Origin of the sequence: Nostoc sp. DedSLP04 (assembly GCF_034530775.1) — a bacterium.
Taxonomy (GTDB): Bacteria; Cyanobacteriota; Cyanobacteriia; order Cyanobacteriales; family Nostocaceae; genus Nostoc.
Genome location: NZ_JAVRCL010000050.1, coordinates 1 through 57,671 on the forward strand (window position 1 = coordinate 1; position 57,671 = coordinate 57,671).

Consider the following 57,671-nt stretch of genomic DNA (forward strand, 5'->3'; position numbering starts at 1 on the left):
TAATTTCAGTTATTTACTACTTGCTTATGTCGGAAAGTGACAGAAGAGGGTTATATTAAAAACCTACCCCATATTGGCAGTCCCCTCCCAAAAACCTGGGTTAAAGTCCGGGAAGCTTTGGAGAGTGACGCACGCAATTACATCAGCTTGGATGATTACCTGAAAATCTGCCAACAAAATGGGTTCACCCAAAGAAATGACAAGTTGCAACTAAGTGGCTATCTACACGATTTGGGAGTATGCTTGCACTTCCAGGAAGACGCACTTTTGAACAAGACTGTTATCCTCAAACCCAAGTGGGGAACTGATGCAGTCTACAAAGTGCTGGATAATGAAAAAGTGATTCGCAACCTGGGCAGTTTTACCCGATCTGACTTGGCAAACATCTGGTACGAAGACGAATACACCACGATGCATGATGAACTCTTGCGCCTGATGATCAACTTCAACCTGTGCTACGAAATTCCTAGAAGCCAAGGAAAGTATATTGCTCCACAACTGCTATCTGCAAATCAACTCTCATATAACTGGGATAAAACCAACAACCTGATTCTGCGTTACACCTACGAGTTCATGCCCAAGGGGATCATCAGCCAGTTCATCGTCGCCATCCATGAGTTGATAAATGAACAACAATGTGTTTGGAAAAGCGGTGTTGTTCTTAGCAAAGACCAGACAAAGGCAGAGGTGATTGAATATTACGGCAAGCGAGAGATTAAAATTCGAGTCTCAGGTCGTCACAAAAGAGATTTTATGACCATAGTTACACATGAACTCGATAAAATTCATGATTCGTATAAGCGACTGAAGTACAACAAGTTAATTCCCTGTAATTGTGTCACTTGTAAAGATAGCCAAGAGCCACACTTTTACTCTTTTGAGATATTGCGACAGTTTGTAGCCGATAAGCAACAAGGCATTCAATGTCAAAAAAGCTATCAAATGGTTGATGTCTTGGGCTTAATTGATGATGTGATGGATAGAAGGGAGTTACTGAAAGCAGAACAGCAGAAGAGTGATGATTTTCTGCCTAATCCCTCTGAAACAAGAAGGGAAAATGTCGTTGTAACAATTAATAATGTGATTCAGCCATCAAAGCAAGAGAATAATTTTATGACAGAACCATCTAAATCAGAAGCAAATTCTCAACCAGAAGTGCATAAACCATCCTCGCAAATTTCACCTGCTGAACGTGGAATAGCACTTGCTATGGCTCTGGCGGTCTTAATAGTCTTTATTGTTCTTGTACTCTACCCACGAGCAATGCAAGGTAGCACTCTAGCAATAATTAGATTTTTAGCAGCCACATTTGCTGGGATATCAGGTTATTTATTGACGGGTAGTCTTGGTTTAGAAGCACACATACCTTTGAGTAAAACGAATATTAAAGCTACAGGGGCATTTGCAGCGTTTGTCCTTGTATTACTTCTATTCTTTTATGGAGTCCCAGCATCCGAAAATTCAGATAAACCCAAGCCTATTTCAGATGCGAACACAACCATAACGGCGATCGCTAGTATAAATTAACATAGCGATCGCACTGAAAGATTTACTAATTAAAAGCGATCGCACCACCCCAACATCTTAATGTTCTTCGCCTTTTTCCTGAAAGAGCGAGCGCTAAAACCACATTTTATTGTTGTTGAAGTGCAAACTTTAGCTCTGTCAACTCTAATTCTCCTCCGGTTGTTGTTAATACTAAATTAATGCCTAAAACACTTTTTCCTGTCGTTGTATAGTTAGTTAAAGGTATTTGATTAGTCAAATCAAAATTCATAGCACTTCCATAGATCATTTGATATGGAGTTGGTTTATCGCCAAGTAAAAATGATGTGATAGCTACTCGTGCTGGTGCTTTCTTTACTACACCTTTTACAGCTAAAGGCACGAGCCTAAATTGCTTTTGAGTATTAGAGGTATCAATTCTAACGATACATCTAGCCCTTGGTGATTGTGCATTTACAGTTATAGGAGAGCCAAGTGTAAACTGATTTATTTGCGGATCGAAACTTATATTACATCTCTTATTAACCAAAAAGTTTGGCTGGTTATCTATTGCAACAGCAGTGCTAGATGAATTGGCATTATAACAATAGAAAAAAAACAAGCACATTAACATGAAAAAATTACGTGCATCACTTAATCTCAACATAACTTACTCTCCGTCAACAGAAATTTGTAATCTTAAAGAAGAATACATTCGGTAGATTCAATGAGTGGGGGATTTAGACCCATCACTCATTGAAGACCACCAAACTCCAAATTTGGTGCGGTGTATCACCATCCATGCGCAGAATCGCTAAAAGCCAGGACTAACAACGTTTTAGGTCAAAATAAAGCCTTACATCCCCAGCATTGAGATCGGCTGTATCAACGAAAATAGAACTTCCTGCTGAGGATTGTGCAATCATATTAATACCTAATAGTCCTTGCCCACCACCACTACATAAACCTGTAGCAGCTAGAACAGTAATCTCATCTTGCTCTGCAAATGCCTTACTAGATGTAAACTTGCTAGTTTTAGGGGAAGCTACGGCTTGACCAAGAGCACCACCACTAAAGCTATAAGTTCTGCTTAAGCTGGTACCTTTACTCTTAGTATTAATATCAGTAGTTCCTTGGTACAGTACTTGTACATTTTGGATGATGAAACCACTTGGAATAAAACTTTGAACGCGTAAAATACACTTTTGACGTTGACCATTGAATGCACTAAAGTTATCCAAGACGATCGATAAGCTTCTACCATCATCTCCAGGAAGCTGATCGGCAACACTACATCCACCAGACCCGATTGCATCTCCAAAAGTAATACTAGGCTCATCAGCCAAAGCCTTGGTTGCGATCGCGTTGATTCCAAGAATTGTAGTTAGAGACAGTAATAGACCAAATTGTTTAAAATTCATATTGATTCTACCTATGTTGTTAAAGTTGTTTTTTCATGGAAAATGCAGTCAAAATGCATCTCCCCCAACTATTTAACTAGTGCAGGATAAATCTCTAGAAGGTTTACTTTATTTAGAAACTAAATCGTTTTTAACTGTGGCAAGAATTAACTTAGTGTAGGTATAGCATCACCTACGTAGGACTCACCTGTAATAGCCTAAAGTCTTGAGATTAAAAAATGGCACTTTCTCTGTAAAATCCATGAGAGAACTCTCCTATAGATGCAAAGTAGAATTAAGCTTCAATACCTTCGCTAAGAAAAGAGGCAGTCTAGCTTTTGCCGAAATACCCCAACACAAGAAGGTGTAAACTCTCAAGCTAATTCATGCAATAGTTAAGTGTCTCTATCCTGAATTTACAAAAAGAATATGAGGAACTTGTGAGGGAATACGGTGCTTATTAAAACTTAAATCTTGCCAGTATTCAGATTGGAATTTACTGGAATATCAATAAAAATAATATTAAAAGTACAGAGATGTATATGTCGTTTGTCCTTATATTAGATATCTGATGAAAGAGAATGTGAGGAACTTGTGAGGAAATACTGACAAAACTCGTAAAATTGATCGTCGGTCATAGCGATCGCAGGTTGCAATTGCAAAACCATTGGTATAATTTCTGTGACTACAGGTAAGTTGGTGGTCATAATGGCTTTGTGGCTACTTCACCTGCTTTAACTATAATCTTTTCACAATCTACGGTGAAATGAGGGTTAACTCATGAAGATTGGAATTATTAACCAACAGCAAACTCGGTAAATTGTCGTTTAAAGGGGGAATGAAAAGCCAAAACTATGTCTTTTTTAGGTATACCTCGACTAATAAGGTCATTGGCGATACCTCCTTCAGTACCATCGTGTTGAATCCAAATTTTTTCGTTTTTAATATCTAGATGCAAAACACAGCCATATACACGGCGCTTATTTGACCACCCTGCATGAACAAGTTGATATCGATCGCGTTCTCTATCAAAAATAACTTCTGCTTCTACTTCTTCGTTGCTGGCTTTGATTTCACTGTAAGCTAGCAACAGTTCTTGAATAAGTTGACGGTACTCTTCTACTTTTGCCATTTCACGATCGCCTCCTCTTCTGGCTCGAAAACAATCAGCCGAACTTGGTAACGTTGGATTAATAAGCGTGGCAGTTCTAAGGTAAAAAAAGAACGATAGGTGTCTAAAGGAACTGCTAAATATAAAAGCCTCTCAGGTTGTTCTTCTTCAAGTGCTAATTGATATTTGAGATACTGTCCTAAAGCAGTACTAAATTCAGTTGTAGTAGATGGAGCAACAAAGCTTTTAACTTCAACCGCAATTTTTTCTTGATTTCGTTCAGCTGCTAAAACTTTCTCTGCACCAAGGTCGATGTACATATCCAAACCACCAAAACGGAGGAAAAGCGGGTCATTAGTGATGAGCCAACCCTCTTTCTCTAAAGCGCGTCTTACTGCATCATGGAATATGTCTTTCGCTGCCATAGATTCCTAACATTTGTATTTCTTCCTTACCAAATCTGACTTAAATCCAAAACAAACCCAGCTAGCAAAGGTTCACCATTAAGCGTTTTTGGATTATCTAATTGTTCAACCGCAATATTAGGACGATAAATAAAAACTCGGCGTTGTTTTCTATCAATTAACCAACCAAGTTGAGTGCCATTATCAATATACTCTTGCATCTTGTCTTGCAAAATTCGCAAATTATCAGTTTCAGAACGCAATTCAATTACAAACTCAGGACAAATCGGTGCAAATTTTTTTCGCAGTTCTGGTGGTATCGCTTCCCAGCGATCGCGTTTTATCCACGCTGCATCGGGCGATCGGACTGCACCATTAGGCAAAGTAAACCCACCACTGGAACCAAACCCTAGACCTGTACCATCTTGCTTTGTCCATACCCACAACTGCCCAACTAAGTTAAAATTGCGTTCATCAGTTTCCGAACCAGTTGGGGGCATAATGACTAATTCTCCAGCAGGATTACGTTCGATACGAAAGTCGGGGTTTAACTGACAAAATTCATAAAACTGGTCGTCAGTTAGTGCGATCGCAGGTTGCAATTGCAAGACCATTGGTATAATTTCTATGGCTATAGGTAAGTTAATGGTCATAATTAATATTTTGGGGCTTCACCTGTCTTTAGGATATATCTTGGCAAAATTTTAGGGGTGGTTACAAAACCACCCCTTCAAATTTAGAATTTACTTGCAGACCCCTTAATGGGAAATTAATTTACTCAGAAATATTAATTGAACTTTCAACTTCAGAAGTAGCCAATGTTGGTGCAGAGAAAATACGTGAGTACAGACTTGCTGGTTGTTGATGAGCAACAACTGGTAGAACTTGACGAGCATGGGCGACTAATTCTACTGCTTTCACATCATAAGTCTGCGTTGCTAACTTGGGATAAAACCCGATTCCGATGATTGGCAGTAGCAAACAAGCGGTAATAAATATTTCGCGGGGTTTGACATCAGAGATTACAGCATCCAAGTGCAACTCTTTATTTTGCTCACCGTAGAACACTTGACGCAGCATCGACAGTAAATAAATCGGTGTCAAAATCACGCCAACTGCTGACAGCAGCACGACTACAACTTTGAAGCTGGAACTGTAAACATCACTGCTGGCGATACCCAGAAACACCATCAACTCACCCACAAAACCACTCATTCCGGGTAAAGCAAGAGAAGCCATTGAACCAATGGTAAAGAGAGCAAAGGTTTTGGGCATTACCTTAGCCATACCGCCCATTTTATCCATCATCAAGGTGTGGGTGCGATCGTAAGTCACGCCAGACAGGAAGAACAAGCTAGCAGCAATCAAGCCGTGGGAAACCATCTGTAATACTGCACCGCTGATACCAAGCTCTGTATAAGAGGCAATCCCAATCAGCACAAACCCCATATGGGCAATTGAAGAGTAAGCCAAGCGGCGTTTGAGATTGGTTTGAGCAAAGGCACAGCAAGCACCGTAGACAATGTTAACCACACCTAAAACTGCTAACACTGGGGCAAAAGTCACATGGGCATTGGGCAACATTTCCACATTGAAGCGGATGAGAGCATAACCACCCATTTTTAACAACACACCAGCCAAAATCATTGAACCGGGTGCTGATGCTTCACCGTGGGCATCAGGTAGCCAAGTGTGTAAAGGGAAAATCGGCATTTTCACACCGAAGGCAATTAAGAAACCTGCATAAACCAACAATTCCAAGGTTTTGGGGTATTCTTTCATTCCTAGAGTCGCCATATCGAAAGTGACGGTATCTCCAGAGAATGCCATTGCAAAACCCGCAATCAAGATAAATATTGATGCAGCAGCGGTGTAAAGAATAAATTTGGTAGCGGCATAACGGCGGTTTTGTCCTCCCCAAATGGAAATTAGCAGGTAAACTGGCACTAACTCGATTTCCCACATCAGGAAGAACAACAGCAAATCTTGGGCAACAAATACGCCAAGCTGGGCGCTGTACATCGCTAACATCAAACCATAAAATAATCGCGGCTTGGTGTTAACTTTCCAAGCCGCGAATATTGCGAGGGTATTGATTAAGCCTGTCAGAAGCAGTAAGGGCATCGATAAACCATCAACCCCCACAGCCCAATGCAAACCTAACTGTGGTATCCAAGGATAGTTTTCTATAAGTTGGAGTCTTGAACTCTGGAAGTCGTACTCATACCAAAAGGCATAAATCATCAGTGCAAAGTCGGCGATCGCAACTCCCAGACCATACCACCGCACAGTTTTACCTTCCTTGTCTGGGATTAGGGGGATGGCTAAGGTAGCCACCAAGGGTAAGAGGATTATGGCTGTTAGCCAGGGAAATTCAATAGCATTCATTACTTCTGACAATCAATTTGCCTTATCACTTTTGATTTAATTATATTAAGCAATCAATATTTTTGTAAACATTCTTTAACTCTAGAAGATGAAATTTTTGACAGAGATAAGAACATATACTCATTGAATGTCAAATTTTCAGGAAAAATAAGAATAAATACTTATCGAATTTTGACGATTCCATTCTAAATGTAAACTTTTGCAACGTCAACAAAAAACGGTAGCTAAAGCTACCGTTACAATACAGTTACATTTTTTGGTTCAGCCCAATTGTCAGGACTATTTACTCTACGCTTCTAAGTTGAGTCATAAACCTAACCCTCTGTATTGGGTTAAGTGCAACGCCAATTTAAGGTTTAGCTATGTACTGAGATACTTTAATGTGCTAACTATGAGAGCAAAATACCCTTTTAAAACATCCTCTAACAGCTAAAAAGTCACCACACTACGAATTGATTCACCTTTGTGCATCAATTCAAAAGCATCATTAATTTGCTCAATGGGCATCACATGAGTAATTAAATCATCAATATTTATCTTACCTTCCATATACCAATCAACAATTTTCGGCACATCTGTACGTCCTCTAGCGCCACCAAATGCTGAACCTTTCCAAACGCGCCCAGTTACTAGTTGAAAAGGACGAGTACTGATTTCCTGTCCAGCACCAGCAACACCAATAATCACGCTGACGCCCCAACCTTTGTGGCAGCATTCTAATGCTTGACGCATAATTTTGACATTACCGATACATTCAAAACTATAATCAGCACCGCCTTTTGTTAAATCAACCAGATAGGGAACTAAATCACCTTCTACTTCTTGGGGATTAACAAAGTGTGTCATACCAAATTTTTCCGCTAAGGCACGTTTGTTGGGATTAATATCTACCCCGACAATCATATTTGCCCCTACCATCCGCGCCCCTTGGATGACATTTAAGCCAATACCACCCAAACCAAAAACCACAACATTTGCTCCAGGTTCCACCTTGGCAGTATTGATGACTGCACCAATACCAGTAGTCACACCGCAGCCAATGTAACAAACCTTATCAAAGGGAGCATCTTCCCGAATTTTTGCTAAGGCGATTTCTGGCAGCACCGTATAGTTAGCAAAAGTGGATGTACCCATATAATGATGAATCATCTGCCCATCAATACTAAAGCGACTGGTGCCATCGGGCATCACACCGCGTCCTTGAGTTAGGCGAATGGCTTGACAGAGATTAGTTTTGAAACTCAGACAATATTCGCATTGGCGACATTCGGGAGTGTAGAGGGGAATCACGCGATCGCCTGGTTTGAGACTGGTGACACCAGCGCCTACTTCCACTACCACACCAGCACCTTCATGTCCCAAAATAGCCGGAAACAAACCTTCGGGATCGTCACCAGATAAGGTAAAAGCGTCGGTATGACAAACCCCGCTTGCTTTCACTTCAACTAACACTTCGCCGGCTTTTGGCCCCGATAGTTGAACTGTTTCAATCGTCAACGGCTTACCTGCGCTGTAAGCTACTGCTGCTTTAACTTGCAATGTCAGCGCTCCTGTATAGTTTTGTCATTTGTCATTTGTCATTTGTCATTGGGATTAGGGGAGAGGTGACAGGTGATAGGGAATAATCTGTACCCTTTACCCTGTAACCTATTCTCTTCTTTACTCCCCAGTTTCCTCACACGCATTGAACGCATGATAAACTTTTGTATTACTTCATCGGATTTACTCAGCACGATCGCCGCTATAACGATAAATATTACTTTGTTAAAATATCATTCTCTAGCTAGATTGGTTAAAGGCGGCAACAGCTGTTTTGACAACGATGTAAACTTGATGTCAGCAGCAACCTCCAAATAATTTGTCCACTCCTTAATTAATACATTATTTTGTCACAGCTTATGAACCCTGCCCTAACTCAAATTGGCGCTCAAATGTCAAACCTGACTGGCGTAAGAGCAATCATGAAGGATATTATCGAGACATTACGAGCGGGTGCAGGGCAGCAGTTTATTAATTTGAGTGCTGGTAATCCGTTGATTTTGCCAGAAGTAGAACAATTATGGCGGGATTGTACTGCACAGCTTTTGGCTAGTCCAGAATATGGTGAGGTAGTTTGCCGTTATGGCTCAAGTCAGGGCTATGCACCATTTGTGGAAGCGATCGCCAACGATTTTAACAAACGCTACGGGTTAAAATTAACCGATCGCAATATCCTCATCACCCCCGGTAGTCAAACCCTCTACTTCTACGCTGCCAATACCTTCGGTGGCTACACCCCTAGCGGCGAGTTAAAACAAATCGTTTTACCCCTCAGCCCTGATTACACAGGTTACGGCGGTATCTGCTTAGTTCCAAAAGCCTTAACTGCCTACAAACCAACTCTCGATATTGATGCGGCTGCTCACCGATTTAAATATCGCCCCGACTTCAGCCAACTTACAATTACAGAAAACACAGGTTGTGTTCTCTTCTCTCGCCCCTGTAATCCTACTGGTAACGTCCTCACGGATGATGAGGTGAAAAAGATTGCCGCCCTAGCTGCGCCTTACAATCTACCTGTGTTAATTGACTCAGCTTATGCGCCTCCCTTCCCGGCATTAAACTTTACCGACATGACACCAGTGTTCGGTGATAACATCCTCCACTGCATGAGTTTATCGAAAGCCGGATTACCAGGAGAAAGAATTGGTATAGCTATTGGGGATGAAAAGTGGATTGAAGTGCTGGAGTGTTTCCAAGCAAACATGAGTCTCCATTCTTCACGTTACGGCCAAGCGATCGCAGCTTATGCAATCAATTCTGGTGCTCTAGTGGAAATTTCTCACACTGTCATTCGTCCCTTTTACCAAAATAAATTTACCGTTTTAGAAACCAGCTTAGAACAAGCGATGCCCAAGGATTTACCTTGGTATCTCCATCGCGGTGAAGGAGCAATTTTTGCTTGGTTGTGGTTACAGGATTTACCCATGAGTGATTGGGAATTTTACCAGCTAGTTAAGCAAGTAGGTGTGATTATTGTCCCTGGAAGTACCTTCTTCCCCGGTTTAGAGGAAGAATGGGCGCACAAGCACCAATGTTTCCGCATCAGCCTTACAGGTACAGATGAAGAGATAGCCACTGCTATGCAACGTTTAGCAAAAGTGGCCGAAGAAGCTTATCAGCGTGCGGCTGTGACTGCCTGATTAGAGAAAGTTAGGAGTTAGGAGTTAAGAGTTAGGAGTTAGGAGTTATAAGAATTTTTTCTCCAATGCCCAATGACAAATGACAAATGACAACTGACAAATGACAAATGACAAATTAGATAATTGGTTAGAAATTGGTAAGATTGTTGCCCCTCAAGGATTGTCTGGAGAATTACGGGTTTATCCTGTATCAGACTTTCCCGAAAGATTTGAAGTACCGGGAAAACGTTGGTTGTTGTGTTCAGATGACACAGAACCGCAGCCAATCGAATTATTGACAGGACGTTACATCAGTAACAAAAACTTGTATGTGGTCAAATTAGCTGGCGTGGAAAATTGCGATCAAGCAGAGGCTTTGCGCGGTTGTAAGTTAATGGTGCGAGCAAGCGATCGCCCCCAATTAGGCGAAGATGAATATCATGTCCTCGATTTGATTGGCTTAGAAGTCTTTATGCAAGCATCTGGCGAACTCGTAGGTACGGTGGTAGACATTATCCCTGCCGGCAATGATTTGCTAGAAGTAAAATTACACCCATCTTTTACCACTGACAAAGGACAAATGACAAATGACAAAGGACAAAAGACTGTTTTGATTCCATTTGTAGAAGCGATCGCACCAGTGGTAGACTTGCCATCTGGTCGTATTGAAATTACGCCCCCGCCTGGATTATTGGAGATTAATAATTAGGTTATTCCTCGATCTATGTCTAGCTAATTCTGCTGTACTGGATAGTCATAAAGGCTGAAAAAATTCATCATCGGTTAGATGGCCATCATCTTGAAAATAAGTAAGATTACATACTGGTGAATCCGTCAAAATCCTTTTGTAATGGAGTGTCGAAATGACATTAGCCAGTCCTCCACAAACAAAGCCTTTAACAGATGAAGAATTACATAAGATAAACGCCTACTGGCGTGCAGCGAACTATCTTTCGGTTGGGCAAATATATCTACTGGACAATCCGCTACTGAGAGAACCTTTAAAGCTGGAACACGTTAAACCCAGGCTCTTGGGTCACTGGGGAACAACGCCAGGGTTGAACTTTATCTATGCTCACCTGAATCGGGTCATCAAAAAATATGACCTCAACACAATATATATTGCTGGCCCCGGTCATGGAGGGCCTGGACTAGTAGCCAACACCTACCTAGAAGGCACTTACACCAAGTATTATCACAACATCTCCCAGGATGCTGAAGGAATCCAGAAACTCTTCAAACAATTCTCTTTCCCTGGTGGTATTCCCAGCCACGTTGCACCGGAAACTCCTGGTTCGATCCACGAAGGCGGGGAATTAGGTTATGCCCTCGTCCACGCTTATGGTGCTGCCTTTGATAACCCTGATTTAATTGTTGCTGCTGTTGTCGGTGATGGCGAAGCCGAAACAGGTGCTTTAGCAACTAGCTGGCATTCCAACAAGTTTCTCAACCCCGTGCATGATGGGGCTGTACTGCCGATCCTGCACTTGAATGGATATAAAATTGCTAACCCAACAGTACTGGCACGGATTAGCCGTGAGGAATTAGAAAGCTTGTTTGTCGGCTACGGTTACAAGCCCTACTTTGTCGAAGGTGACGATCCCGCAGATGTCCACCAGCAAATGGCGGCGACTCTAGATATAGCGATCGCCGAAATTCAAAGCATTCAAAGAGAAGCCCGCGTACATGGTTACACTGAACGTCCTCAGTGGCCGATGATTGTCATGAAAACCCCCAAAGGTTGGACAGGGCCAAAGGAAGTAGATGGTAAAAAAACAGAAGGTTCTTGGCGATCGCACCAAGTCCCCTTTGGCAACATCGCCAAACAGCCAGAACATCTGAAACTCCTAGAAGATTGGATGAAGAGTTACAAACCAGAAGAACTCTTCGACGCTAACGGCACACTAATTCCCGAACTAGCAGAACTGGCTCCCAAGGGGCATCGACGCATGGGTGACAATCCCCACGCTAACGGCGGTCTTTTGCTGTGTGACTTGAAAATGCCCGACTTTCGAGACTATGCCGTAGATGTCTCTGAACCAGGAAAGGCGATCGCTGAAGCTACCCAAGTTGCAGGAATTTTCCTCCGGGATATCATGCAACTTAACCAAGAAAGCCGCAACTTCCGCATCGTCGGCCCCGACGAAACGGTATCGAATCGTTTAGGCGCTGTGCTAGAAGTTACAGACCGGGATTGGGCAGCCCAGATCCTCCCCGAAGATGACCACCTTTCCCCCGATGGTCGGGTGATGGAAATTCTCAGCGAAACTAATTGTCAAGGATGGTTAGAAGGCTACCTCCTCACAGGACGCCACGGGTTTTTCTCTTGCTACGAGGCATTTATCCACATCATTGACTCGATGTTCAATCAGCACGCCAAATGGTTGAAAACGACTAGACATATTCCCTGGCGTAGACCGATTGCTTCCCTCAATTACCTACTCACCTCTCACGTTTGGCGACAAGACCATAACGGTTTCTCCCACCAAGACCCCGGTTTTATTGACCATGTAATCAACAAAAAAGCAGAGATCGTTCGGGTGTATTTGCCCCCCGATGCCAACACTTTGCTATCAGTAACCGATCACTGCCTGAGAAGCCGTAACTATGTCAACGTTATCGTTGCTGGAAAGCAACCAGCATTGCAATACCTAAATATGGATGCTGCTATCAAGCACTGCACCAAAGGCATCGGTATTTGGGAATGGGCAAGCAACGACCAAGACGGCGATCCAGATGTAGTAATGGCTTGTGCTGGGGATATTCCCACCTTAGAAACCTTGGCGGCTGTGGATATTCTGCGCCAGCACTTCCCAGATTTAAAAGTGCGGGTGGTGAACGTAGTCGATTTAATGACACTACAGCCAAAAAGCGAACATCCCCACGGTTTGAGCGCAAAAGACTTTGACACGATTTTCACCACAGATAAACACATTATCTTTGCCTTTCATGGCTATCCCTGGTTGATTCATCGCTTAACCTATCGTCATACTAACCACGAGCAGATGCATGTGCGGGGCTACAAGGAAGAGGGAACTACCACCACCCCCTTTGATATGGTTGTTCTTAACGAACTCGATCGCTTCCATTTAGTGATGGACGTAATTGAGCGCGTACCAAAATTGGGATATAGGGCAGCTTATGTCAAGCAACATTTGCAAGACAAATTGATCGAACACAAGCAATATATTCAGAAGTACGGCGACGATATGCCGGAAATTCGCGATTGGAAGTGGCCCTATTAATCGGAGGACTTACGCAAACAATAACCGAAACCCTTATTTTCAGGTAGGGGCAATTCATGAATTACCCCTATAATGTGCAGTTTTGCGTAAGTTCTAAATAGGAAATAAGTAGACCTCTTGCAAAAATCCTTGAATCACCTCTCCCCTTGTGAAGCGACAAGCCTTTCTTTAACGTGAGTTCGACGAGTGCTATTTTGACCTCTCCCCCAGCCCCTCTCCTACCAGGAGAGGGGAGCAAAAACTTTTCTTTTCTCGTTCTCCTCGCTCTCCTTACCCAGACGCTACGCGTTCGCCTTTTAGGAAAGGGAGGCTGTCCGGGAAAGGTCTGTCGAACTCACGTTATATTAAATTCAAACAGTCGTTTATTGAATTCGGGCGATCGTTTATTGAATTCGGGCGGTCGTTGATTGAATTCGGGCAGTCGTTTATTGAATTCGGGCAGTCGTTTATTGAATTTGGGCAGTCGTTTATTGAATTCGGGCAGTCGTTTATTGAATTCGGGCGGTTGTTTATTGAATTCGGGCAGTCGTTTATTGAATTCGGGCAGTCGTTATTGAATTGTTCCTCATCTGGTGATTTAGCTAATTTCACTTTCACCATGCCAATCTGCTCGACTCAGACAATAAACAAAGCACTCATCGTCACCAAACCGTCGATACTCGATAAATTTGAAGCCAAAGCGTTCATAGAAGCGGTGAGCGCGGGTATTACTGGCTAGCGGATCGACAAGTATAGCCGTCACTTGCGGATCGGCAAAACATCGAGCAAGTGCAAGCCGCATCATTTGTGTTCCATAGCCTTTACCCAAATCAGTTTCTTCCCCAATCCAGATATCAATGGCACGAAGATTCGCCGTAACATCACCCCAGTAATGGCTATCCTCATGTGCTGGATCGATAATCTGAATAAATCCAATGGGACGACCATCAATTTCAGCAATCAATTGCTCTCTCCATTCGGGAGTGCGTTCAAGTTGTACTTCCCAGCCCCAGTCATCGTTAGGATCGGAGTTAATCACATGAGGTTGCTCATCCCAGTGGCGCAATAAATCCAAATCAGCAAAGCTAGCAGGGCGGAGGTTTATCCTTATCCCAGGTGGCGGGGCATAGTTCATACTGTTTCTCCTATGTTTTCGGCGATTCACTAGACCAGTTGAATCACGACACCGTTGGGGTCTGTGACTTGAAAGAACCTTTCACCCCAAGGTTCACTCTCGATCTCCGTTGTAATTTTCACATCTTACTGATTGAATTCGCGCGTCAAAAATCTCAAAGTAATTTTGCTCATATTGTTCTAGAGGATGTAGAAACCTCTAGTTCAGGCGTTCGCGGAGCGTCTCGTAGAGAAGCCAATTAAAAGTAGTTCATTTAGTCGAATACTAGTGAAACCCAAAAGCATTTACATAATTTTTTAACTTTGTAATGAAAAGTACTTAAACTTACTTAATGCATCAACTGCTACCTACTTTTATGGTTAGCGCTAGGATAGCTATGTATTTTATGAAAGTATAAATATGGCTCAAACTTTTTACGTAAATTCAGTAACAGGCAGTGATGCCAACCCAGGTAGCCAACAAGCCCCTTTCAAAACTATTACTAAAGCCCTTAAGGTAGCTACTGTTGATACCAAGATTCAACTAGCAAATGGTAATTACAATGCTGCTAGCGGTGAAGTCTTTCCGTTAACGGTTCCATCTGGTGTGACAGTGGTGGGTAATGAAACCAATAAAGGCAATGGTATTTTGATTGAAGGAAGTGGTACTTACCTAAGCCGTACTTTTGCTGGTCAGAATGTCACTTTTGTACTGCTGGATAAAGCTGAACTCCGAGGAGTGACTGTAACAAATTTGGCTAGTCGTGGTAGTGGTGTTTGGATTGAATCAACTGCCCCTACTGTTGCTAATAGCACCTTCATCAACAATAAGCGGGAGGGAGTATTTGCTACAGGCGATGCTAACCCAGTGATTCTAGGTAATGTGTTCAGTGAGAATGCAGCTAATGGAATTGCGATCGCTAAAAATTCTAAAGGTCAAATCGAAAATAACACCTACTCTAAAACAGGTTTTGGCATTGCCATTAGCGATACTGCATCACCCATCCTTCGAGATAACAGAATTTATGAAAACCGTTCTGGGATTGTCATCTCTGGTAGCGCTCGTCCCGTATTACGTAATAATGTCTGTGAAAATAACACTGATGATGGGATCACAGTAATTGGAACTGCTCTACCGGATATCGGCAGTAACAATAATCCAGGGGGCAATACTCTACGCAATAACGGTAAATTTGATTTGCAAAATGTCAGTTCCAACAAGCTGATTTCTCTAGGAAATAAAATAGATGCGTCTAAAGTTACCGGAAACATAGAGTTTGCAGATAGTTCAGTTCCAACCCCGACACCAACCCCGACACCAACGCCAACTCCAACACCAACTCCAACTCCAACACCAACGCCAACTCCAACTCCAACACCAACGCCAACTCCAACGCCAACTCCAACACCAACGCCAACTCCAACACCAACTCCAACTCCAACACCAACTCCAACTCCAACTCCAACACCTACTATTGAATTAACCGATATTGCGAATCATTGGGCAGGTGGGTTTATTAGGGAATTAGTCAAATTGGGGATAGTTAATGGTTTTCCCGATCGCACATTTAAACCCGATGCGACAATGACACGGGCACAATTCGCGGCAATACTAGTAAAAGCTTTCAACCCATCGCCAAACCGTGCGGCGATCAAATTCAAAGATGTACCAGCAGACTTCTGGGCATCCAAGGTAATTCAGCAGGCATATCAGGGTTTATTTCTCTCTGGTTTTCCCGACAATACCTTTAGTCCCAACAAAAATATCCAGCGCGTGCAAGTGATTGTCTCTCTGGTGAATGGATTGGGGTTATCTAGTGATGGTACGGCAACTATCAAAGTTTTCGATGACCAAGCCAAGATTCCTGAATATGCCAAGGATGAAGTAGTAAAAGCTATAGACAAGAAAATTATCGTCAATTACCCAAACCTGAAACAACTCAATCCTACCCGCGATGCTACACGCGGTGAGGTAGCGGCGATAGTGTATCAAGCTTTGGTAGATGCTGGGCGTGTAGCAGCGATCGATTCGTCTTATATAGTGACTGCTTGAGGGGGCAGGGGGCAGGGGGCAGGGGGCAGGGGAGACAAGGGGACAAGGGGACAAGGGGGAATTATTGAACAACTCTCTCCCTTGTCTCCCCCCTCTCTTCTTCGTCTACTTTGTCTCTTCTCCATGCCCTCTGCATACCTCTGCCTCTGGAGCATCCTTATGCTACCTACCCTTCAGTTTAACAAGCGTGCTATTCAAGTCACGGGTGTTAGTGAAAAGTTAAAGGCGAACGCTGGGAAAACAAACGTTCGCTTAACTCTACTTGCCGAACATAGTGGTTAGTTGCTTGTTACTAGCATACTATAGACTGTGAATTTGAAAGCATTTGATAAAGATTTTGGTGCTAATGCCGATGAATTCGATCTAGTTGCTTCGCCCTCTAATACGCCCCCAGTGGCCCCACTTTCTTGGAAACCTAAATTAAATCAGGCTTTCTTGATTTTGAATTTTGAATTGGTATTATTACCATGTTCCAGTAATAGAATTGAGAGCGAAGGCTTGATAAAGTCTTCAACTATCAAAAGATAGATGCTTTAGTAGCAGATTTTACCTGTAAAAAAAACAAAAGTCTGTATTCAAAGTAAGCTTGTAGCATATAAAACGCTTGTAAGATTTTTATGACTTCCCGGATTCGCTTTTTAATGTGCCCTCCTGACCACTATGACGTGGACTATGTGATTAATCCTTGGATGGAAGGGAATATCCACAAGTCATCGCGCGATCGCGCCGTGGAACAGTGGCAGGGACTACATCAAATCCTCAAACAACACGCCATTGTCGATTTAGTACCACCTGAAAAAGGCTGGCCTGATTTGGTTTTTACCGCCAATGCTGGCTTGGTTTTGGGCGATAATGTCGTCCTCAGTCGCTTTTTGCACAAAGAGCGTCAGGGAGAGGAGCCTTTCTTCAAACAATGGTTTGAGGCAAATGGTTATACAGTCAATGAACTTCCCAAAGATTTGCCCTTTGAGGGAGCAGGAGACGCACTGCTAGATCGGGAAGGACGCTGGTTATGGGCGGGATACGGTTTCCGCTCGGAATTAGATTCTCACCCTTATCTAGCTAAATGGCTGGATATTGAGGTGCTATCCCTACGATTAATAGACGAACGTTTCTATCACTTAGATACCTGTTTTTGTCCTCTAGCAAATGGCTATTTGCTATACTATCCCGGCGCTTTTGATTCTTACTCCAACCGCTTAATTGAAATGCGAGTTGCACCAGAAAAGCGCATCGCAATTGAAGAAGCTGATGCAGTCAACTTCGCTTGTAATGCGGTGAATGTGGATAGCATCGTCATCATGAACAAGACGAGTGATGCTTTGAAAACTCGCCTTCAGGATGCAGGTTTCCAAGTGCTGGAAACGCCACTTACGGAATTTCTCAAAGCCGGTGGTGCGGCTAAATGCTTAACTTTACGGGTGACTGAACCAGTTAGAGATGAAATTCATGCCAATGTCTCGGTAGAAAGCCGCGTCATTCGCATGGAAGGACATTTGTTAGATGCTGGCTTAATTAACCGCGCTTTGGATTTGATTATAGATGCCGGGGGAAGTTTCAAAGTCCTGAATTTCAACTTGGGAGAACAACGCCAAAGTACTTCAGCCGCCGAGGTGAGAGTATCAGCACCATCCCATGAGGTGATGGAAGAAATCATTTCCCGATTGATTGATTTGGGTGCTGTAGATTTACCCCATGATGAGCGAGATGCCAAACTAGAACCAGTAATTCAAGATGGCGTTGCGCCTGATGATTTTTACGTCAGTACAATTTATCCCACCGAAGTGCGAATTAATGGTCAGTGGGTGAAGGTGGAAAATCAACGGATGGATGGTGCGATCGCAATTACCCAAACTCCCACTGGCTTCGTTGCTCGGTGTAAAATACTACGCGATTTAAAAGTTGGTGAACAAGTAATTGTAGACGTTTTAGGTATCCGCACCATCCGCAAAACTGAATCGCGGGAACTCCGCAGCACCCAAGAATTCAGCTTTATGTCGGCGGGGGTTTCCAGCGAACGACGCGTGGAATTAGTCGTTGAACAAGTAGCTTGGGAATTACGGAAAATTCGGGATGCTGGTGGTAAAGTAGTTGTCACGGCTGGGCCTGTGGTGATTCACACAGGTGGCGGCGAACACTTGGCACAACTGGTTCGAGAAGGATATGTACAGGCGTTGCTGGGTGGTAATGCGATCGCAGTTCACGACATCGAGCAAAATATCATGGGCACTTCCTTGGGTGTAGATATGAAGCGGGGTATCGCCGTGCATGGTGGACACCGCCATCACCTGAAGGTAATTAATAGTATCCGCCGTTATGGCAGCATTCCGAAAGCTGTGGAGGCGGGAGCAATTAAAAGTGGCGTGATGTATGAATGTGTCCACAATAATATACCTTTTGTGCTTGCGGGTTCGATTCGGGATGACGGCCCTTTACCTGATACCCAAATGGATTTGATTCAAGCACAGGAGCAATATGCCAAACTCCTAGAAGGTGCAGAGATGATTTTGATGCTGTCATCGATGCTGCACTCCATTGGGGTGGGAAATATGACCCCGGCTGGTGTGAAAATGGTATGTGTAGATATTAATCCAGCTGTGGTGACAAAGTTAAGCGATCGCGGTTCTGTAGAATCGGTGGGTGTAGTTACAGATGTGGGATTATTCCTCAGTCTGTTGATTCAGCAGTTGGATAAGTTGACAAGTCCTTATGTAAATAAGGTACGTTAAGAAACGAACTGCTCCAGATACCACACAGAAGTAGATGACTAGGGTAGCATTTACTACCCTAGTATTTTTTATTTTCTAAGTATAAAAGAGTGGGTTGGGTTGAGTCAGTTTCAAGTAAACATTTTTCATAGAAATTATTAAAAATTCGTAGAGCAAAATACTTTGTCTGTAAACAATTACGCTACTATAGATAAAATATTTCAATAAAGAAGAATTCAGGAGTCAGGAGTCAAAATCCAAAATAAATTCTGCGCGACTGACAGGTAAATATTGGTTTAATAGCTTGCCCTTTTGGGCGAAACGTTTAAACACTCTTCCTGATTAAAACTCCATCCAATTTTGGGTAGAGCATTCTCAATTATGAATTTTTTTATACAAAAGTTCTTTAAAGGTGAGTACAGTATGCTTTCACCTAATTTCTGCATCAGGATTCCAAAAGAACTGCATGAGTGTCTTATAGTTGCTCTCAAACAAAATTGTACTAGTAAAACCTAGGTAATAATTGATGCTTAATTTGATTATTTGAGTTGTTTTAATGATGTGACATCAAATCGGTAGGTGGTTGATTTACAAAAGAAAGTAGCAGTTTTAAAAACTGTAGTAAACGATGGATATCTCGTATGAGTAAACTTAAAAACTTTGGAATAAAGCTATGAACCAACAGCCTGATAAAACCGATCAAAATAAAGTCACTCAAAGCGCTAATAATGCTGCTGGAAATGTAACACAAGTAGCGAGAGATTATCAGAATACGAACTATATTTTTATTTCATTTTTGTTATTTGGTATTCTTGCTCTAGGAGGATTAGCTTGGGCATTTACTGTTGGGGTAAACAATAACGGACAGAATCCTCAAACTGGTCAGCAGCAACAATCCTCTCCCTAAAACTGAATCCTGTTAAGGATATCGGCTCTACAGAGCCTCCTATACTAATTCAAACCCAATTAGAGTGAAAACCTTACAAAGCAAGGTTTATCAATAATTATTATGTTGTTATTTTAATTGAAATAACAACATAATAATGCTTTCAATAATTTGGAATCCAATTTGGCATAAAGGAATCGGTATATCTCACTTCAAGTAAATCAAGAATGAGTTCTTTTAAATATCAATAATTACTTCGTCTGCCTAAATAGTTTTTGCAAGAATATTTTTATTTTTAAAGTGTGAATTATCCCTTATTTTTTATTTGTAAAGTAGATTCGCAAAAATCAGATACTCTCAATTATGTCACAAAAAAAACTTACACAAAGAAATAGTACTAAACAAAAAGCACATTCTAATAAAAATCTTTTGCAGATAGGTCGTGACTTTATCCTTAATATTAACGGTGGTGTTATTGTTGTGTTAGTCACTCTTACTGTTTTATTCGGGATAGTAATTTTACCACAAGTTTCATCTTATTATATTGATTCATATCAATGTAATGAAAAGTTAGCAAATCCGAAGAAAGAACCAAAACAAGCAGAGCGGGTTTGGAACTCTTGTGAAGAAGTGCTTAAAAAGGAACCAAATAATACTAATATACTAAAGCGTGCTGGTAGAGCATCGCTAGTAAGATGGAATCCTCGTTGGGAATCAGATCAAAAAGATCGCGTTGTTTACACCACAGAGACTAATTTTCGCAATGCTTATATTCAGAATACAGTAGATGCACAAGCTGCGTTTTACAAAGATTTTATCTTAGATTTCAAAGATGTGTTAAGTGAAAATCCAAACTGTGACCTCACACAAAAACGATATAGTAGGGCATTAGAGTTATATAGCGAAGACAACAAGACTCTTGAGGAAGAAGACTATCAGATTGTATTTGAACTCAGCCATTTTTTAATAAATAGAGATAAAAAATATGAGACAGCCATTATACTTCTTGAAAAAATTCCTAACACCGATCCAGAATTTTACAAAGATGTTTTATTAACGAAGGCAATTGCAAAATTATCTCAACATAATTTGAGCGATGCTAAAGAGCTTTTTAGAAATGCTTTAAATATAGATAAAGCAATAAGTAAAAAAGAATCGTATAAGATTAAATATCATCTAGCATCCATTTATGCTAATCGTGCAATAATGAAAGATTCTACAGAAAGAAATAATCATCTTACAGAAGCAATCAAATTATATGATCAAATAACAAGTGATAAGATTGCTTCAAACTTTTATTATGCTTGGAGGAATAAAAGTTTTGTACTTTACTTAAATGGTGATTATAAAAATGCTGTATCAGCATTTGAGAGAGCGCTTGATTTTAAAGCTGCTCAACTCAAGGAGCTTGATCTCAAAAATCGAGAATTTCTAATAACATATAGAGACAAAGCGAAAAAATACTCTGAAAATAATCAATTTACCAATGAAGACGATAGTATACAGCTTGAAGAATATCTTCAGAAAAAAAGAATTTTTGATAGTTCCTTTATTACTCATGAAAGCAATAAAGATCCATTTTTTAATGTTGAACATGATAAGTTTTATCAATGCCGAAGCTAGTCAACCAATAGGAGAATATCATTTTAAAATATGTCATACTTGCATATTATAATCATTTCAATTTTGACTACTGTTTTAATATTTATTAATAGCTGTAGTTCTGATTCTATTAGTAGCGCTCCACAAAAGCTGCAAGAAACTCCAGTAAAGCAAGAGCAGCCAGATGTTTCGTATATGAAGGCATTAGGCTTAATGCGAGGACATTTAAAAGTAGGAAAAGAGTTACTTGATCAAGGAACACCTGACCAAGCAGAATCACACTTAGGGCATCCGATAAACGAACTTTATCACGAAGTGGAAGAACCACTTAAGTCATATGGTGCATTACAATTTAAGGAAAGTTTGGAAAAGCTTTACGATATAGCAAAATATCAACCTGCATCTGGAGATGTGGAAATTTATTATAGTAAATCTATTGAAGCAATTAAAGAAGCATTGCAAAAATTACCAAAAGGAAAGCTTCAGTCTCCTGAATTTGTATTACAAGTAATTAACGAAATGTTAAAGGTGCTAGAAGTAGAATATAAATCTGGGATTGTAAAAGGTAAGATTTCTGAACGTATCGAATATCAGGATTCAAGAGGTTTTATTATCTGTGCTTCAGAATTTTACAGTAATATTGCTTCTCAAGTAAATCAGAAAAGTTTAATTATTAACAATGCCATAAATGATAATTTAAATAAAATAAAAGATGTATTTCCTTCTGTTAATCCTCCTGATGCTCCTTTAAAAACTCCTAAAGAAGTATCAGAGTTCGTCAGAATTATTTGGGAGAATAGTCAAAAATATAGTTGAAGATGAATTTTGTGCTACATATCGAAGTCTTTGAGTATAATATTGCTTTTCACGCAAAGAGGAGCTAATACTTTGATTTAAGCAATCGCGTTCTCAACTCAAAATAATATGTTTTCTGGGAAAATTCCAGTTCTCATAATGGATGAAGTTTAGCAACTTTTTTCAACTAAATACTTAGCTTAATTAAAATCCTAAAGCTCGCGCACTCTGATAGAAAATAAAACTTGTTATCCAAGCTAAACCCACTGACCATACTACTGTTATCCAAGCAAATTTAGCACTCTTAGATTCAGTTTTAATTACTGTAATAGTTGATATACAAGGGACATAAAGCAGGGTAAACAGCATAAAGCTGTAAGCCTGAACCCAGTCTATCTGTTGGGAAATAGCCTTCGCCAACCCAGCATCATTTTGCGTACTGTAAATTACCGCCAAACCCCCTAAAACAATTTCTTTTGCAACAAAGCCAAAAATCAGAGCCACTGCTAATTGTGGATTAATACCCAATGGTTGTAATATTGGTTGTGTAAATTGACCAATCATGCCAGAAATAGTCTGAGGACTTGCAGGTAGCACATTGGTAGGGAAGTTATTGCAAAACCAAATCACCACCACACCAAAGATAATAAATCGGCGCGACCAAACCATGAAGTGCATAACTTCCCGCCAAGCTCGCATAATCATGTGCTTGAACGTGGGGAAGCGGTAAGGCGGTAGTTCTAATAAAAATGGTTCTTGATTTGGATATTTATTTTGAAACAAAATTGCGGTTAAAATTGCAGCTGTAAAGCTAAATATATACAAACTAAATAAGACTTTAGTCGCTTGTTGGGGAGTAAATATCGCAGTCGTCATAAAGATAAACACATTCAATCGTGCTGAACATAGGGAAAAAGGAATCACCAGCATTGACAACAGTCGCAAAGCTGGAGAACGCATCACTCGTAACCCCATAATTGCTGGCACGTTACAGCCAAATCCCATCAGCGACATTACAAACGACCGACCATCCAAACCTAGTCTCTCCATCAACGCATCCATCAGATATGCAGAACGCGATAGGTAGCCGCTATCTTCTAATATCGCCATACAGATGAAGAACAAGAAAATCATCGGGAGAAATGTCGCTACTGTTCCTATCCCTTCGTAGATACCATTTATAAGGAAATCATGGAAAAATTTTCCCCATACTCCCTGGTAGGAAAAACCTGCTAACACAGGCTCTAAAGCATTATCCTTAAACCAAGTCAGAGCATTACCCAAATAATCCTGTAATGGTGTTCCCAGCATATAGATAAACTGGAAGATCAAATACATTGCCCCAAAAAATATCGGCAACCCCAATACTGGATGCAAGAGAATTTTATCTAAGCGAGACGTTAAGTTTTTTTTGACTTCTGTCGAAGTGTGAACTGCATTTTGCAACAGGGTTTCCATCTCTAATGCTATCTGTTGTTCTGGTGCAAAATTATCTTCCACCTTACCCACAGAAAATGGCTCGTTCCCCTTAGCTAATTCTTCCTGAATTGTTTTATATGCTTGACTGTAACCTTGTCCATACTTCGCACTAATAGGCACTACTGGCATTCCCAGATGCTCGGATGCTTTATCGTGGTCGATACTTACCCCAAACTTCGGTGCTTCATCTGCCATGTTCAGCAGTAGTACAGCTGATAATTGCAAATGTTTCACTTGTAAAGCTAGGCTAATTTGGCGATCGATTTGCGTTGCATTAAGAATTATTATTACCAAATGTATTGGGGTAATTTCAAAAAATCGGCGCACCACTGCCTCATCTTCTGAAAAACCGCGTAAATCGTAAATCCCTGGCAAGTCTACAACCTGTACCTCTTGATCATCAATTTTGATTTTTGCCATCATTAGGTCAACTGTAATACCAGGCCAGTTACCGACACTCGCATTAGCGCCTGTAAAGCGGTTAAAAAAGGTGGATTTACCTGTGTTAGGCATTCCCAAAACCGCAATTTGTTTGATTCCGGCAGTTGTGTTCTTGTCAGATGGGTTAGAACTGTTACAATGGGTCATTTTGGTGTCTTGCAAGTATCTTTTGTTAACTGAATTGCTTTAGCATCCCGACGACGCACCATAACTTCTGTTGTCCCAACGCGGATATGTAATGGGCCGTTCAACCAAGCTTTCCGAAGAATTAGCACTTGCCTGCCAGTGCGAAAGCCCAGTGATAGCAAGCGTTGTTGTAAGCCAGTCTCTCCTGAAAGCCCACAGATGATCGCAGTTTCCCCAGATTTTAAAGAGGTGAGTTCTATTATGTGCATATTTACTTAATTAATTTTGATAGGTAGGTTGAGGATAAAAATGTTTGAGTTGTGATATCTGGAATCATAAAATGCTATGAGGCAAAAATCTGTGATGTAGCGATCTCAAATTGTCAATATATTGGTAACGATAGTGATGATAATTGGCAATAATTTCCTTGCAGTATATTCAAAAGCACGCAAAGATAAAACAAAAAAGGATATTTTATGCAAAGAATTGTTCCCTCTATGCAATTACAACCTTCCAAAAATCTCAATTGGGTCAGTTTGATTGCTGACATTATGCTAGTGGGGATGGTTTTTGGCCCGCCGATTGCTCCCTTTTTGGCTGCGTCTGGAGTGTCTTTGCTTCCTGGAATTGCGGACATCATTTATTTCATGGGTAATCATGTCTGTCCGCAACCAGAGATGGGGTTAGATTTAGCACCACCGTTTATTATGGCTGTGTGTATGCGCTGCTACGGCACTGTCACGGGTTTGCTAATTACTCGTCTGCTATACGGCGTAACTGGTGGTAAGGGATTTTACTGGTTAAGTCAGTATGGCGGGAGTGGTGTGGCGATCGCAAGTGTGCTAATGATGGCTTATCCTTTGGAATTAGCAGCACAGGTTTTTGGCTTGTGGAGTTTTAATAACTATCTGGTTACGTCTTTTGGGTTGATTACGGGTTTGGCGTGGGGATTGTTTACTATGCCTATTTTGCATAGGTGGCATGGTGCTAAAACTAGCTTGACCAAATTGTAAGTTTTATCGCACAACTTAATTGAACTCTGGTCTCATTTTAATGCGATGTCTACGACGGGCTATGCCTACGCATCATTAGACCAAGAGCCTTAGTCAAAGTCACTAATTAGCGATCGCTAGTACTGTAAATACTAGCGATCGCCATATTTCTTATTGCTGTAGTCTTACACTGGTTGTACCTACCTCCACCTTCTGCGCTCCTTCAACGATTTGGTAAAGTTTGTGTTCAAATTTCTGCATACACGCTGACCAATCAAATTCGAGTATAGAGGGGCGAGCGTGTCTAGTCATATCTGCTTTCAAACCGGGATTTTCCAAAATCGCAATTACCTTTTGGGCGAAGTCTGTAGGGTTGTTAGGTTGGGCGAGGAAGCCGTTACGACCAGGAAATACTTGTTCTGAAGTTGAAGGTGCAACAACAGCAACCAGAGGAGTTCCAGAGGCTAATGCTTCGTTATTTGTCGTGCAGAAGTTCTCGGTGACAGAGGGGTTGACAAAAACATCTGCTCTAGCAAACCAACCTAGAAGTTCTGTACCGTGAGACTCACCCCATACAGTAATACCCGATCCAAACTTTTTAGCACGCTCGCGGATCTCTTCATCTAGCGGGCCACTACCAACAATTACCAGATGGACATCAGGAATTTTCGCAGCTATGACTGGAAAGATATCAAGCAATTGGTTGACATTCTTTTCGGGTGTAATGCGTCCAACAAACAACAAAGTTGGTCGGTTATCGTTAGGAATTGGGTCGTAACAAATGTTTCGCGGGTGAAATTTTTCGCAATCGATACCTTGATAAGCGACGTATTCAGCGCGTTGGCATTTCAGTTCTTCGTATTTAGTCAATTGTTCTTTAGAAGAGAAGTAATTGAAGTCATAAGACTCACTAAACTGCTTAACTAAAACGGGAACGATGGGACGAACCAAATTGAAAAATCGGTCTCCAAAGTAATATTTGATATACGCAACAATATCTGTATGGAAAAGTGATATTATTGGCGTGCCTGTTCGTTTTGCGTATTGAGTGCCGATTGGGCGACCATAACCTTGTAAGAAAAATGAGTATAAACCTCTCATTTGGGCTGCTTCTTCAACCACGATAATATCGGGTTTGAATTTCTCTAGCAACTTGGTATCGCTCCAATGTCGATAGTTCAACGGTTGAGGAAGAGACTTATAGAATAGCAGCGGTTCTGTAGGGAATGCGTAAGCAGAAAAATTGGGGAAAGATTGAATTTCTTCTAAACCTAGCATGGGGCGATCGCCAACATTTTTGGGGTAGCGATCGTTGATTTGCGGATGGATTAGAAAAACCTCATGTCCCTGCTCTAGCAACCAACGAACTCGTTGGTGTACTGCAACGGAAACACCAGTCAAAAAAGGAGCATACAACCCTGTAAACAGTGCAATGCGAAGTTTTTGCTTAGTCATAATAAAAGGGAATATTTCAGAAAATTGCTGGTTTTTAACTTAGGATTTACGCAGCAAATGTTTCATGAACATCCTGATTATTTGGCTCAGAAATTCCCACTAATACAACTAGACTAAGGATTTACGCATTGTTAAATAGCTGAAATTTTAGATTTTGAAGTAGATGTTTATAGTGCTTCTAGTTTGTGTGCAATAGAGTCCGATCTCTCTCTTTTTAGAAGAGATGCTTTGAGGCGCTCCCCTGACAGCAACAAAGGTTTTCCGCTTTCCTATTTTCTTAGGCTACGGTATACACAGGGGTTTTACCCCACCCTAACCCTCCCCTTATAAAGGGGAGGGAACTAGATAAATTTCCGGTCTCCCCCCTTTATAAGGGGGGATTAAGGGGGGTAAATTCAGGGTTTGGGCTTCATTACCAAGATATGTGTACACCGTAGCTTTTTAGGAGAGAGTTAGAGAAAGGTATGGAAAAGGTTGGAGATTAAGTAGACTCAATTGCAAACACGTATATAAACCTGGGTTAGAAACTATCAAAACATCCAAATTGCTAAGTCAAAATTCCCCTTAATATATTTGTCTAAACCCTTGTAAAAAATGTAAATACGTTTTGGTAATCAACAAGTAAAAACGTATATGTTTACAAGGTTATAGCTAATATAGTTCTACTAAATATAAGATAATATAATTTGAAGACTAGGGAATGTTTAGTGTAATAACTTTCATGCCCTAGTTGATATTTAGCGATTTAATTCAAAGAGAAACCTTGCTATTAATCGGTTGATCCAACCATTGATAAGGGCGATATTCCACTAAGCGGACATTCCAAGGCCCTTGCACGCGATAGCTGACACCGCGCCAGGTGACTGTTGATGTCCACAGAGATGATAGCATCGCTAACCCATAAACCCACTGTGTCAACGGAATCCCAATCAACATTTTAATGATTGTAGCAGCTGATAATTTGGCGATCGCCTGGTCATTAGAGCGAACTACTCGCTGTATCTCTAATTCCAACACCAGCATTATCAAGAGTAATCCGACAGTGTAAACTCCATAGCAGACTAACAACAGAGCCGCAGCTTCCCATTTTGCCTCTAACAACGACTCTAGAACTAACACGAACAGTAGAGTCGGAAACAAAATGCTAGAAACAGCTTCACTCACAAGAGCCAACCAACGGGGATGATACAGTCGAGAAAAAAGGATAAGGCGCTTAAGATAGTCTATTAAGTTGAATAAATCAGTCTCTTCACGATTGACTATTAGCAGCGAAGGCACAAACTTTACCTGAAAACCATGTTTTTTCAGGATGTCGTGCATCATAAAATCTTCGCCTAAAGCTTGTCCCCACTTATCTAGCAGTTCTGTTTGGCGAAGCACTTCTGTTTTCACAGCCAAAGTTCCACCCCAAGGAATCTGGAAGATAAACATTTGCACTACTGTAGAGACATTGCCGACGTACCGCACTAAAGAACCCCAATACCTGCCTGTTGGTACGTACCACCGATTGCCGGTTGTTGCGCCTACTTTCGCATCGCTTAGAGGACTGACTAATTCTCTGAGCCAATTGAGATGAACTATAGTATCAGCATCGACTAAAGCAACCACCTTGTAGGAGTCGTCCAACTCTCGGACAGCTTGGATTAAAGAACTGCATTTGAGACTACAACTGTTACGTACTATTCTCAAAGGGCTGATTTGAACGTTGGTTGCTTCTTGCTCTGTGATGGTTTCACTAGCAATTTTCCAAGCAGGATCTTCGTGACTATCAACGATTAATTTTAAATCATACTGTGGATAGTTTTGATTTAGGAGCGATCGCAAACATCTAGGCAAAAACGGATCGGCTCCGCGTAAGCAAAGAATTACTGCTGTTTTCGGTAGCTGATCGTCTGGCAATAAGTTTTTTTTAGACGAGCGCAGATACCATATAAAGACAAGCGTAAAACACACCTGAATAACCAGCCAACCCATCAAAGACTTAGACAGAAATATTGCCAAATCTTCCATTAAATTTTTAATCTCCGACAGAATGAGGGATTGGGCATGGGGCATTGAGAAGAGATAAGGTAGACAAGGAAGAGGGGGGAGACAAGGGAGAGAGTTGTTCAAAAATTCCCCCTTGTCCCCCTTGTCCCCTTGTCCCCTTGTCTCCCCACTCCCCATTCCCTTTACGAATCCAGCGAATATTTCATGATGATGTTAACTGTTGTATTTTTGTTGACAACAAAACTGGCATCACGAAACTTTGGTGTACCTGTTTGTATGGACACAGTTGGATTTTTAGAAATTCCAAAACCTTCTTTAGGAATTCCGAAAAAGTCTTTATTGAGTTTGCGATCGCCATTTTGATCGTCAACTACAGCGACAGCATAAGTTCCAGGCTTCAAACCGAAGAATTCTTTTTTTACAGAAGTGCCAGTAATTTTAGCGCAGCCACTTTGAGCTTCACTAGTACTATTCATTGGAAATCCTTTTTCATTTGCATAAACTCGAAAGCAAATCTCACCTTTTTTGTGATGTATTCCATTTACTACAACATTAAGTGTTGCAGTTGGCTCTGCGTTCACTGTTTTAGCAAAGCTGATGCTCACTAAAGTAGCAAGTAAAACATGAGATAGTTGAGATAGTTTCAACATAATTTTGTAACCAGAATAGGTAATTTTGATTCGTTAAAAGTGTGGTTTGTTGTTTTTTTATTAGACCTCCCTTTATCTCACGCCACTTGCTACAACGGAGCGAACCTCCGCAACGCAGTGGCTCCCCGATATATTGGGGGGAAACTTGAAATCTTGCCCCCTTCCCTTTACAAGGGGAGGGTTGGGAAGGGGTGATTCAAGGATTTTTGCAAGAGGTCTATTGATGCTTTTCGCCAACCTTTCCAAAGTCTTGGCAGCACTATTAGCAAATCTTTCAGTAAAAGATATTCTGTTCCTTTTAACTGCTGGTGTAAACTTCTATGACAACATAGCCGTTCATTCAAACTCAGGGGACTACGCCATATAGAGAGTATATACTCCCAGATTATTCTCCAATGTGGGAATAAAATTTGTCCTTTCTTTGCTGAATCAAACCACACTGTATATGCATAAAAATCGGGGAGCATACTCAAGAATGATTTTTGGTTTTTATTTGTTAACAACAAATAATTGGGAAAGAACATACTCATTGATTGTTGCGGATGACTTCTGAAGAAAAACAGGTATTCAGGGATTTCATAAAACCTACCAAGAATACCAAGTCTTAACAAAAGAATTCCATCTGCATTACCATAGCCACCCATAGGTGGTATCTTTTTCAAAGCACTAGCGCGAATTACCCCGTAACATTGGTTGCATAAATGCTTGGTCAGCAATTCGTGAAAACGCTCCTGTGGTTTTAGTGCATCTGCCTTGACTTTGATATCGTAATTTTGGATAAAATTCCCCTGTTCATCAATGAAATATGCCTGAGAGTGACACAAGATTATAGTAGGATCTTGGTCAAGCACTTCAACACACTTCTTGATAAAATCTGGAGAATGTAGATCGTCATGAGCTGCCCATTTAAAATACTCACCCGAAGACAGTTTCAAGACGCGATTAAAGTTACCAGCACAACCGATATTCGTGTCATTGCGGTAGTAACAAATACGTTGGTCTTGCTCGGCATAAGCTCTACAAATTTCCTCAGTTTTATCTGTCGATGCGTTATCTGAAATAATAAGTTCAAAATCTTCAAAGGTCTGAGCCAAGAGTGAATCTATGGCTTCTTTGAGAAATTTTTCACCATTGTACACAGGTAATCCGATGCTCAATCGTGGCTGATTGCGACTCATAGAAAACAAGTATTCGGAAAATCTGTGGATTATTTTCTGCTTAATCGTAGTTAGGTAGACGCAACGTAAGAATTCAGAATTCAGGAGTCAAGATTAAGGATACTTTGATACCAAGCTGAATCATTTCAAGTAAATCAAGTGTCTTCTAGCTTCTTCATTTTGCAATTACTCTGTTAGCGATAGCGGGGCGTTTAGCCCATTCTGATTCCTGACTCCTGAATTCTCAAAAATCTGTGAACTATTTCACCAAGCTTTGAATATCTGTTTTTTGCAGCCATTCATGTGTTTGCTGCATTCCTAATTCTAGGTCAATTGTTGGTTTGTAATTTAACAGATTTTGGGCTTTAGCAATGGAACAAGCGTAAGGACGAGTCATAAAATCTATAGACTCTGGTAAAATATCAACTTTTTTACGAAACAGTTTTTGTCCTTGAACGCGTAGCTTTAGAAACAATTTGATTTCATCTTTCGATAATGAAAGGGGTGCTTGTAAATCTTCCATTGCTGCTAAACGCATAAAATACTCTTTCCAGGAAGTTTCTTGTCCATCAGTGATATTAAATATTTCACCGTAGATTTCTTTTTCCATCGCTAAAAAGATGCCATCAATCAGGTTATCTATATATACATGATTAATTACTCCTTTAGCATCATTAGCGCAAGCAAATAATTTTTGGCGCATCATCAGAATTGGTCTGACTATCCAGGGAATACTTCCAGGGCCATAAACATCTCCGGCTCGAATAATGATGATGCCAAAATCTGACGGATTATTCAGTTCTAGAAGTGCTGTTTCGGCTTCGATTTTCGTTTGACAGTAGGGATTATTTTCGCCAGAGAGTGGGCCGGATTCTGTAACACCATCAGGATAGTTAAAACCGTAAACCATCACACTAGATAAATGCACAAATGTTTTGACACCAGCTTGTTTAGCAGCTTTAGCCATATTGACAGTACCGCCAACATTCACATCACGAAAATGCTTAATTGCACCAGCTTCTTCAGCAATTTGCTCTGTATGTAAAACGATATCTACTCCCTGACAAGCCTTTTGAGCAATAGTAGAATCGGTGATACTACCAATAATTACCTCTACACCTAAATTCTGTAATTGTTTGTTCTGTTCTGTAGAACTTTGTAGTCCACGAACCTTCATCCCTTGCACTATGGCTAACTCGGCTGTACGCAAACCGACAAATTCATTAATCCCAGTAATTAGGAGAGTTTTGTCTTTGAGGTTCATAAAATCGAAATTATTGTTAAATAGGTGAATTTGATTTGTTAGATAAAAGACTTTAAGTAATACCAAATTTAAATATTGGTAAATCCTCTTAATCTAAAATCTAAACTTTGTATAAGAAGAATTTCTTTGTGGAGAGGCTACACTAATATTTAGATATCAGTTTATATCATGGGAAAATAATTTAATTATTTTGCTACCAAGTAGCTAGAAAATATCTCCCGGATCTGCGGAGCGAAGTTTATTGATAGCAAGCGCTCCTGATGTTATACACATTAAGACTGTTGAAGTTAAGACGATCGCTGCATTATTAGTGGTCATAACTATTGGTAGTTTAGTTGCTTCTGCTGCAAAACTATATAACAAGACAGAAGTAATAAATCCTGGGATATAACCTAAGATTGCCAAAATCAAGGCTTGCTGAAATACCACATTTAATAAATAGCTGTTGGCATAACCTATGGCTTTTAAAGTGGCGTAAGCAACGAATTGTGTAGCAATATTGCTGTAAAGAATTTGATAAACAATAACCACACCAACCACCGCAGCCATTGTCAACATCAAGTTAAGAATAAAACCAATGGGTGTTCTGACAGCCCAATAGTTTTTTTCAAAATCAATGAAGCCTTGGCGGGTAAAAACTTGGACATCATTAGGCAAACTTCCTTGTAAATTTTTCAGTACTGTTTCTGCATTAGTACCAGGTTTGAGGGAAATCAAGCCAATATCTATCATATCTGCTGGACGAGTATTAGGATTTATCCTCAAGAAAGTGGAGTCACTAACAAGTAAATTTCCATCTACCCCAAAGGAAGGCCCTAATGTGAATAACCCGCCTATTCTCACTTTATAGCCAATTAATGAATTGAAGGGAAATATTTCAACTGTTTGTGTAGTATCTCCGGCATTAAATTTTTCAGCTATTGGGCCAAACTCTGGGCGAGAACCCCGATCAAAAAGCACGACATCGGGAATTTTGAGTTTATCTAAATTTTTCTCTACTTCTGGGAGATTCATCACCGGTCTACCTGGATCGAAACCAATAACATATATTGAATATTTCTCACTAGTAGCCGGATTTTTTAGTTTGGCAAATTGCAAATACATCGGGCTAACTGACTCTACGCCATCAAACCCCAGAGATTGGTATAAACGAGTCCGCGAAAAACTTTGATTTGAGGTCAAAGATTTATATTGCGAACTAACTAAAAATAAATCTCCCTTGAGATTCTGATGGACTGCGGTTGCACTAGAATAGAGGGCATCTTGAAAACCAAGTTGCACAAACATTAGCAGCACAATAAAGCCAATCCCGGCTACAGCTACTAATAAACGAACTTTTTGTTGGGCTAGCTGTAGCCATGCTAAAGGAATTTTTAAAATCATGGATTTATTTATTATTTGTCATTTGTCATTTGTCATTGGTCATTTGTCATTTGTGAATGACCTATGCCTTATGACTAAATATGAATGGCGACATCGACTTGTAAGTTAGTGAAACGAGCGACCTTTTCACTGTCGGCGGGATTATCAATGGAGATTTTTACTTCCACTATTCTGCGGTCTGTATCTGAACCAGGGTTGAGGCTAAAGATGCTTTGTTTATCAACTTGCCAACCAATTTCTTTTACAGTTCCTTTTATTGTTCCAGGAAATGCAGTGCTGGTAATGGTGGCTTTTTGTCCTACACGTACTTTTTGAACATCGGTTTGATACACCTCTGCAATCACATACATTTGAGATGTCTTACCTATCTCAGCAAATCCTCTGCTGGTGCTAATTACTTCTCCAGTTTTGGCGTGAATTTTCAAAATTTTGCCATTTATGGGAGATTTGATGTAACTTAAATCCAAGTCGGCTTTTGCTTGTTGAACAGAAGTTGTGGCACTATTGACTTCGGTTTGTGCAACTTGAACATCTACGCTACGCACTTCACTAATACTTTTGAGTTGTGCTTCTGCTTGCTTGCGTTGTTCTTGGAATGTGTCTTGAGTTCGCTTGAGGGTGGCTTGAGCTTCCGTTAGCTGCTGTTGTGTAGTCTTTAGTTGCAAAGCTTTGGTATCTGCTACAGAAGCCGCGATCGCACCTTGTCTATATAATTGCTGATAGCGATTATTCTCGGCTTGAGCGTTGTCTACTTCCGCTTGGATGCGGTCAATTGTCGCCTGTTGTGTCGCAACGTCTCCTTTATATTGTGGCTCTAAACGAGCGATCGCAGCCTTTTGAGCATCGACATCTCCGGTTTTAGCTCCCGATTTCACCTGCGCTAGTTTAGCTTTGGCAACTTGGAGTTTGTCTAAAGCCTGTTGCAACGCGGTTCTAGAACGACCATAGTTTTCTAGATATGCCAGTAATTGCCCTGCTTTAACCGCATCTCCTTCTTTCACCAACAGTCTATCTACTCGCACCCCATTATTAGAAGTGGGAGCAGTCAAAGTAGTAACTTCGCCTTCTGGCTCTAAACGTCCCAAGGCTGTCACAGCAACTTTCGCAGGCGTGGCAGCTTTGGGAGGATTTGCTGGGGCTGTCACAACTTTGGGTTTAGACCAATAAGGTGTCAAACTATAGAAAGCGATTAATCCAGCCGCTAAAGTGAGAGAAGCTGCTAAAATTACTTGCGATCGGCCTACGGGTTTTCTGAATAATCGACTTTCTTTATTTACTGCCATATTTTCATTCCAATTCTGCTTTTTTAGAGAATATCCTGGTTATATTTAGTCGATTAGAATAGACTCATCCGCAAATTACCAAGAGGGCTTTTCCTCTAAGATTTATACCTTAAATTTCGTGGATGCATCTAAATTGGTTTTATATGAATTGTTGTACGCTTTTACCGCCCAAACTTAGTATTGTGGCGTGAAAATTAATGGCGTGTTACTTCAAAGCTTCCTAAGTTATATCCTAATTTGTCATCTAATCCCGTAGCGTAAAATACAATAGCGCTAGCCAGCAAACTTAACTCTCAATAACAACGAAGCGCTAATAAAAATGAGATCAAAACCTGGATAAACTTGTTATCAAGTATGGACTAAAAGTTGATTATTGTCAACTAATTGAATTTGCATAAGTCCTGATTCTCTCACTAAAAGATTTCATCACAATCAGATAAGGTGCTGAAAAAAATGTACCAATCGCTAATCTATTGTCTAGCAATTGAATACGTACAAATAGTTCGTTATTAAGCAGATTTGATATTACTAACAGATTATTATTATCGAGGTTGTGTAATATAAGACATTCTTATAGCGATTTGTAGCAGGGGTAATTGATGAATTGCCCTTACTTAAGCTATTAGCTCTGTTATTGATTGCACAGGTCAGTGGTAGATGAGATGCAAAACCTGAGCTTTGCTTAAGTTGACTGTTTACCGAAAATTCATTTAACTCATATTATGTTTATCTAGCAACATACTTAAAATTAATATTTGCTTTATAAATAACCACTTTGCTTCTTAACTTGACTTATATTAAAAAATAACCAAAAACTTTGACTCAATTATGATGCTTTTCTGAGAAACAATACTTGTAGTTATTGCATTTATATATGTATTCATTGAATTGTTACTTACTAGACAACAGATTTGTAGTGTTAACTTAACCAAGAAAATATTTATGTTTAACCCGTAGGTAACAAAATTTTTCACATATTTATTTAGTTATAAATTATACTTTTAGGCTAAATTTATTCAAAAATTCTATCAGTAAGAGTATATGGTTATTTATAAAATAAGTTTAAAGGAATGATTTAGTTTTTGTAAAATATGCTAGTATTTTTATTAATTCAATGCTTTAAAGTGGTTAAACAAACTAGTTATTTAATTAATATTTTGAAATTAAAAAATAACTAAAAATAACTGCGTTGTCATTATCTAGCGATCGTTTAATTACTTTTCCAACTTGCATAAACTCGGATTAAAGGCGGTGTCTTTTCTGTAACGAAATTGTCAACTTTACTAGGTCATATACCATAAAATATATTATCCTGGACGTTAAAACTAGCTATGACCTTGATTGAGATACAGAACGTTTTTATTAACACCAGCTATATTGCTGTGTTTAGGCTAGATAATCAAACGGTTTCGAGTGAAAAAAACGTTTCTGTTTCCTTAGCTACTCCTCAGTTTTCCTCGCTCCAGTAGGATACCATTGCTCAAAATCTCTACTATTACAAATGGATTGAATTCACTGGTCAAGCAGCTATTACACTCCAAGACTATTTTACCAGTTTTAACAACGTCATCGACCGATTGCCACAATATCAAGAGTCTAGCGTTGGATAACATTTTTTCGCGATGTCTACGACGGGCTACGCCTACGCAGTGTGCCAAAATCGCCTATAAATCTAAGGCTTTGTCAGGGCAGTATGTGTCGTGTGGTGTCGATTTGAAGAAAAGCATTTAGCACAGATAGGATAGCTAGCTGCTTACAAGACGAGAGATTTTCATTATTTAGTAGGCAACAGAAATTACTGTAACTACACAATCCACAGTACTAACTATGCCCTATGTCTGCTTATTCAATTAATACTGCCTTAGCGGAGTTAGAGAGCCTTATCAATAATTGTGAAAAGGCTGTGATGAGGTCTATAGAGGAAAAAAACATGAAGTCAGATAAATCAGATAAATCAGTGTCAATTAACAGAATTAACAGACAATTACAACATAATCCTATTGCCATCGTTGGGATGGCTTCTCTATTGCCTCAAGCCAGAAACTTGCGGGAATACTGGCAAAATATAGTAAACAAAATTGACTGTATTACTGATGTTCCTTCGACTCACTGGAGCGTCGAAGATTATTACGATCCAAATCCTAGAACTACTGAAGATAAAACCTATTGTAAAAGAGGTGGATTTCTTCCAGAGGTAGATTTTAACCCGATGGAATTCGGCATACCACCCAGCATTTTAGAAGTCACAGATGTATCGCAACTATTAAGTTTATTGGTTGCGAAAGAAGCGATGGAAGATGCTGGCTATGGCGAAAAACGTGAATTTAACCGCGAGATGGTTGGGGTAATCTTAGGCGTGGCTATGGCCAAGCAATTAGGAATGCCACTTTCTGCCAGGTTGGAATATCCGATTTGGGAAAAAGCGCTTAAAAGTAGTGGTTTATCTGACGAGGATACCCAGAAAATCGTTGATAAAATCAAAAGCGCTTATGTGAAATGGGATGAGAACGCTTTCCCTGGAATGTTAGCTAACGTAGTCGCGGGTAGAATTGCCAATCGCCTAAATTTTGGCGGGATGAATTGTGTAGTTGATGCCGCTTGTGCTAGTTCCTTTGGTGCTTTAAAAATGGCAATTAGCGAGCTAGTTGAGCATCGCTCTGACATGATGCTGACTGGTGGTGTTGATACCGACAACACGATCATGGCTTACATCTCTTTCAGCAAAACACCAGCGGTTTCTCCTAGTGAAAATGTCAAACCTTTCGATGCTAAATCTGATGGGATGATGCTGGGTGAAGGTATCGGGATGATTGTCCTCAAACGGTTAGAAGATGCGGAACGGGACAACGATAAAATATATGCCGTAATTAAAGGTATTGGTACTTCCAGTGATGGGCGTTACAAGAGCATTTATGCTCCCCGCAAAGAAGGCCAAGTCAAGGCCTTAGAACGTGCTTATGAAGATGCCGGCTTCTCTCCCGCTACTGTTGGTTTGATGGAAGCACATGGTACCGGCACAATGGCTGGAGATCCGACAGAATTCGGTTCTTTAAAGGACTTCTTTGATGTGCATGATGACAAAAAGCAGCACATCGCTTTGGGTAGTGTGAAATCGCAAATCGGACACACAAAAGCGGCTGCGGGTGCGGCGAGTTTGATTAAAACTGCTTTGGCTTTACATCACAAGGTATTACCACCAACAATTAACATCACTGAGCCGAACCCCAAACTCAACATTAAAACTTCATCCTTTTATTTGAATACTGAAACCAGACCTTGGATTCGTCCAGAAGGGGAAGCGCCAAGACGCGCAGGTGTGAGTTCCTTTGGATTTGGCGGAACCAACTATCACGTTGTTTTGGAAGAATATGAAGCTGACCAAAACGCCGCTTACCGCTTACATAGTGATGCTAGTGAAGTGCTGTTGTTTGCTCCTACAGTAGAGCAATTGTTGAGCAAGTCGGAAGATATTTTAGGTAAGTTGCGATCGCCTGAAGCAAATACACACTATGCACAATTAGTCAATGAGTGCAAATCACAACAAATTCCTCTCTCTGCTCCTCGATTTGGGTTTGTAGCCGAGAATCTGGAAGAAGCTTGCAAGTTACTGCAAACTAGCATTGACTGGCTGAAACTCAAAGGAACAGCAGCATCTTGGGAGCATCCCCAAGGGATTTATTACCGCTCCTCTGGTATGGAGTTGGGCGGAAAAGTTGTCTCTCTATTTTCTGGTCAAGGTTCGCAATACTTGGAGATGGGACGCGAACTGGTAATGAATTTTCCTTTGATGCGCCGTCTTCATGGTTATATGGATAGCCTGTTGCTCAAAGATAATTTACAACCGTTGTCAGAAATCGTTTTTCCTCATCCTGTGTTTGGAGAGGCAGAAAAAAATGTCCAAATTGCTGCCTTACAACGCACAGAATACGCTCAACCAGCCATCGGGGTGTTGAGTGCAGGGATGTACAGCATATTGCAACAAGCTGGATTTAAGTCAGATTTTGTTGCCGGTCATAGCTTTGGTGAACTAACAGCGCTATGGGCTGCGGGGGTTTTGAGTACGGAAGATTACTTGTTCTTAGTGAAAGCTAGGGGTCAAGCAATGGCTGCACCCGAAGATCCAGATCATGATGCGGGAAGTATGCTGGCTGTCAAAGAAGACATCAGCAAAGTGGAAGCAGTGCTGAGACATTTTCCCCAAGTTGCGATCGCTAATCAAAATTCTCCGACTCAATTTGTCTTGGCTGGCCCTACCGGAGAAATAGTGAGAGTCAGAGAGGCTTTACACGAGAAAGGATATACAGCTGTATTGTTACCTGTTTCAGCAGCTTTCCATACACCGCTAATCGCCTTTGCTCAAAAATCCTTTGCAATCGCCACCAAGTCTGTCAAATTCCAAAGTCCCAAAATCCCTGTTTACAGCAACGTCACCAGTAAGCAGTATCCCAAAGAACCCCAAGGTATTCAAAAAATCCTGGAAATGCACCTCTCCAACTCAGTGCTGTTTAAACAGGAAATTGAAAATATCTATGCGGCGGGTGGTACTTGCTTTGTGGAATTTGGGCCGAGAAGAATTCTCACCAACTTAGTAAAAGATATTCTTGGCGATCGCCCTCACATCACCGTATCTTTGAACCCCAGCACCCAAAAGAATAGCGATCGCTCTTTGCGGGAAGCGGTTGTGCAGTTGCGAGTGATTGGTTTGGCTTTGAATAACCTCGATCCTTACCAACTTCCCCAAACCATACCCCCAATTGAGACGAAGAAGACATTAAGTGTCCGTTTAAACGGGATAAACTACAGATCCGAAAAAACGAAAAATGCCTTCGCTCTAGCTTTGCAGGATGGGCATAAAGTTACATTACCCACCCCCGAATATTCTGATGCGGCTCCTTTGTTTAGCAGCCCAGGTGTAACTCCAACTCTCGCAGCGATCGAGACTAACGGACATAAAAAATCCACCGCAACAATGAACGGTGTCAGTTCTAATATCATCACCCAAACAGAGCAACAAATGAATCCTGTGACCCTTTCACAACCAGCCCAGGAATCTAAGATGCAACCAACGCCAGAAAAACTTACAAATTACCAACAACTTTTAGCAAGTTTAGAATATCTCCTGACACAGTTTCAGGAAAATCAAGCCGAGAATTTACAAGTTCACGGTACTTATCTCAACCATCAAATGGAATACGCTAAAGCGTTTTTCCAACTGATGCAGCAGCAGAATTCCTTGTTGAGTGAAAGTAAATCAACAGCCGAAACTGCCAAAATGAAGCTAGTTGTCATGGAAAGCTTAGAGCGTAGCATGATGCAGTTTCATTCCCAACAAGGTGAAACCCTACGCATCCATGAGCAATATCTTCAAGAGCAGTTGGAATATACTAAGAGCTTTTTCCAACTCATACAGCAAGAGTATTCTCAAATCATCTCTGGTGAGGGAGCAACTCAACTAACAGAGAAACTCAGCAATTTCACTCCGTTCACTATAGAAACAACTGTTAGTGATGCACCCGTACCCGCTACTACCAAGATAGTAGAAAGCCAACCTTTGCCTGTAACTGAGCCTGTAGCTAAAAACGGCTCAACAGTTACTCAAGAACCTCTACCGGCTGCTGTAGAGCCTGTAGTTGAAACTCCTGTATCCCCAGAGACAAGATCAATAGCGTCTCTACTTCCCACACCGCATTTCGCAACTGTCGAGACAGTAGAGCCACCTGTCCCAGTAGTAGAACCCCAAGCTGAGGTTGTAGTCAAAATTAGCTCACCTCCAGTCAACGACGTTGTTGTATTCACCCCAGAGCCAGCACCCACAACTGCTGCACCTGTATCTGGCGCAACCATCGATATTGTTGACTTGGATAAAAACTTGTTAGCCATCACCAGCGATAAGACCGGCTACCCAGTCGAGATGCTGGAAATGGACATGGATATGGAGGCTGATTTAGGAATTGATTCCATCAAACGGGTGGAAATCTTAGGGGCGCTACAAGAAATGTACCCCAACCTACCCAAGCCCAATTTAGAAGAACTGTCAGAAAAACGCACCATCGGTCAAGTTGTAGAGTATCTGCAATCCCACGCTTCCAAAAGTATTACTGTAGAAATTGCAGTTCACGAAGTACAACAAGCAACCGAGATTTCAGTAGAGGCTGCACCAGTAGTTGAGGTAGTAACTTCACCTGAACCAAGCGTAGTTGTCGCATTTACCCCAGAACCAGAAGCTGCTCCCGCTACAAGTGATGAATTTGCAAACTTAGGCGAAACCCTGTTAGCCATCACCAGCGATAAAACCGGTTATCCAGTCGAGATGCTGGAACTAGAAATGGACATGGAAGCCGATTTAGGGATTGACTCGATTAAACGGGTAGAAATCTTAGGGGCGATGCAAGAAATGTACCCCAACTTACCCAAACCGAATATCGAAGAACTCGGAGACCTCCGCACTATCGGTCAAATAGTCGATTACCTACAGCAGTTGGCTGGAGGTGAAAAAAAAAAGTCTGAACCTGAGTTTGTCCAACAGCAGCCACCAGAATTAGAGCATAATATCCAGCGCCATCTCGTCAAACTCAGAAGCCTACCACAGCCTGATTACTTGGATTTCGCATTACCAGAGGGACACATCGGTTTAATCACCGATGATGGTTCCCTCACCACTTATAAATTAACCGAATCCCTAATCGAGAAAGGGTGGAAAGTAGTAGTTATCAGCTTTCCCCAATCGCTCATCGCCCAACAAGCGCCCTTACCCGCAGGAGTAACCCGCGTCACCTTAGCAAACTTAAGTGAAGAACATCTTCAACAACAATTGCAAGCGATCGCATCTCACTGCGGAAGGATTGGGGCTTTCATCCATCTACATCCGATGTTTGTAGGAAATCACACCGGAAGTATTTCTTATAACGAATCAGAAAAGGCGATCGTCAAGCATGTATTTTTGATGGCGAAACACCTCAAACCCTCCCTCAACGAAGCCGCAAAGCATGGACGTAGTTGTTTCTGCACAGTTGCTCACCTTGATGGAGCCTTCGGTTTAGAGTACAAAGTCAACTTCGGTGCGATCGGCGCTGGTTTATTTGGATTAACCAAAACTCTGAGATGGGAATGGCCAAAGGTATTTACTCGTGCGATCGACCTAAGCCCCAGACTTGATGCTAAACAATCAGTACAAAACATCATCGCCGAACTTCACGACCCCAACCTTTATATAAGTGAAGTTGGCTATGGCTCACAAGGACGAGTCACTATTATCGCCGATTAATCTCTTCTCTCTGCGCTCTCTGCGTCTCTGTGGTTCGTTTAAAAAAAACCGCAGAGGCGCAGAGGACACAGAGGAAGAAAAAACCAAAATTATGCAGGTATTCACGAGGATTTATGACACAAACAGCCCAGCTTAGTCCATCATCTGTCTTTGTTGTGAGCGGCGGTGCAAAAGGGATTACGGCTGAGTGTACTATCAGATTAGCCCAACAGCAACCCTGCAAATTCATCCTCCTCGGTCGCTCTGAACTATTAGAAACCGAGCCAGATTATGCTCAAAATTCTGATGAATCCGCATTGAAAAAATGCATCATGGAAAATCTTCTTTCTCAAGGAGAGAAGCCCACACCCATGAATGTGCAAAAAATATATAACAAAATTACCTCTAGCCGCGAAATTAAAAAGACTCTTGCAGCAATTGAAAAAACCGGAGCTAAAGCAGAATATATCAGCGTCGATGTTACAGATACGCCAGCTTTACAAGAAAAACTTGCCACTGCTGTGCAAAATATCGGGCCAATTACAGGAATCATTCACGGCGCTGGAAACTTAGCTGATAAGTTAATTGAAAAGAAAACAGAAGAGGATTTTGAAAAAGTTTACACTGCCAAAGTTCAAGGTTTAGAAAACCTGTTGGCTTGCATCAACCCTAATCAACTTCAGCATCTAGTTTTGTTCTCTTCAGTAACAGGATTTTACGGAAATCCCGGACAATCTGATTATGCGATCGCAAATGAAATTCTGAACAAATCAGCCCATATATTTAAGCAAAGTTATCCTTCATGTCATGTCGTCGCTATCAACTGGGGCGCTTGGGATAGTGGGATGGTGACAGCAGAATTAAAGAAGATTTTTCAAGAGCGAAAAATCGAAATAATTCCCATTGCGGTTGGGGCACAAATGCTAGTTAAGGAAATGGATAATACCAATCATGCAACCTCACAAGTTGTTATTGGTAGTCCACTAGTTCCAATGGCTACAGAGCTAGATTCAGAACTACGAACCTATCGTATTCGTCGCCAAATGACATTGGAGGCTAATCCATTTTTACACGATCATACGATTGCTGGTTCTCCTGTTTTACCAGCAACTTGTGCAATGACTTGGATTATCAATGCTTCTGAACAATTATATCCCGGTTATCGGTTGTTTAATTACCAAGATTTTAAGGTTTTAAAGGGGATTACCTTCAATGAAACATTGGCAAAGGAACATATTTTAGAAATAGAAGAAATTTCTAAAGTTAATCTCGAACGAATCGAACTTAAAGCCAAAATTTCGAGTAAAAACCCTGAAGGGAGAATCCATTTTCATTTTAGCGCTCAACTCAATCTCCAGCGAGAAATCCCAGATGTACCCACTTATGAATCTCTCAATCTCGAAGAAGATAATATCATCACCGCTACAGGAAAAGATTTTTATCAAAATGGTGGGGCTACATTATTTCATGGCCCGGCTTTTCAAGAAATCAAAAGAGTTTTAAACATCAGCCCTGAAAAAATTACTACAGAATGTCTCTGGCCAGAACTCACCCCACAGCAACAAGGACAATTCCCTGTCCAATGGGTTAATCCTTACACCACTGACTTGAGTATGCACGCCTTATGGGTTTGGACACAACACTTTCATGAAGAAGGTTGTTTACCTGGAAAAGTAGAAAAATTTGAGCAATTTGCGATGATACCACATAACGAAACATTTTACGTTTCTTGTGAAGTACTATCTAAGACACCAAGTAGTGCGATCGCAAACTTCATCATACACGATCGCCAAGGTAAAATCTATTCACGAATGCTCGGTGCTCATGCCATTATTTGGTCAATGAAAATGCTCAGAAGCTAGTAATCAATCAAGTTGAAAGTTCGTAGTAAGGACTTTAGTCCTTCTTAATATAAGCACTAAAGTGCTTACTACAAACTATCAAAATCTTAGGATTGCTATAACTTGCCTCGTTCAAAGTTTGGGGAACAGCGTAAATCCTGCCTTTTAATTATCTCTTGCTAAATACCCAAACTCGGAGCATATAAATCGTGGAAAAAATAGCCATCATCGCATTATCATGCCTATTCCCCGATGCAAAGAATCCTGAAGAATACTGGCAAAACATCGTTAATCAAAAAGATTCGACATCCTCTGCAACCGTCGAAGAAATCGGAGTAGAACCGACAATATTTCACAACCCAGTCAAAGGTACACCAGACAAAACTTATTCCCTCAAAGGCGGGTACATCCGCGATTTCCAGTTTAATCCATCTGAATACAATCTACCATCAGAATTTGTTGACGGCTTAGATAACACCTTCAAATGGTCGTTGTATGTCGCTAAACAAGCAATTGAACAAAGTGGTTATTCGGGTAATCAAACTGTTCTAGCGAAATGCGGCGTAATTTTAGGTAATTTGTCATTCCCAACAAAATTATCTAATCAATTATTCTCTCCAATTTACCAGCAAGCTATTAATCCTGCTGTCAGAGAACTTTTGCAGGATGAAGATTTTGATTTAGCTTTCCCAAGTGCAACTAAAGCGTCTTTATACAATGCGATAATATCTGGTTTACCAGCATCTATCGTTGCTCAAGCACTATCTTTATCTCAGATTAATTTATGTCTGGATGCTGCTTGCTCATCATCATTTTACGCGATTAAACTAGCATCTCATTACTTATGGTCACACAAAGCTGATGTCATGTTAGCTGGAGCCATCAGTTGTGCAGATTCGTTATTTGTGCAGATGTTATTTTCCGGTGTTCAAGGATATGCAGAAAACGGCATTAGCCGCCCCTTAGATAAATCCTCTAGAGGGCTAATTCCCGCCGATGGTGTTGGGATGGTAATGCTGAAAAGATATTCTGATGCTGTTAGAGATGGCGATAATATTCTCGCTACCATCTGCGGTAATGGACTATCAAATGATGGGAAAGGTAAACATTTACTGAGTCCTAATCCTAAAGGACAAGTTCTAGCTTTTGAACGAGCCTATAACGAGGCAAAAGTTAGTCCCAAAACCATCGATTATCTAGAGTGTCACGCCACCGGCACATTACTCGGAGATACAACCGAATTCAACTCCATCGAAACATTCTTTGGTCAAAATCAAGCTGCACCTCTGATAGGTTCTGCTAAGGCAAATACTGGTCACTTGCTAACTGCTGCTGGCATGGTTGGCTTGACTAAGGTGATTTTGAGTATGTCTCATGGGGTAATTCCACCAACCATGAATGTTTCGGAACCTTTAACGTCAGAAAATGGTACAATTTCCGCCGACAAGATTATTAGAACAGCTACAGCATGGCCTAATAATAACGCACCAATTAAACGGGCAGCTATTAGCGCTTTTGGTTTTGGCGGCACTAATTCTCATCTGATTTTAGAACAAGGAAATACAACAGAATCAGTTGAATCAACTTTGCCTGTTCTACCTACTAAAGTCGCTATTGTCGGCATGGATGCCTTTTTTGGTAGCTGCAATGGTTTAGATGCTTTTGAACGCAGTATTTATGATGGAACACAGCATTTTACTTCCCTACCGCCTCAAAGATGGCATGGGATAGAAAATCAAGAAAATGTTTTGAAAGAGTACGGTTTAACAGATGGAAAAGCGCCAGTTGGGGCATATATCAAAGATTTTGAAATCGATACTTTATCGTGCAAAATCCCACCGAACGAAATAGACAAGTTAAATCCACAACAATTGTTGCTTCTGAAGGTTAGCGATCGCGCCGTCCAAGATGCGAAACTACAGGAGGGTGCTAATGTGGCTGTGATTGTCGCCGCCGAGACAGAATTCTCTGTGCATCAGCTACAGCAAAGATGGAATCTATCCTGGCAAGTTAAGGACGGCTTACTCAACCAAGGAATTTCTCTACCTGCTGAACAACTGGCGCAACTGGAAACCATTGTTAAAGATAGCATTCACCAACCAGTAGAAATCGGCGAATATGTAAGTCACATCGCCAACATCATGGCGAGTCGGATTTCGGCTTTGTGGAATTTCACAGGCCCTGCATTCACCGTCAGCGCTGGCGAAAATTCTGCCCTCAAGGCGTTGGAAGTTGCCCAAATGCTACTTGCTACGGGAGAAGTAGACGCGGTGGTTGTTGGTGCAGTAGATTTAGCAGGTGGTGTGGAAAATGTATTGTTCCGCAGCCAATTTGCACCAATTAATACGGGTGTAAATACGTTAGGTTATGACCAACAAGCCAATGGCTGGACGGTTGGCGAAGGTGCGGGTGCTGTCGTCCTCAAGCGCTACGAAGCTGCTAAAGAAGACAATGAACGCATCTATGCAGTAATTGATGCCATGAGTTTTGCACAAGGTAATTCTACTTTCAGTGACGCTTTGGTAAAACCTGATGCCTCAGCTATCAGCAATGTCTGCAAACAAGCTTTCGAGATGGCAGAGATTCAACCCACAGAGGTTAACTATGTGGAAGTCTTCGGTAGTGGCATTCCCCACGAGGATGAAGCGGAAATCACAGGTTTACTGCAAGCTTATCCGAAAGTGGGCAATGGTTTGCACTGTGCATTGGGTAGCGTCAAAGCTAATATCGGCCACACCTATACAGCATCGGGAATTGCTAGCTTAATCAAAACCGCTCTCTGTCTTTATTACAGGTATATTCCCGCCACACCCAAATGGTCTGGTGTCAAAATACCGCAAGTATGGGAAGGTAGCCCTTTCTATGTGGCGATGGAATCAAGACCTTGGTTTGTCGATAAAGGCGGTACACGCAGAATAGCAGCAATTAATAGCCTGGGTATAGATGGCAGTTACGCCCATTTAATCTTATCGGAAGAACCCAGCCAAGAGGAGCGCGACAACAGATATTTGCAACAAATGCCTTTTCATCTGTTCCCTATCGCAGTTAGCGATCGCTCCACTATACCCGATATCCTAAACCATCTCCAAAAATCCATCGAAGCCAGTTCTTCTTTATCAGCTACTGCCAGTCAAACATTCGCTACCTTTCAACAGCAATCTGATCCAAAATACGTCTTATCAATTGCAGGACGTAACACAAAAGAACTACTTAAAGAAATTGAATCTGCCCGCAAAGGTGTAAATAATGCCTTTGAGAATGGTACAGATTGGCAAACACCAATAGGAAGTTATTTCACAGCGAAACCATTGGGTAAAACTGGAGCAGTTGCTTATGTTTACCCCGCAGCAGTCAATTCTTATATCGGCATTGGTCGCACCGTATTTCGGTTATTTCCGAAAGTCTTCGAGGACTTAAAAAGTAACAATCTCTACAATCGGGCTGCCGATGTTGAAAAGCTAGTTTATCCCAGAAGCTTACCTAAATTGACAACGAGACAACTAGAAACTCTTGAAAAGCAATTGTTAGATGATTCACTGGCAATGTTTGAGAGTGAAATCGCCTTTGCTAGATACATGACGGCAATTTTCCGAGATGATTTTAAAGTCAAGCCGCAATCTGTATTTGGGTATAGCTTGGGTGAAACTAGTATGATGGTTGCCCAAGGAGTTTGGAGTGATTTTGAGGGCGGAAGTAATACCTTAAACTCATCACCTCTATTTGGTGATAAGTTATCTGGGCCAAAAAATGCTGTGCGTGAATATTGGGGATTAACAGATTCACCAAATAATAATTTTTGGAATACTTATGTTCTCATGGCTACTCCATCTCAAGTTAGAGAATGCCTGAAACATGAGAATCACGTTTACTTAACTCAAATCAACACACCAGAAGAAGTATTAATTGCTGGTAATGATGCAGCCTGTAAACGAGTGATAGCAACTTTAGGTTGCAATTCTTTCCCCGCTCCCTTCGACCATGTGATACATTGTGAGGCGATGCGATCGCAGTTCGAGGAAATCAAGAAGGTAAACAGCTTACCATCACAAAATCTTCCTGGGATTGTGTTTTATTCTGCCGCCGATTATCAACCAGTTGCACTCGAAAGAGATGCGATCGCTCACAACATCGCCAAAGGATTGTGCCAAGAACTTGATTTTCCGCAATTAGTTAATCGTGTATACGATGATGGGGTGAAAATATTCCTAGAAGCAGGCGCAGGTAGTGTTTGTTCCCGATGGATTGATAAAATTCTCGGCAACAAAGAACATATCACAGTCTCTCTAAATCGTAGAGGAATGGATGACCATGCTTCAATGGTCAAAGCATTAGCAAAACTACTCAGTCATCAGGTAAACGTAGATTTATCACCGTTGTACAGCAAAGCTCAAGAAACCACTAATTCAAGTAAAGCAACATTGAGAACAGTTACCTTGGGTGGAAAAGCGATCGCTACTACAATTTTGAGCGAAGATAATCGTAACCTTGTTAAAGATTTCGCTGGTGATCTTAGGAGCGATCGCTTCAAAATACAGCATCCAGATATACCTAATCTCCAACAATCTGAAATCACAGATTCTCTTAACACTTCCAACCAAATAACCCAAGAGGAAAATTACTCCCCTAACATCTTGCCTCAGCCAGAAGAAGTAAAACCGAAAAATATCATTGATAACGTTTTTGAAACGAGAGAACAATTACAATCTTCTGAGTCAAGCGCAATTAGACAACCAATTTCTCTTTCTTCTTTGCCCGTCAGAACTCAAAAAATTAGTAGCATCATCAGCATGTTTGATTTAAATAAGACCCAGTATCAAAAGCTTAATGCTAATAATTCAAAGATAACTAAAGCACACACTGCCTTCTTACAAGCTAGACAAGATTACAGTCAGCAAATGAGCGAAATCATTCAATTGCAACTAGCTTGCGCCCAAAATTTGCTTAACGACGAATCTTGACATAAGTCTACATACTTCAAGCATCAATAACCTTGGAGAAGGGGAAAGGTGAACTGATAAAAGGAAAATATTTCTTCCCTATCCCCCACTCCCCACTCTCCTTATTTAATAATTGTAATCCGAGGGATAACTGCCGTGACAACCGTAGATACGGTACTAAGTAAACACGATAATGGCCTCAATTTCTCTTCCTGGTCATATAACAAAAACCAGGTTTGGAAAGGTTCTTTAGAAACTGTATCTTTTGAGAAACAAACCATCAAAGAGAAATTGATGGTGTTAAATAAACCCTGCTACATCGTGAAAGTTGCCGGAAAAATCGGTGTCACTAATGAGGGTTATTTATCCCCTGGTGATAATGGCACAACAGCACAAGTAGAACTGCTGACATTTGCAGCACCAATCCGCATTCAACAATTTGGAGATCCCAATTTTCTCTCCTCTCATGGAGTGAAATATGCCTACGTTACCGGCGCAATGGCTGGCGGAATTGCTTCTGAAGAAATGGTAATTGCGCTCGGAAAAGAGCAAATTTTGAGTTCCTTTGGTGCAGGTGGTTTAACTCCAGAACGTTTGGAAGCAGCCATAAATCGCATTCAACAAGCTTTACCTCAAGGGCCTTACGCATTTAATTTAATTCACAGTCCCAATGAACCAGCGATTGAACGCCGGGCTGTAGATTTATATCTCAAATATCAAGTGAGAACAGTAGAAGCCTCTGCATTTCTCGATTTAACCCCCAACATTGTTTATTACCGTGTTGCTGGATTGGGTTTGAATAGCGCCAATCAAATTGAAATCAAAAATAAAATCATTGCCAAAATTTCTCGCCGAGAAGTTGCTACTAAATTTCTGCAACCAGCACCGGCCAGAATAGTCAAAGAACTTCTTGAGCAAGGATTAATTACTGAGTTACAAGCAACCCTTGCAGCCAAAGTTCCGATGGCTGATGATATTACCGTCGAAGCTGATTCTGGAGGTCATACAGATAACCGTCCCCTGGTTTGTGTGTTACCTTCTATTATTGCCTTGCGGGATGAAATTCAAGCACAATATCATTACCAAACACCAATTAGAATCGGAGTAGCAGGGGGAATTGGTACACCACAATCAGCATTAGCAGCTTTCATGATGGGTGCTGCTTATATAATGACCGGTTCCATTAATCAGTCGTGTGTTGAATCTGGGGCTTGCGAACATACCAAAAAGTTATTAGCTCAAGCAGAAATGGCTGATATGATTATGGCCCCAGCAGCAGATATGTTTGAAATGGGAGTCAAATTGCAAGTTCTCAAACGGGGTACAATGTTCCCCATGCGAGCGCAGAAATTATTTGAACTCTATCGCGCTTATGATTCCATTGAAAGCATCCCCCTTGCAGAAAGAGAGAAATTAGAAAAGCAAGTTTTTCGCAAAACTATTGCTGAAGTATGGGAAGGAACTGCGGCTTATCTGTCCCAAAAGAATCCTGAGAAACTTGGGAAAGCAGTTAATAATCCTAAACTGAAAATGGCGTTGATTTTTCGCTGGTATTTAGGATTATCTTCTCGTTGGTCTAGTTCTGGTGAAAAAGGTAGAGAAGTCGATTATCAAATTTGGTGTGGCCCGGCAATGGGCGGTTTCAATGACTGGGTACGCGGTTCTTATTTGTCTGAACCAAATAATCGTGGTGTAGTTGATGTTGCTAATCAAATTATGACTGGTGCAGCCTTTTTGTATCGTGTCCAAAATTTGAAAATTCAAGGACTGCAAGCTTCCGATTATTACAGTCAATATCACCCTGTTCGTTCTACATCATTGTTGGAGCTTTAAAAATGACTATAAAACAGTCTTTCACCGCAGACGATATTCAAATATTTTTGGTATCTAACTTAGCTAAATTGCTAGGAGTCGCAACTGATGAAATAGATGTCAAGGAACATTTAGAAAATTATGGGTTGGATTCAGCCCAAGCAATGATTCTAGTAAGTAACTTAGAAAAGTTACTAGGATTTCAACCATCTCCATTGCTACTGTGGCATTACCCAAATATTGAAGCTCTTTCACAGCGTTTAGCTGAAGAAGTGCAAGAAGGTTCACCAGTTCAAGATACAAAGGTAACACCCTCTAATCCCAACGCTGCACCCTCAATTCTAGATTTAGCTGCCGAGGCTGTTCTTGACCCTACCATCCATCCCGGTGCTGCATCTAATGTGCTTGTGGGTGAACCCAATAACATATTTTTAACTGGAGGAACGGGCTTTTTAGGAGCTTTTCTCATCCGGGAACTGCTACAAGAAACTAATGCGGATATCTATTGTTTAGTACGTGCTGCTAATGCTCAAGAAGGTAAAAGCAAACTCCAAAAGAATCTGGAACAGTATGCAATTTGGCAGGAAGAATTTAGCTCCAGAATTATTCCGATTGTCGGCGATTTATCTCAGCCTTTGTTAGGTGTTGGTTCGGAACAGTTTCAAATTTTAGCTGGCAATATTGATACTATATATCATAGTGCTGCTTTGTTGAATTATGTTTTTCCATACTCTGCACTGAAGGCAGCCAATGTTTTAGGAACACAAGAAGTTTTGAGGCTAGCTTGCCAAATTAAAGTTAAGCCTGTACATTACGTTTCTAGTGTTGCTGTTTTTGAATCGACTGCTTATGCTGGCAAGGTTGTTAAAGAACAGGATGAATTCAATCATTGGGAAGGTATTTATCTTGGTTACTCACAAACTAAATGGGTAGCTGAAAAGTTAGTTAAAATTGCTCGTGACCGTGGACTTCCTGTAACTATCCATAGACCACCACTGATTTCTGGTGATAGCAAAACAGGCATTTGTAACACACATGACTTTATCAATTTGATGACCAAGGGCTGTCTACAAATGGGATATTTCCCTGATGTAGATTATATGTTGGATATGTCACCTGTGGACTATGTAAGTAAAGCGATAGTTTATCTATCACGCCAAAAAGAATCTATAGGTAAAGCTTTCAATTTACAACATCCCCAACCTGCTGCTTTGAAAATGCTAGTTGAGTGGATACGCTCTTTTGGTTATTCAGTTGAAATGATTCCCTATGAAAAATGGCAATCTGAGTTAATCAATAATGTGACTTCTGTGGACAATCCTTTGTACACTCTGCGGCCATTTTTGTTGGAACGTTGGTCTGATGAACAACTGACTATTCCTGATTTGTATTTACAAGCTAGAAGACCTCATATTAGCTGCCAAGATACTCTTCATGCACTAGCAGGTAGTTCTATTGCTTGCCCTCCAATTGACTCTCAATTGTTTATGACTTATACTGCCTACTTGATTCAAAGCGGCTTCTTGAATCTCGCTTAGTAATTCATAAATTGCGTAGGATGTGTCAAGGCTAAATTGTTGCAAAAAAAAATTGTAGTAGCGCGGCAAGCTGAATTTATTGGGTTGAATTATTCTGTTAATGATTAGAGTTTGGTTTTGTGAGTTTTTTAAACCCAACATTTTAAGCATGTCACGCTAGTAGGTTGGATTGAGGAAGGAAACCCAACATTTTCAGAGATTGGTTGGGTTGAACGAAGTAAAACTACAAATCTTCAAAACCTACGCAGTATTGCACTGCCATCTACATTTAATGCACTATTTTAGCCTTGACACGCTACTACAAAATAATTTTCTTTAGTCCATGTTTTTTAAAACTCAGTACTACTGAATAACCAATATTTCAGATGCCAGCAATAACTTATACACTAACAGCGGCAATATAATTGCCCTGTTTTTTTATGCTCAATCATGTAAATTTTTAGTATTCACCTCTTGACAGAAGCAATCGAGGATAGAATGGTTAGTGTCTGGCATAAAAGTTTAATTTTACCCGCTTGCTTTTGTGAGTAATCAAAAGTGACAGCTAGCAGTCTTAAATAACCGAGCTTCTTTAATGCCTAGCTTTTTCGATGCATAAGTCCTAAATTTACGTTTGGACTGCTACATCTATCTAATGAACTACACAAGCATTTGAAAGGGTAATAACTCAAGATATTTCTCGTTGGGTCAGATATTACGCGTACTTAATTGTAGAACGAGAACCACTGTAAATGCAACGCAGCTTCATCAAGTTGAATTCACTAACATTCTTACATGAACACAAAACATCAAGATCAGAGCAAGAAAACTGCTCTTATTACTGGAGCAGCTGGTGGAATTGGCTACGAATTAGCATGTATTTTTGCTGCTCATGATTACAATTTGGTCTTAGTAGACAGAAATGGGCCAAAGCTAGTAGAAATTGCAGTTAAGTTCCAAGAAAAATTTGGGATTTTTGTCAAAACTATTGTTAAGGATTTATCTATATCAACTGCTCCTGAAGAAATTTTCACGGAGTTGCAACTTGCCGATATTAATGTTGATGTGCTGGTAAATAATGCCGGATTTGGTATCTATGGATTATTTCACGAAACAGACCTAGCTACTGAACTAGAAATGCTACAGGTAAATTTGGTATGTCTCACCCATTTAACTAAGCTATTCGTGAAGCACATGGTCAAGCAAGGTGAAGGTAAGATATTAAACGTCGCTTCGGCTGCTGCTTTTCAACCTGGGCCTTTGATGGCAGTTTATTTTGCTACTAAAGCTTATATCTTATCTTTTTCAGAAGCGATCGCTAATGAATTAGAAGGTACAGGTGTCACTGTGACAGTTCTTTGCCCAGGCTCAACAGAATCTGGCTTTCATGAAAGAACGGGGATGGCAGACTCTAAATTGCTTAAGGGTAAGAAGATGATGGATGCACGAACAGTAGCAGAAATTGGTTTTCACGCTTTAATGAAGGGCAAAACCATTGTTATTCCTGGTTTTATGAATAAACTACTTGCAAAAAGCGTCAGATTTGTACCTAGAAAGGTGGTGACAAGAATTGTGAGAAATATGCAGGAAGATAAATAGGGGGCATGGGGCATTGGGCATTGGGAATTGGAGAATAATTAATGACTAATCACTAGTATTAATATTGCCAGCATTTTAAATTCCAGCCAAAATTCGCCACAGCAACAGCAGCAACATAATTGTTAGCAGGTACTAGTTCAAAAAGACTCCAATCTTCGGATATCTGTAACTTGGCTGGTTCTGTGGGAGTGAGCGATACTTCAATTTGCTCTAGCTGAGATAGTCCGTCTCCAGTTGCTTTTAAATAAGCTTCCTTACAAGTCCAGTAACGGAAAAATACTTCTTGCTGTTGGTTGGGAGATAGCGATCGCAACATCTCATATTCTCTCGGTAAAAAGAACCGTTTGGCAAGACTTTCCAAATCAGACATCGGGCGAATATATTCTAGGTCTACACCAATTGGGCGAGTACAATTCACTGCACATAAACCCAACCCTTGGGAATGAGACAAGTTAAACGCCAGTCCACTATCGGCAAATTTATCTGCTAGTACTGGTTTGCCACGCTGTTGATAATTAAACTCCACTTGTAACGGTTGGATACCCAAGTAGCGCCCTAATATAGTTCGCAGGATACCACGACCTGCGATGAAACGCTGCCGATGTTCCTGAAAATAGAACCGTTCAGCACGAGATGTTTCGTCACTGGAAAGAGTCGCTGCTAAATTTTGCAGCTGTACTTCTGGTTGGTCAAGTTCTATGCGCCAGACATGAATCTCATCCGGTAGCAAAGTTAAATTCGTCGGTGCAGGTAGCCAAATATTATTAGAAGCGGTCATTGAGTCAAAAATTCAAGAGAGTTGTACTTTAATAGTTTGTTTAATTACGACGATATTATGGGTGAATCTGGTTTGACGCTTTAGCATTACTATATACAACTGCGCCTGTTTTTCCTAGAATATGCCATAGGTATTGTTAGATATTAAGTCTAGCTGTAAACATAAATACAGATAGCCGCGATTGCTTTTGCCAGCTAAATATTATAATTTATTACTCTAGATGTACGCTTCTCAACTCCATATAAAATCCCCTGAGAGAGCATACTTTAAAACTCTTAACAGAGAATCGCAAATTTTATTTTGGCTACAACATTAGCTATTACAGCATTACTCAAAGGAACTACGACCAATGTCTGCAAGTGTTCTGAAGTAGATATATCTTCAGTAAGAAATAATTTTTCTCAGAAAGTGTTAAATCTGGAACAAAAAACCCTTGCCAAAGCTTGTTAAAAACCTATTACAACTACTTTTTTCTAGAACATAGTGAGGATGAATGATTCTTAATTTGGAGTACTTTGCCTTTTTTATACTGCTACTAACAGCGCTACTATTGGCAATTAGGCAAATGAGCGTTGCTTTGGATGAATTAGATATTGCGCGTTTTACTCTCTGGACGGGTATTGCTTCTGTTATTGCTGGTTTACCAATGATATTGTGGTAGCTTCTGGGTCAATGCCATCCTCTCTATTTTGGGCTTCCAAAATACGACTCCATCTGTCGAACATCTTAGCAAATAGAATCTGTTCGTTGTTGCTCTAACCATTGTAAAACCCGATTCCATGCCCACCAAAGATCGGGGTCTTGTACTTGACGCTGGCACTCTTTGCTACTGAGATAGCCAACATGACCGCCATACTGAGTAAGTAACAAATCTATTGCAAAATTGCGATCGCACGCTTCTTCTAATTCCGGTATGATAGCTGGGTCAAAAAGTGGATCGTCCGCAGCATATAGAATCAAAGTCGGTTTCGAGATTTGCGGCAATATTTGCAAAGCACTACTAGCTTGGTAATATGCTTCCACAGAAGGAAAACCAAGTCGCTTAATTACCAATTCATTATCAAAACCCCAAATGCTATTTGCTCGTTCAATCGCTTCTGGGTCAAGGCTTCCAGGATGAACATCATGAATCCGCCACGCCAGTTTTTTTAAATTTTGGGCAATCCCTGCTTCTAAATATCTACCAAAGGGCTTTGTAACCAGATAAGATAGCGATCGCTGTGAATCTAAACTCGGACAAATCACCATACCACCGCCAATATCGCTATCTTCTAATCCTAAATCTTCATCCTCCTTAATCACCTCACCAGCCACCTTCACCGCCCATAACGCCAATTGCCCTCCTAAAGAATACCCTGTAAACCAAAATTTCCCCGGACATCCCATTGCCTTCGCAGCGGCGGCGATGCGAACAAAATCTTCCCCTTCATACAAACCATCAGAAGTTAGAGTCGGGGACAAAACGGCCGTTTTGCCGTGGGCCCGCCAATCAAATAACACCACAGCATAACCTTGAGCGTAGGCCTTACGTCCTAGCACTCTCAAAAACCATTCTGTCTCTAACTCTCCGGTAATACCATAAGTACCGATAATCGTGCTATGAGCATTTTCCGGGATGGCAACCAAGCCAAAAATTGGCACACCTTGGCCACCAATAAAGATTTTTTCGTGATAAGACGGTTCTTGTAAGAAAACAGTACTTTCCCAGTTACGTTTTCCCCACAAAGCGGTGTATACAGTCATCATCACACCGTTTTGTAAAAACCAAGACGGATTGTAGGGGGGAGTATAACACATCATAGACTATAAGATTTCGTGTAATTGAGTCTTGATTTCACAGTCATTTAATCTTAATATTTATGTAAGATTTAGAAACTTTTTTAGAATTGATTCAAAAATCTTTGTATCTATCAAAGGTTGTTAATTATCCTTAATAAGTAGTAATAATTTTTTAAGAATGCCGAGGATTCTTGTCATAGACGATGACCCAGCGATTTCAGAACTAGTTGCCGTCAACTTGGAAATGGCTGGCTACGATGTTAGTCAAGCTGAAGACGGCATCAAAGGTCAAGCGCTGGCTCTCCAGCTGCAACCAGACTTGATCATGCTCGATTTAATGTTGCCCAGAGTAGATGGGTTCACCGTTTGCCAACGCCTGCGCCGCGACGATCGCACCTCTGAGATTCCCGTGTTAATGTTGACGGCTTTGAGCCAAACTCAGGACAAGGTGGAAGGCTTTAATGCTGGCGCAGATGACTACCTCACTAAGCCTTTTGAAGTTGAAGAACTGCTGGCGCGGGTGCGGGCACTTTTGCGGCGGACTGACCGGATTCCTCAAGCCGCAAAGCATAGTGAAATTCTCAACTATGGCTCATTAACCCTCGTTCCCGAAAGATTTGAGGCAATATGGTTCAATGAGACGGTGAAATTGACTCACTTGGAATTTGAGCTACTTCACTGCTTGCTGCAACGTCACGGTCAAACAGTTTCTCCTAGCGAAATCCTCAGAGAAGTTTGGGGCTACGATCCTGATGATGACATAGAAACGATTCGAGTGCATATTCGCCACTTGAGAACCAAGCTAGAACCAGATCCTCGCCATCCCCGCTATATCAAGACAGTGTATGGTGCTGGATACTGTCTGGAATTACCCGCTATACCTCCATCCAATGAAGGCGCTTCGGTAACAGTCGTTGAATGAAATCACGCTAAATTCCCTTATCTAAGCTATCACTTAGGCAAGAACTCTCTGTAACTCTTATTCCTTACCGCTTAGTTAAGGTTATTGGTGGGATTTAGTAGTATGTAGAGATGTTGCAATACAACGTCTCTACAAGTGCATCCGTTTTGTTAATAAAAAGCGTCTTTTGTCAATGAGTTAAAATACTCAAAGTAAGCTTAGTGAAAATGATAATCGTGTGAGGGAGAGGAAGAGGATGTGATTTTCCGTCGCACTCCTCTTCCTCTTTTTGATTATCATTATTTTCAAAGTCTTTGACAGCTTAAATATTATATGAAAAAGTTATGAAAAAATATTGTAACGACAGAATAACTTTGTCAAAAACGTGCTTAATTCTTAGGTAAATTCAATTATGAAACTGAAATAAGTTACAAAATTGGAGTTAATAATGCACTTTTTTATAAAAGGTTATTTGGTGAGTATGTTGGCTGGAGTCGTAAGCTTAGTGGCGAACCAAGCTTTGGCAGTAACGGCGCCAGGAGCTACTATGAAGAATTCTTTTCCCCAAGACAATTCATGTTTAAGCACTTCGAGTTATGGGGGAATTATCAATAACTGTAGTTACAGTGTTCAAGTTGTAGGAACCCTACAACTGTCACCAGGTTCTCACCCAACGTCAGTCAGAATTAATGGAAATAATAGCTCGTGTCAAGCA

The 57,671-nt window shown here is 40.9% G+C and carries 41 protein-coding genes and 1 pseudogene (1 of these 42 running past the window's edge); 21 read left to right on the plus strand and 21 right to left on the minus strand.

Annotated elements, in window-relative coordinates; genetic code table 11:
* The first annotated feature begins 36 nt into the window (after positions 1-36).
* Entirely contained in the window at positions 37-1,527 is a 1,491-nt protein-coding gene (locus tag RMX89_RS24340; RefSeq protein WP_322690757.1) for a COR domain-containing protein, read from the plus strand.
* Positions 1,528-1,633: 106 nt separating this feature from the next.
* On the opposite strand, the gene RMX89_RS24345 is transcribed toward RMX89_RS24340, so the two are convergent.
* The 8 genes from RMX89_RS24345 to RMX89_RS24380 all read right to left on the minus strand — a co-directional run bounded on the left by RMX89_RS24345 (position 1,634) and on the right by RMX89_RS24380 (position 8,327).
* Complete coding sequence (locus tag RMX89_RS24345; protein WP_322690758.1) at positions 1,634-2,152, minus strand: hypothetical protein; 519 nt, start codon at positions 2,150-2,152, stop codon at positions 1,634-1,636.
* A 160-nt stretch (positions 2,153-2,312) separates the two neighbouring features.
* Positions 2,313-2,906 carry a DUF4360 domain-containing protein gene (locus RMX89_RS24350; RefSeq protein WP_322690759.1) on the minus strand — a complete coding sequence of 198 codons (594 nt, stop codon included), beginning with the start codon at positions 2,904-2,906 and terminating at the stop codon, positions 2,313-2,315.
* 539 nt (positions 2,907-3,445) lie between these two features.
* Positions 3,446-3,592 (minus strand): hypothetical protein, encoded by a 147-nt coding sequence (locus RMX89_RS24355; RefSeq protein ID WP_322684601.1) that lies wholly within the window; start codon positions 3,590-3,592, stop codon positions 3,446-3,448.
* Positions 3,593-3,681: 89 nt separating this feature from the next.
* Positions 3,682-4,017, minus strand: coding sequence for a XisI protein (locus RMX89_RS24360; protein WP_322670376.1), 336 nt, complete (start codon positions 4,015-4,017; stop codon positions 3,682-3,684).
* Positions 4,005-4,421 (minus strand): XisH family protein, encoded by a 417-nt coding sequence (locus RMX89_RS24365; protein WP_322670377.1) that lies wholly within the window; start codon positions 4,419-4,421, stop codon positions 4,005-4,007. The genes RMX89_RS24360 and RMX89_RS24365 overlap by 13 nt, the downstream gene beginning before the upstream one ends.
* Positions 4,422-4,447: 26 nt before the next feature.
* Entirely contained in the window at positions 4,448-5,053 is a 606-nt protein-coding gene (locus tag RMX89_RS24370) for a Uma2 family endonuclease (protein ID WP_322690760.1), read from the minus strand.
* Positions 5,054-5,174: 121 nt separating this feature from the next.
* Positions 5,175-6,788, minus strand: a complete 1,614-nt coding sequence (locus RMX89_RS24375; protein ID WP_322690761.1) for an NAD(P)H-quinone oxidoreductase subunit 4 — start codon at positions 6,786-6,788, stop codon at positions 5,175-5,177.
* Between the two features lie 429 nt (positions 6,789-7,217).
* Positions 7,218-8,327 (minus strand): S-(hydroxymethyl)glutathione dehydrogenase/class III alcohol dehydrogenase, encoded by a 1,110-nt coding sequence (locus RMX89_RS24380; RefSeq protein ID WP_322684597.1) that lies wholly within the window; start codon positions 8,325-8,327, stop codon positions 7,218-7,220.
* A 359-nt stretch (positions 8,328-8,686) separates the two neighbouring features.
* Between RMX89_RS24380 and RMX89_RS24385 the strand changes: the two genes are divergently transcribed.
* The 3 genes from RMX89_RS24385 to RMX89_RS24395 all read left to right on the plus strand — a co-directional run bounded on the left by RMX89_RS24385 (position 8,687) and on the right by RMX89_RS24395 (position 13,194).
* Positions 8,687-9,970 (plus strand): valine--pyruvate transaminase, encoded by a 1,284-nt coding sequence (locus RMX89_RS24385; RefSeq protein ID WP_322690762.1) that lies wholly within the window; start codon positions 8,687-8,689, stop codon positions 9,968-9,970.
* A gap of 100 nt (positions 9,971-10,070) precedes the next feature.
* The gene (rimM, locus tag RMX89_RS24390; protein WP_322690763.1) at positions 10,071-10,658 is read left to right on the plus strand and encodes a ribosome maturation factor RimM; all 588 of its coding nucleotides are present in this window, start codon (positions 10,071-10,073) and stop codon (positions 10,656-10,658) included.
* A 154-nt stretch (positions 10,659-10,812) separates the two neighbouring features.
* Positions 10,813-13,194, plus strand: coding sequence for a phosphoketolase family protein (locus tag RMX89_RS24395; RefSeq protein WP_322690764.1), 2,382 nt, complete (start codon positions 10,813-10,815; stop codon positions 13,192-13,194).
* A gap of 577 nt (positions 13,195-13,771) precedes the next feature.
* Here RMX89_RS24395 and RMX89_RS24400 read toward each other — a convergent pair.
* Entirely contained in the window at positions 13,772-14,308 is a 537-nt protein-coding gene (locus RMX89_RS24400; RefSeq protein WP_322684593.1) for a GNAT family N-acetyltransferase, read from the minus strand.
* 29 nt (positions 14,309-14,337) lie between these two features.
* On the minus strand, positions 14,338-14,430 hold the full coding sequence (locus tag RMX89_RS34600) for a hypothetical protein (RefSeq protein ID WP_416212005.1): 93 nt from the start codon (positions 14,428-14,430) through the stop codon (positions 14,338-14,340).
* Between the two features lie 277 nt (positions 14,431-14,707).
* Here RMX89_RS34600 and RMX89_RS24405 point away from each other — a divergent pair, with 277 nt between their 5' ends.
* The 6 genes from RMX89_RS24405 (at position 14,708) to RMX89_RS24430 (ending at position 22,351) form a co-directional block, all read left to right on the plus strand.
* Positions 14,708-16,339, plus strand: coding sequence for a DUF1565 domain-containing protein (locus RMX89_RS24405; protein WP_322690765.1), 1,632 nt, complete (start codon positions 14,708-14,710; stop codon positions 16,337-16,339).
* Positions 16,340-16,498: 159 nt separating this feature from the next.
* The gene (locus RMX89_RS24410; RefSeq protein ID WP_322690766.1) at positions 16,499-16,621 is read left to right on the plus strand and encodes a hypothetical protein; all 123 of its coding nucleotides are present in this window, start codon (positions 16,499-16,501) and stop codon (positions 16,619-16,621) included.
* 335 nt (positions 16,622-16,956) lie between these two features.
* A complete protein-coding gene (locus tag RMX89_RS24415; RefSeq protein ID WP_322690767.1) occupies positions 16,957-19,068 on the plus strand; it encodes a TIGR00300 family protein in 2,112 nt (703 codons plus the stop codon).
* Positions 19,069-19,720: 652 nt separating this feature from the next.
* Positions 19,721-19,954: a hypothetical protein gene (locus tag RMX89_RS24420; RefSeq protein WP_322690768.1), complete on the plus strand. Its 234-nt coding sequence runs from the start codon at positions 19,721-19,723 to the stop codon at positions 19,952-19,954.
* 342 nt (positions 19,955-20,296) lie between these two features.
* Complete coding sequence (locus RMX89_RS24425) at positions 20,297-21,556, plus strand: tetratricopeptide repeat protein (RefSeq protein ID WP_322690769.1); 1,260 nt, start codon at positions 20,297-20,299, stop codon at positions 21,554-21,556.
* Positions 21,557-21,619: 63 nt separating this feature from the next.
* A complete protein-coding gene (locus RMX89_RS24430; protein ID WP_322690770.1) occupies positions 21,620-22,351 on the plus strand; it encodes a hypothetical protein in 732 nt (243 codons plus the stop codon).
* Positions 22,352-22,534: 183 nt separating this feature from the next.
* On the opposite strand, the gene feoB is transcribed toward RMX89_RS24430, so the two are convergent.
* Together feoB and RMX89_RS24440 are read right to left on the minus strand one after the other, a co-directional pair.
* Positions 22,535-24,397, minus strand: a complete 1,863-nt coding sequence (gene feoB, locus RMX89_RS24435; protein ID WP_322690771.1) for a ferrous iron transport protein B — start codon at positions 24,395-24,397, stop codon at positions 22,535-22,537.
* Complete coding sequence (locus RMX89_RS24440) at positions 24,394-24,645, minus strand: FeoA family protein (RefSeq protein ID WP_322690772.1); 252 nt, start codon at positions 24,643-24,645, stop codon at positions 24,394-24,396. Before RMX89_RS24440 ends, feoB begins: the two co-directional genes overlap by 4 nt.
* Before the next feature lie 207 nt (positions 24,646-24,852).
* Between RMX89_RS24440 and RMX89_RS24445 the strand changes: the two genes are divergently transcribed.
* Positions 24,853-25,389 (plus strand): DUF2085 domain-containing protein, encoded by a 537-nt coding sequence (locus RMX89_RS24445; RefSeq protein ID WP_322690773.1) that lies wholly within the window; start codon positions 24,853-24,855, stop codon positions 25,387-25,389.
* A 150-nt stretch (positions 25,390-25,539) separates the two neighbouring features.
* On the opposite strand, the gene RMX89_RS24450 is transcribed toward RMX89_RS24445, so the two are convergent.
* From RMX89_RS24450 to RMX89_RS24480, 7 genes are all read right to left on the minus strand, one after another.
* Positions 25,540-26,823 (minus strand): glycosyltransferase, encoded by a 1,284-nt coding sequence (locus RMX89_RS24450; protein WP_322690774.1) that lies wholly within the window; start codon positions 26,821-26,823, stop codon positions 25,540-25,542.
* A gap of 750 nt (positions 26,824-27,573) precedes the next feature.
* Positions 27,574-28,833, minus strand: coding sequence for a glycosyltransferase family 2 protein (locus RMX89_RS24455; protein WP_322670395.1), 1,260 nt, complete (start codon positions 28,831-28,833; stop codon positions 27,574-27,576).
* A gap of 161 nt (positions 28,834-28,994) precedes the next feature.
* Positions 28,995-29,462, minus strand: a complete 468-nt coding sequence (locus RMX89_RS24460; RefSeq protein ID WP_322684589.1) for a DUF2141 domain-containing protein — start codon at positions 29,460-29,462, stop codon at positions 28,995-28,997.
* A gap of 167 nt (positions 29,463-29,629) precedes the next feature.
* Positions 29,630-30,640, minus strand: a complete 1,011-nt coding sequence (locus RMX89_RS24465) for a glycosyltransferase family 2 protein (protein ID WP_322670397.1) — start codon at positions 30,638-30,640, stop codon at positions 29,630-29,632.
* 238 nt (positions 30,641-30,878) lie between these two features.
* Positions 30,879-31,883 (minus strand): NAD-dependent epimerase/dehydratase family protein, encoded by a 1,005-nt coding sequence (locus RMX89_RS24470; RefSeq protein ID WP_322670398.1) that lies wholly within the window; start codon positions 31,881-31,883, stop codon positions 30,879-30,881.
* 204 nt (positions 31,884-32,087) lie between these two features.
* Positions 32,088-33,266, minus strand: a complete 1,179-nt coding sequence (devC, locus tag RMX89_RS24475) for an ABC transporter permease DevC (protein ID WP_322670399.1) — start codon at positions 33,264-33,266, stop codon at positions 32,088-32,090.
* A gap of 74 nt (positions 33,267-33,340) precedes the next feature.
* Positions 33,341-34,549 carry an ABC exporter membrane fusion protein gene (locus RMX89_RS24480; RefSeq protein WP_322684586.1) on the minus strand — a complete coding sequence of 403 codons (1,209 nt, stop codon included), beginning with the start codon at positions 34,547-34,549 and terminating at the stop codon, positions 33,341-33,343.
* Between the two features lie 1,331 nt (positions 34,550-35,880).
* On the opposite strand from RMX89_RS24480, the pseudogene RMX89_RS24485 reads away from it, so the two are divergent.
* The 7 genes and pseudogenes from RMX89_RS24485 (at position 35,881) to RMX89_RS24515 (ending at position 53,498) form a co-directional block, all read left to right on the plus strand.
* Positions 35,881-36,159 (plus strand): annotated as a pseudogene (locus RMX89_RS24485) (hypothetical protein).
* Between the two features lie 224 nt (positions 36,160-36,383).
* The gene (locus RMX89_RS24490; protein WP_322690775.1) at positions 36,384-41,813 is read left to right on the plus strand and encodes a polyketide synthase; all 5,430 of its coding nucleotides are present in this window, start codon (positions 36,384-36,386) and stop codon (positions 41,811-41,813) included.
* Positions 41,814-41,926: 113 nt separating this feature from the next.
* Positions 41,927-43,654, plus strand: a complete 1,728-nt coding sequence (locus RMX89_RS24495; RefSeq protein WP_322690776.1) for an SDR family NAD(P)-dependent oxidoreductase — start codon at positions 41,927-41,929, stop codon at positions 43,652-43,654.
* A gap of 188 nt (positions 43,655-43,842) precedes the next feature.
* A complete protein-coding gene (locus RMX89_RS24500; protein ID WP_322690777.1) occupies positions 43,843-48,591 on the plus strand; it encodes a PfaB family protein in 4,749 nt (1,582 codons plus the stop codon).
* A gap of 135 nt (positions 48,592-48,726) precedes the next feature.
* The gene (locus RMX89_RS24505) at positions 48,727-50,403 is read left to right on the plus strand and encodes a PfaD family polyunsaturated fatty acid/polyketide biosynthesis protein (RefSeq protein ID WP_322690778.1); all 1,677 of its coding nucleotides are present in this window, start codon (positions 48,727-48,729) and stop codon (positions 50,401-50,403) included.
* Between the two features lie 2 nt (positions 50,404-50,405).
* Positions 50,406-51,920: a thioester reductase domain-containing protein gene (locus tag RMX89_RS24510; RefSeq protein ID WP_322690779.1), complete on the plus strand. Its 1,515-nt coding sequence runs from the start codon at positions 50,406-50,408 to the stop codon at positions 51,918-51,920.
* Positions 51,921-52,694: 774 nt separating this feature from the next.
* Complete coding sequence (locus RMX89_RS24515) at positions 52,695-53,498, plus strand: SDR family oxidoreductase (RefSeq protein ID WP_322690780.1); 804 nt, start codon at positions 52,695-52,697, stop codon at positions 53,496-53,498.
* A 58-nt stretch (positions 53,499-53,556) separates the two neighbouring features.
* Here the strand turns inward: RMX89_RS24515 and hetI are convergent, their stop codons facing one another.
* Positions 53,557-54,276 carry a 4'-phosphopantetheinyl transferase HetI gene (gene hetI, locus RMX89_RS24520; RefSeq protein WP_322690781.1) on the minus strand — a complete coding sequence of 240 codons (720 nt, stop codon included), beginning with the start codon at positions 54,274-54,276 and terminating at the stop codon, positions 53,557-53,559.
* A 300-nt stretch (positions 54,277-54,576) separates the two neighbouring features.
* Here hetI and RMX89_RS24525 point away from each other — a divergent pair, with 300 nt between their 5' ends.
* Complete coding sequence (locus RMX89_RS24525) at positions 54,577-54,726, plus strand: hypothetical protein (RefSeq protein ID WP_322690782.1); 150 nt, start codon at positions 54,577-54,579, stop codon at positions 54,724-54,726.
* Between the two features lie 276 nt (positions 54,727-55,002).
* Here RMX89_RS24525 and RMX89_RS24530 read toward each other — a convergent pair whose 3' ends face one another.
* Complete coding sequence (locus RMX89_RS24530) at positions 55,003-56,076, minus strand: YheT family hydrolase (RefSeq protein ID WP_322690783.1); 1,074 nt, start codon at positions 56,074-56,076, stop codon at positions 55,003-55,005.
* A 157-nt stretch (positions 56,077-56,233) separates the two neighbouring features.
* Here RMX89_RS24530 and RMX89_RS24535 point away from each other — a divergent pair, with 157 nt between their 5' ends.
* Both RMX89_RS24535 and RMX89_RS24540 read left to right on the plus strand, forming a co-directional pair.
* Positions 56,234-56,977, plus strand: a complete 744-nt coding sequence (locus tag RMX89_RS24535) for a response regulator transcription factor (protein ID WP_322670411.1) — start codon at positions 56,234-56,236, stop codon at positions 56,975-56,977.
* Positions 56,978-57,404: 427 nt separating this feature from the next.
* Positions 57,405-57,671 carry the 5' portion of a hypothetical protein gene (locus tag RMX89_RS24540; RefSeq protein WP_322690784.1) on the plus strand. 198 nt of this gene lie beyond the right edge of the window, so 267 of the gene's 465 nt are visible here — the first part of the coding sequence; it begins with the start codon at positions 57,405-57,407; the stop codon falls past the right edge of the window.

Bases quoted from the DNA above. Each gene is read 5' to 3' on its own strand.
- RMX89_RS24345 (WP_322690758.1), bottom strand. From the start codon at position 2,152: ATGTTGAGATTAAGTGATGCACGTAATTTTTTCATGTTAATGTGCTTG.
- RMX89_RS24350 (WP_322690759.1), bottom strand. From the start codon at position 2,906: ATGAATTTTAAACAATTTGGTCTATTACTGTCTCTAACTACAATTCTT.
- RMX89_RS24355 (WP_322684601.1), bottom strand. From the start codon at position 3,592: ATGACCACCAACTTACCTGTAGTCACAGAAATTATACCAATGGTTTTG.
- RMX89_RS24360 (WP_322670376.1), bottom strand. From the start codon at position 4,017: ATGGCAAAAGTAGAAGAGTACCGTCAACTTATTCAAGAACTGTTGCTA.
- RMX89_RS24365 (WP_322670377.1), bottom strand. From the start codon at position 4,421: ATGGCAGCGAAAGACATATTCCATGATGCAGTAAGACGCGCTTTAGAG.
- RMX89_RS24370 (WP_322690760.1), bottom strand. From the start codon at position 5,053: ATGACCATTAACTTACCTATAGCCATAGAAATTATACCAATGGTCTTG.
- RMX89_RS24375 (WP_322690761.1), bottom strand. From the start codon at position 6,788: ATGAATGCTATTGAATTTCCCTGGCTAACAGCCATAATCCTCTTACCC.
- RMX89_RS24385 (WP_322690762.1), top strand. From the start codon at position 8,687: ATGAACCCTGCCCTAACTCAAATTGGCGCTCAAATGTCAAACCTGACT.
- rimM (WP_322690763.1), top strand. From the start codon at position 10,071: ATGACAAATGACAAATTAGATAATTGGTTAGAAATTGGTAAGATTGTT.
- RMX89_RS24395 (WP_322690764.1), top strand. From the start codon at position 10,813: ATGACATTAGCCAGTCCTCCACAAACAAAGCCTTTAACAGATGAAGAA.
- RMX89_RS24400 (WP_322684593.1), bottom strand. From the start codon at position 14,308: ATGAACTATGCCCCGCCACCTGGGATAAGGATAAACCTCCGCCCTGCT.
- RMX89_RS24405 (WP_322690765.1), top strand. From the start codon at position 14,708: ATGGCTCAAACTTTTTACGTAAATTCAGTAACAGGCAGTGATGCCAAC.
- RMX89_RS24410 (WP_322690766.1), top strand. From the start codon at position 16,499: ATGCTACCTACCCTTCAGTTTAACAAGCGTGCTATTCAAGTCACGGGT.
- RMX89_RS24415 (WP_322690767.1), top strand. From the start codon at position 16,957: ATGACTTCCCGGATTCGCTTTTTAATGTGCCCTCCTGACCACTATGAC.
- RMX89_RS24420 (WP_322690768.1), top strand. From the start codon at position 19,721: ATGAACCAACAGCCTGATAAAACCGATCAAAATAAAGTCACTCAAAGC.
- RMX89_RS24425 (WP_322690769.1), top strand. From the start codon at position 20,297: ATGTCACAAAAAAAACTTACACAAAGAAATAGTACTAAACAAAAAGCA.
- feoB (WP_322690771.1), bottom strand. From the start codon at position 24,397: ATGACCCATTGTAACAGTTCTAACCCATCTGACAAGAACACAACTGCC.
- RMX89_RS24440 (WP_322690772.1), bottom strand. From the start codon at position 24,645: ATGCACATAATAGAACTCACCTCTTTAAAATCTGGGGAAACTGCGATC.
- RMX89_RS24445 (WP_322690773.1), top strand. From the start codon at position 24,853: ATGCAAAGAATTGTTCCCTCTATGCAATTACAACCTTCCAAAAATCTC.
- RMX89_RS24450 (WP_322690774.1), bottom strand. From the start codon at position 26,823: ATGACTAAGCAAAAACTTCGCATTGCACTGTTTACAGGGTTGTATGCT.
- RMX89_RS24455 (WP_322670395.1), bottom strand. From the start codon at position 28,833: ATGGAAGATTTGGCAATATTTCTGTCTAAGTCTTTGATGGGTTGGCTG.
- RMX89_RS24460 (WP_322684589.1), bottom strand. From the start codon at position 29,462: ATGTTGAAACTATCTCAACTATCTCATGTTTTACTTGCTACTTTAGTG.
- RMX89_RS24465 (WP_322670397.1), bottom strand. From the start codon at position 30,640: ATGAGTCGCAATCAGCCACGATTGAGCATCGGATTACCTGTGTACAAT.
- RMX89_RS24470 (WP_322670398.1), bottom strand. From the start codon at position 31,883: ATGAACCTCAAAGACAAAACTCTCCTAATTACTGGGATTAATGAATTT.
- devC (WP_322670399.1), bottom strand. From the start codon at position 33,266: ATGATTTTAAAAATTCCTTTAGCATGGCTACAGCTAGCCCAACAAAAA.
- RMX89_RS24480 (WP_322684586.1), bottom strand. From the start codon at position 34,549: ATGGCAGTAAATAAAGAAAGTCGATTATTCAGAAAACCCGTAGGCCGA.
- RMX89_RS24490 (WP_322690775.1), top strand. From the start codon at position 36,384: ATGTCTGCTTATTCAATTAATACTGCCTTAGCGGAGTTAGAGAGCCTT.
- RMX89_RS24495 (WP_322690776.1), top strand. From the start codon at position 41,927: ATGACACAAACAGCCCAGCTTAGTCCATCATCTGTCTTTGTTGTGAGC.
- RMX89_RS24510 (WP_322690779.1), top strand. From the start codon at position 50,406: ATGACTATAAAACAGTCTTTCACCGCAGACGATATTCAAATATTTTTG.
- RMX89_RS24515 (WP_322690780.1), top strand. From the start codon at position 52,695: ATGAACACAAAACATCAAGATCAGAGCAAGAAAACTGCTCTTATTACT.
- hetI (WP_322690781.1), bottom strand. From the start codon at position 54,276: ATGACCGCTTCTAATAATATTTGGCTACCTGCACCGACGAATTTAACT.
- RMX89_RS24530 (WP_322690783.1), bottom strand. From the start codon at position 56,076: ATGATGTGTTATACTCCCCCCTACAATCCGTCTTGGTTTTTACAAAAC.
- RMX89_RS24535 (WP_322670411.1), top strand. From the start codon at position 56,234: ATGCCGAGGATTCTTGTCATAGACGATGACCCAGCGATTTCAGAACTA.